Source organism: Streptomyces sp. NPDC059989 (assembly GCF_042736975.1).
In the GTDB taxonomy this organism is placed as follows: Bacteria; Actinomycetota; Actinomycetes; order Streptomycetales; family Streptomycetaceae; genus Streptomyces.
This window is the reverse complement of record NZ_JBHWUO010000025.1, coordinates 56,632-113,148: the sequence shown is the minus strand read 5'-3', so window position 1 is coordinate 113,148 and position 56,517 is coordinate 56,632. Positions and strand designations below refer to the sequence as shown.

At 72.3% G+C, this 56,517-nt stretch carries 47 protein-coding genes and 3 pseudogenes (2 of these 50 cut by a window edge); 25 read left to right on the top strand and 25 right to left on the bottom strand.

The window, feature by feature from the left end; genetic code table 11:
* The 5 genes from ACFWBN_RS23165 to ACFWBN_RS23145 form a co-directional block, all read right to left on the bottom strand.
* A protein-coding gene (locus tag ACFWBN_RS23165; protein ID WP_385178808.1) for an oxygenase MpaB family protein crosses the window boundary here: on the bottom strand, positions 1–904 show its 5' portion. 32 nt of this gene lie to the left of the window's left edge; 904 of the gene's 936 nt are visible here — the first part of the coding sequence; its start codon is at positions 902–904; its stop codon lies off the left edge, out of view.
* Positions 905–1,045: 141 nt separating this feature from the next.
* Entirely contained in the window at positions 1,046–2,047 is a 1,002-nt protein-coding gene (locus ACFWBN_RS23160) for a peptidogalycan biosysnthesis protein (protein ID WP_385178793.1), read from the bottom strand.
* Positions 2,044–3,315 carry an MFS transporter gene (locus ACFWBN_RS23155; RefSeq protein WP_385178792.1) on the bottom strand — a complete coding sequence of 424 codons (1,272 nt, stop codon included), beginning with the start codon at positions 3,313–3,315 and terminating at the stop codon, positions 2,044–2,046. Before ACFWBN_RS23155 ends, ACFWBN_RS23160 begins: the two co-directional genes overlap by 4 nt.
* Positions 3,312–4,553, bottom strand: a complete 1,242-nt coding sequence (locus ACFWBN_RS23150; protein WP_385178791.1) for an acetyl-CoA carboxylase biotin carboxylase subunit family protein — start codon at positions 4,551–4,553, stop codon at positions 3,312–3,314. Before ACFWBN_RS23150 ends, ACFWBN_RS23155 begins: the two co-directional genes overlap by 4 nt.
* Before the next feature lie 14 nt (positions 4,554–4,567).
* On the bottom strand, positions 4,568–5,821 hold the full coding sequence (locus tag ACFWBN_RS23145) for an ATP-grasp domain-containing protein (protein WP_385178790.1): 1,254 nt from the start codon (positions 5,819–5,821) through the stop codon (positions 4,568–4,570).
* A gap of 217 nt (positions 5,822–6,038) precedes the next feature.
* On the opposite strand from ACFWBN_RS23145, the gene ACFWBN_RS23140 reads away from it, so the two are divergent.
* Both ACFWBN_RS23140 and ACFWBN_RS23135 read left to right on the top strand, forming a co-directional pair.
* Positions 6,039–7,478, top strand: a complete 1,440-nt coding sequence (locus ACFWBN_RS23140; RefSeq protein ID WP_385178789.1) for a coproporphyrinogen-III oxidase family protein — start codon at positions 6,039–6,041, stop codon at positions 7,476–7,478.
* The gene (locus tag ACFWBN_RS23135; RefSeq protein WP_385178788.1) at positions 7,475–8,533 is read left to right on the top strand and encodes a DUF1152 domain-containing protein; all 1,059 of its coding nucleotides are present in this window, start codon (positions 7,475–7,477) and stop codon (positions 8,531–8,533) included. Before ACFWBN_RS23140 ends, ACFWBN_RS23135 begins: the two co-directional genes overlap by 4 nt.
* 57 nt (positions 8,534–8,590) lie before the next feature.
* Here ACFWBN_RS23135 and ACFWBN_RS23130 read toward each other — a convergent pair whose 3' ends face one another.
* From ACFWBN_RS23130 to ACFWBN_RS23105, 6 genes are all read right to left on the bottom strand, one after another.
* Positions 8,591–9,781, bottom strand: coding sequence for an acyl-CoA dehydrogenase family protein (locus ACFWBN_RS23130; protein WP_385178787.1), 1,191 nt, complete (start codon positions 9,779–9,781; stop codon positions 8,591–8,593).
* Between the two features lie 162 nt (positions 9,782–9,943).
* Positions 9,944–11,662: an Ig-like domain-containing protein gene (locus tag ACFWBN_RS23125; RefSeq protein ID WP_385178807.1), complete on the bottom strand. Its 1,719-nt coding sequence runs from the start codon at positions 11,660–11,662 to the stop codon at positions 9,944–9,946.
* A gap of 108 nt (positions 11,663–11,770) precedes the next feature.
* Positions 11,771–12,850 (bottom strand): hypothetical protein, encoded by a 1,080-nt coding sequence (locus tag ACFWBN_RS23120; protein ID WP_385178786.1) that lies wholly within the window; start codon positions 12,848–12,850, stop codon positions 11,771–11,773.
* Between the two features lie 278 nt (positions 12,851–13,128).
* Positions 13,129–13,668 (bottom strand): hypothetical protein, encoded by a 540-nt coding sequence (locus ACFWBN_RS23115; protein WP_385178785.1) that lies wholly within the window; start codon positions 13,666–13,668, stop codon positions 13,129–13,131.
* A gap of 17 nt (positions 13,669–13,685) precedes the next feature.
* The gene (locus ACFWBN_RS23110; RefSeq protein WP_385178784.1) at positions 13,686–14,522 is read right to left on the bottom strand and encodes a class II fructose-bisphosphate aldolase; all 837 of its coding nucleotides are present in this window, start codon (positions 14,520–14,522) and stop codon (positions 13,686–13,688) included.
* Complete coding sequence (locus tag ACFWBN_RS23105; protein WP_385178783.1) at positions 14,519–15,421, bottom strand: SIS domain-containing protein; 903 nt, start codon at positions 15,419–15,421, stop codon at positions 14,519–14,521. The genes ACFWBN_RS23110 and ACFWBN_RS23105 overlap by 4 nt, the downstream gene beginning before the upstream one ends.
* 144 nt (positions 15,422–15,565) lie before the next feature.
* On the opposite strand from ACFWBN_RS23105, the gene ACFWBN_RS23100 reads away from it, so the two are divergent.
* Positions 15,566–16,345: a DeoR/GlpR family DNA-binding transcription regulator gene (locus ACFWBN_RS23100; RefSeq protein WP_385178782.1), complete on the top strand. Its 780-nt coding sequence runs from the start codon at positions 15,566–15,568 to the stop codon at positions 16,343–16,345.
* Between the two features lie 87 nt (positions 16,346–16,432).
* Here the strand turns inward: ACFWBN_RS23100 and ACFWBN_RS23095 are convergent, their stop codons facing one another.
* From ACFWBN_RS23095 to tdh, 3 genes are all read right to left on the bottom strand, one after another.
* Entirely contained in the window at positions 16,433–17,347 is a 915-nt protein-coding gene (locus tag ACFWBN_RS23095; RefSeq protein WP_385178781.1) for a LysR substrate-binding domain-containing protein, read from the bottom strand.
* 12 nt (positions 17,348–17,359) lie between these two features.
* Positions 17,360–18,562 (bottom strand): glycine C-acetyltransferase, encoded by a 1,203-nt coding sequence (locus tag ACFWBN_RS23090; RefSeq protein ID WP_385178780.1) that lies wholly within the window; start codon positions 18,560–18,562, stop codon positions 17,360–17,362.
* 166 nt (positions 18,563–18,728) lie between these two features.
* On the bottom strand, positions 18,729–19,757 hold the full coding sequence (tdh, locus tag ACFWBN_RS23085; protein ID WP_385178779.1) for an L-threonine 3-dehydrogenase: 1,029 nt from the start codon (positions 19,755–19,757) through the stop codon (positions 18,729–18,731).
* Between the two features lie 210 nt (positions 19,758–19,967).
* Between tdh and ACFWBN_RS23080 the strand changes: the two genes are divergently transcribed.
* Positions 19,968–20,876 carry an alpha/beta hydrolase fold domain-containing protein gene (locus ACFWBN_RS23080; protein WP_385178778.1) on the top strand — a complete coding sequence of 303 codons (909 nt, stop codon included), beginning with the start codon at positions 19,968–19,970 and terminating at the stop codon, positions 20,874–20,876.
* Positions 20,877–20,891: 15 nt separating this feature from the next.
* Here the strand turns inward: ACFWBN_RS23080 and ACFWBN_RS23075 are convergent, their stop codons facing one another.
* Both ACFWBN_RS23075 and ACFWBN_RS23070 read right to left on the bottom strand, forming a co-directional pair.
* A complete protein-coding gene (locus ACFWBN_RS23075) occupies positions 20,892–21,632 on the bottom strand; it encodes a class I SAM-dependent methyltransferase (protein WP_385178777.1) in 741 nt (246 codons plus the stop codon).
* Between the two features lie 146 nt (positions 21,633–21,778).
* Positions 21,779–22,687 carry a LysR family transcriptional regulator gene (locus ACFWBN_RS23070; RefSeq protein WP_385178776.1) on the bottom strand — a complete coding sequence of 303 codons (909 nt, stop codon included), beginning with the start codon at positions 22,685–22,687 and terminating at the stop codon, positions 21,779–21,781.
* A gap of 142 nt (positions 22,688–22,829) precedes the next feature.
* Between ACFWBN_RS23070 and ACFWBN_RS23065 the strand changes: the two genes are divergently transcribed.
* The 5 genes and pseudogenes from ACFWBN_RS23065 to ACFWBN_RS23045 all read left to right on the top strand — a co-directional run bounded on the left by ACFWBN_RS23065 (position 22,830) and on the right by ACFWBN_RS23045 (position 29,239).
* Positions 22,830–24,257 carry an MFS transporter gene (locus tag ACFWBN_RS23065; protein ID WP_385178775.1) on the top strand — a complete coding sequence of 476 codons (1,428 nt, stop codon included), beginning with the start codon at positions 22,830–22,832 and terminating at the stop codon, positions 24,255–24,257.
* 79 nt (positions 24,258–24,336) lie between these two features.
* Positions 24,337–26,499 carry a SpoIIE family protein phosphatase gene (locus ACFWBN_RS23060; RefSeq protein ID WP_385178774.1) on the top strand — a complete coding sequence of 721 codons (2,163 nt, stop codon included), beginning with the start codon at positions 24,337–24,339 and terminating at the stop codon, positions 26,497–26,499.
* Between the two features lie 320 nt (positions 26,500–26,819).
* A complete protein-coding gene (locus ACFWBN_RS23055; RefSeq protein WP_385178773.1) occupies positions 26,820–28,226 on the top strand; it encodes an APC family permease in 1,407 nt (468 codons plus the stop codon).
* Between the two features lie 37 nt (positions 28,227–28,263).
* A pseudogene (locus ACFWBN_RS23050) lies at positions 28,264–28,383 on the top strand.
* 34 nt (positions 28,384–28,417) lie between these two features.
* Positions 28,418–29,239 carry a helix-turn-helix domain-containing protein gene (locus ACFWBN_RS23045; RefSeq protein ID WP_385178772.1) on the top strand — a complete coding sequence of 274 codons (822 nt, stop codon included), beginning with the start codon at positions 28,418–28,420 and terminating at the stop codon, positions 29,237–29,239.
* 4 nt (positions 29,240–29,243) lie between these two features.
* Here ACFWBN_RS23045 and ACFWBN_RS23040 read toward each other — a convergent pair whose 3' ends face one another.
* Positions 29,244–31,037, bottom strand: coding sequence for a glycoside hydrolase family 15 protein (locus ACFWBN_RS23040; RefSeq protein ID WP_385178771.1), 1,794 nt, complete (start codon positions 31,035–31,037; stop codon positions 29,244–29,246).
* Between the two features lie 64 nt (positions 31,038–31,101).
* On the bottom strand, positions 31,102–31,680 hold the full coding sequence (locus ACFWBN_RS23035) for a DoxX family protein (protein WP_385178770.1): 579 nt from the start codon (positions 31,678–31,680) through the stop codon (positions 31,102–31,104).
* A 121-nt stretch (positions 31,681–31,801) separates the two neighbouring features.
* On the opposite strand from ACFWBN_RS23035, the gene ACFWBN_RS23030 reads away from it, so the two are divergent.
* Together ACFWBN_RS23030 and ACFWBN_RS23025 are read left to right on the top strand one after the other, a co-directional pair.
* On the top strand, positions 31,802–32,266 hold the full coding sequence (locus tag ACFWBN_RS23030; protein WP_385178769.1) for a MarR family winged helix-turn-helix transcriptional regulator: 465 nt from the start codon (positions 31,802–31,804) through the stop codon (positions 32,264–32,266).
* A 43-nt stretch (positions 32,267–32,309) separates the two neighbouring features.
* Complete coding sequence (locus ACFWBN_RS23025) at positions 32,310–32,600, top strand: YkvA family protein (protein WP_385178768.1); 291 nt, start codon at positions 32,310–32,312, stop codon at positions 32,598–32,600.
* A 36-nt stretch (positions 32,601–32,636) separates the two neighbouring features.
* Here the strand turns inward: ACFWBN_RS23025 and ACFWBN_RS23020 are convergent, their stop codons facing one another.
* Positions 32,637–33,272: an alpha-ketoglutarate-dependent dioxygenase AlkB gene (locus tag ACFWBN_RS23020; protein ID WP_385178767.1), complete on the bottom strand. Its 636-nt coding sequence runs from the start codon at positions 33,270–33,272 to the stop codon at positions 32,637–32,639.
* Between the two features lie 131 nt (positions 33,273–33,403).
* Here ACFWBN_RS23020 and rpmF point away from each other — a divergent pair, with 131 nt between their 5' ends.
* Both rpmF and ACFWBN_RS23010 read left to right on the top strand, forming a co-directional pair.
* A complete protein-coding gene (gene rpmF / locus ACFWBN_RS23015; RefSeq protein WP_385178766.1) occupies positions 33,404–33,574 on the top strand; it encodes a 50S ribosomal protein L32 in 171 nt (56 codons plus the stop codon).
* 6 nt (positions 33,575–33,580) lie between these two features.
* Positions 33,581–34,105 (top strand): annotated as a pseudogene (locus ACFWBN_RS23010) (GTP-binding protein); the annotation flags it as partial.
* A 51-nt stretch (positions 34,106–34,156) separates the two neighbouring features.
* Here the strand turns inward: ACFWBN_RS23010 and ACFWBN_RS23005 are convergent.
* A complete protein-coding gene (locus ACFWBN_RS23005; RefSeq protein ID WP_385178806.1) occupies positions 34,157–36,073 on the bottom strand; it encodes a potassium channel family protein in 1,917 nt (638 codons plus the stop codon).
* A 74-nt stretch (positions 36,074–36,147) separates the two neighbouring features.
* Positions 36,148–36,507, bottom strand: a complete 360-nt coding sequence (locus tag ACFWBN_RS23000; RefSeq protein WP_385178765.1) for a VOC family protein — start codon at positions 36,505–36,507, stop codon at positions 36,148–36,150.
* 262 nt (positions 36,508–36,769) lie between these two features.
* Here ACFWBN_RS23000 and ACFWBN_RS22995 point away from each other — a divergent pair, with 262 nt between their 5' ends.
* Entirely contained in the window at positions 36,770–37,105 is a 336-nt protein-coding gene (locus ACFWBN_RS22995) for an SAV_915 family protein (RefSeq protein ID WP_385178764.1), read from the top strand.
* A gap of 13 nt (positions 37,106–37,118) precedes the next feature.
* On the top strand, positions 37,119–38,453 hold the full coding sequence (gene lysA, locus ACFWBN_RS22990) for a diaminopimelate decarboxylase (RefSeq protein WP_385178763.1): 1,335 nt from the start codon (positions 37,119–37,121) through the stop codon (positions 38,451–38,453).
* A 91-nt stretch (positions 38,454–38,544) separates the two neighbouring features.
* On the opposite strand, the gene ACFWBN_RS22985 is transcribed toward lysA, so the two are convergent.
* Positions 38,545–40,482, bottom strand: coding sequence for an APC family permease (locus ACFWBN_RS22985; protein ID WP_385178762.1), 1,938 nt, complete (start codon positions 40,480–40,482; stop codon positions 38,545–38,547).
* 254 nt (positions 40,483–40,736) lie between these two features.
* The gene (locus ACFWBN_RS22980) at positions 40,737–42,638 is read right to left on the bottom strand and encodes an APC family permease (RefSeq protein ID WP_385178761.1); all 1,902 of its coding nucleotides are present in this window, start codon (positions 42,636–42,638) and stop codon (positions 40,737–40,739) included.
* A gap of 526 nt (positions 42,639–43,164) precedes the next feature.
* Between ACFWBN_RS22980 and kdpF the strand changes: the two genes are divergently transcribed.
* From kdpF to ACFWBN_RS22935, 9 genes are all read left to right on the top strand, one after another.
* Positions 43,165–43,254 (top strand): K(+)-transporting ATPase subunit F, encoded by a 90-nt coding sequence (gene kdpF / locus ACFWBN_RS22975; protein ID WP_042817481.1) that lies wholly within the window; start codon positions 43,165–43,167, stop codon positions 43,252–43,254.
* An 8-nt stretch (positions 43,255–43,262) separates the two neighbouring features.
* Positions 43,263–44,927, top strand: a complete 1,665-nt coding sequence (kdpA, locus tag ACFWBN_RS22970) for a potassium-transporting ATPase subunit KdpA (protein WP_385178760.1) — start codon at positions 43,263–43,265, stop codon at positions 44,925–44,927.
* A complete protein-coding gene (gene kdpB, locus ACFWBN_RS22965; RefSeq protein WP_385178759.1) occupies positions 44,924–47,023 on the top strand; it encodes a potassium-transporting ATPase subunit KdpB in 2,100 nt (699 codons plus the stop codon). Before kdpA ends, kdpB begins: the two co-directional genes overlap by 4 nt.
* A 4-nt stretch (positions 47,024–47,027) precedes the next feature.
* A complete protein-coding gene (locus ACFWBN_RS22960) occupies positions 47,028–47,744 on the top strand; it encodes a potassium-transporting ATPase subunit C (protein ID WP_385178758.1) in 717 nt (238 codons plus the stop codon).
* Positions 47,745–47,869: 125 nt separating this feature from the next.
* Positions 47,870–48,559 (top strand): response regulator, encoded by a 690-nt coding sequence (locus ACFWBN_RS22955; RefSeq protein WP_385178757.1) that lies wholly within the window; start codon positions 47,870–47,872, stop codon positions 48,557–48,559.
* 57 nt (positions 48,560–48,616) lie between these two features.
* Positions 48,617–51,160: an ATP-binding protein gene (locus tag ACFWBN_RS22950; protein ID WP_385178756.1), complete on the top strand. Its 2,544-nt coding sequence runs from the start codon at positions 48,617–48,619 to the stop codon at positions 51,158–51,160.
* Positions 51,161–51,438: 278 nt separating this feature from the next.
* Positions 51,439–52,170 carry an alpha/beta fold hydrolase gene (locus ACFWBN_RS22945; RefSeq protein ID WP_385178755.1) on the top strand — a complete coding sequence of 244 codons (732 nt, stop codon included), beginning with the start codon at positions 51,439–51,441 and terminating at the stop codon, positions 52,168–52,170.
* Between the two features lie 372 nt (positions 52,171–52,542).
* On the top strand, positions 52,543–53,385 hold the full coding sequence (locus ACFWBN_RS22940) for a GNAT family N-acetyltransferase (protein ID WP_385178754.1): 843 nt from the start codon (positions 52,543–52,545) through the stop codon (positions 53,383–53,385).
* A gap of 220 nt (positions 53,386–53,605) precedes the next feature.
* Complete coding sequence (locus ACFWBN_RS22935; protein WP_385178753.1) at positions 53,606–54,166, top strand: hypothetical protein; 561 nt, start codon at positions 53,606–53,608, stop codon at positions 54,164–54,166.
* Between the two features lie 4 nt (positions 54,167–54,170).
* Here the strand turns inward: ACFWBN_RS22935 and ACFWBN_RS22930 are convergent, their stop codons facing one another.
* Together ACFWBN_RS22930 and ACFWBN_RS22925 are read right to left on the bottom strand one after the other, a co-directional pair.
* Complete coding sequence (locus tag ACFWBN_RS22930) at positions 54,171–55,424, bottom strand: cytochrome P450 (protein WP_385178752.1); 1,254 nt, start codon at positions 55,422–55,424, stop codon at positions 54,171–54,173.
* Positions 55,425–55,462: 38 nt separating this feature from the next.
* Complete coding sequence (locus ACFWBN_RS22925) at positions 55,463–55,993, bottom strand: toxin-antitoxin system HicB family antitoxin (protein WP_385178751.1); 531 nt, start codon at positions 55,991–55,993, stop codon at positions 55,463–55,465.
* A 198-nt stretch (positions 55,994–56,191) separates the two neighbouring features.
* Here ACFWBN_RS22925 and ACFWBN_RS22920 point away from each other — a divergent pair.
* Positions 56,192–56,517 (top strand): annotated as a pseudogene (locus ACFWBN_RS22920) (MMPL family transporter); its annotated part runs 1,153 nt beyond the window's last position; the annotation flags it as partial.

The window sequence follows — 56,517 nt, the reverse complement described above, 5'->3', positions numbered from 1 at the left end:
CCCCGTCGTCGTGCGATGCCCTCCCCGGCCGGTCCAGTATGGCCGCTGATGTACGCAGTGTGTACGGCGAGGGGCGACTCCCGGGGCCCATGCGGCGCATCGCTTTCAAGATGTGACCTGGCGGCAGCTGCCAGCGCAGACCTGCGGGAATGCTGCGCAGCATGCGTCCGGTGAGGCGCAGGCGGCGGGTGATGCTGCGCGGGGCCGGTGCGGGGCGCCCGTACAGCTGGTGCGCCCATCCGGGGAGGGATCCGTAGGCGAGGCCGGCGAGCGGGCGCCACAGCAGGTTTCGGCCAGGGACGAGGAGCGGGTGGATGGGTGGGGCGCGCAGGAAGTCGTCCACGTCGTGGGCGTCGGGGCCGGCGGCGAGCTCGGGGCGGACCGTCTCGAAGTAGGCGGCGAGGGCTGCCGTGTCCGCCGGTACCCCGGCCGGGTCGAGACCGACGAGGCGGGCGTTGACCCGGTTCTCGTCGACGTAGCGGTCGGCCTGGGCGAGGGTGAGCCGGACTCCGGAGCGGCGCAGGACGTGCAGGAAGCTGTCGATCTGCGCGCAGTGGATCCAGAGCAGGAGCTCGGGGTCGTCCACGGGGAAGCGCTCGCCGGTGTCCGGATCGGTGGCGGACAGGGTGCGGTGGATGGCCCGGACGCGGGCGCCGGCCCGTTCGGCGGCCTCGGTGGTGCCGTAGGTGAGGGTGCCGACGAAGTCGGCGGTGCGCAGCAGCCGTCCCCAGGCGTCCTTGCGGAAGTCGCTGTTCGCCATGACCCCGCGGACGGCGCGCGGGTGCAGGGCCTGGAGGTAGAGCGCGCGGACCCCGGCGATCCACATCATCGGGTCGCCGTGGCAGTTCCAGGTGACGGAGGACGGCCCGTACAGGCCGGGGTCCGGCAGCCCGGGGTCCGGCAGCCCGGGGTCCGGGTCGGCGCCGGACGCGGGTCTCGCGGTGGTTTCCACCTCGCACGCCTACCCGTACCGCCCGTCGGTGATGCGTGGCAACCGGGTCTGCCGTCGTCAAGGCCCGGGGTCCCGGGGCGGCCTTGGATCCGGCTACCGGTCGACCAGCGCGTACAGGCCGGATACCGCGGCGCCGCGGCGCCGCTTGGCCTCGATCGTCGTCATGCCGGCGTGCAGGCGGGTCGCGCCGTGGGCATAGGCGTCTTCGGCGGGCAGGTAGTACATGAGGTTGAAGTACAGGTGGGGCGCCGGGTGCCGCCGGTCGACGGCGACCGCACGGATCCACGTCGTGGCCCCGTAGTGGTAGTACAGGCAGAACCCGATCATCCGCTGCCGGTCGTAGGCGGCCACCACGCGCGCTTCGCTGCCCATCGCCGCCGCCTGCCGCTTCAGCAGCCCGGTCATCGCGTCGGTGCCGTCCCGGTCGTGCCCGTGGTCCTGCTGGTGTCCGGCGAGCAGGACCCCGGCGTCCTCGAAGCAGTCGGAAAGGGCCTGGTGGCGCACGTCGAGGGCGGCGGCGGCGAAGGCGCGGCGCTCGCGGCGTATGCCGACGCGGCGCTGCGAGGGCAGGGAGGCGATGTAGTCGTCGATGCCCGCGCCGGGCAGCGCGATGAGCGCGTCGTCCTCCAGGTGGAGGGGGCGTTCGGGGTAGGAGCGGGCGAGCAGGGTGGCGGCCGGGGTGGTGAGGTAGGGCCACCAGTGCGTCGTGTCGTTGCGGTCGGCCAACCGGCGTGCGGCGTCTCGCAGGAGGGTGAGGCAGGCGTCTCGCTGTTCGGCTTCGAGGCTGGGGGCGGTGAGCGGGGTGTTGTGGTAGCCGCGCCGCGCACCGGCGATCACGCGGGGCCGCAGATGTGGGGGCAGCACGGTGTCGGGCCGGTAGGAGTCGTTCGGTTCGTCCCGCACCAGGTAGAGGGGTGCGGCGGCGAGCAGGTTGCCCGTGTGGCCCCGTACGAGTGCGTAGGCGCAGGTGGCGGTGGGTTCTTCTTCTTCGCCGGCGAGCCACCGGTGGGAGAGGTAGAGGCCGGCAGGCCGGGCGAGGTGCTCCCACTCGGCAGCGGGTACGGCGTGGATGGATTCGACGATGCTCGTGATCAACGCGGTTTCCTTCGGCGGTGGCGGTTGGGTGCCTTCAGGGCGGGAGCGGCGAACACGGCGATCAGGCAGGCGGCGGCTTCGACGCCCCACGGCAGGAGGGGCCCGGCTTCCAGCAGCAGGGTGAACAGGGCGGGAGCCGCGACCATGCCGATCGCCCAGGAGAACTGGTACAGGCCCTGTGTGAAGCCCCCGGCCGCCTCGGGGGTGAGGCTGACGGACAGTTCGCTCAACGCCGGGCCGAGGAGGATCTCCGCCACGCTGAACAGCGCGATCGCGACGACGAGGGCCGCCCAGGCGGTGAAGGCGAGGGAGGGCGACCCAGGCAGCGCGGGCAGCGCCGGCAGCGCGAACGCCGTCATCCCCACGGCCATGACCAGGTATCCGGCCGCCACGGCGCGGCGGGGCGCCTTGGGCGCCACGTGCACGGTGACGACCGTCGAACACCCGGAGACGATCACGGTGTTGATGACGAACAGCACGCTCGCCGCCGACGCGGGAAGCCCCAGGGCGCGGGTGGTGTAGAGGGCGACGAGCACGGCGAGGGCGGCCTGGGCGAGGACGTAGGGGATGTTCACGGCGACGAGCAGCAGGTAGCGGCGCGCATGGTCCGCCCGGGTCACCAGCGCGGTCGGCGGCGCTTCGTCAGGTGCCGGTGGAGTGGTGCTGAGGGCGGCGAAGCAGGCCGCGGCCAGCAGGTACGTCGCGGCATCGACCGCGATCATCCACCACAGCGAGCCCTTCCCGAACACCGTCAGGGCCCCCGCCGCGCCGGCGGACCCGGCGGCGAGGCCGATGTTGCGCAGCGAGCCGGTGAACGCGAACCACGACCGGCGCTCCTCGGGTGCGGTGACGTGCGTGATCAGGGTGCGCTGCGCGGTGAAGTACATGTTGATCCCGGCCTGCACGAGCACGTGCACGCCGACGACGTGCCACGGCTCGCCGGCGAACAGGAACAGGGTGAACCCGGCGGCGGAGAGGATGTTCGCCCACACCACGACCCGTTTGGGCCCCACCCGGTCCATGAGGCGTCCGGCGAGGAACGTGACCGGCAGCGCGATGGCCTGCCCCACCGTCATCGCCACGCCCACCTGTGCCAGGGGCAGACCCCGTACGTCGGTGAAGTAGAGGAGTCCCAGCGGCAGGAGCATGCCGTTGCCGACGGAGTCGATCAGGTTGCCGGTGATGAAGAGGCCGTGTCCCCGCAGCACGGGCAGGCCGAGGCGGTCCGCGGTGCGGGGGCGGCGGCGGGTGTCCGTGGCCGCGCTCACGGGCTCAGCAGGGAACTGATCTTGCCCATGACCTCGGCCGCGGGGAAGCCGGTCGCCTGGTGCAGTTCCGTCAGGGCCCGCACGGTCTTGCCCTCCTCGCCTTCGGCGAGGGTGACCACGACGATGTCCCCGTGGGAGGCGCCGTCGATGACCAGTTCGTGCGCGGTGACCACCGTGACGCGCTCCCGCAGCCCGGCCACCACAGCCGGGGGGATGCGGTCCTCGGCGAGGAATTCGATCGCCCACCCGGCCCGTTGCACCATGCCGCCGGCCGGCGGGATGCCCCGGGCCATGCGGGCGAGGGAGGTGAACGTGTTCGTGCCCGACGCGGCGCAGGACAGGGTGGTGGCGCCGCCGATGCGCGGGTTGATCTCCAGGACCACGAACCGGCCGCCGGTGTAGACCATGTCGACGTTGACCGACCCGTACACCCCCAGGTTCCCGCACAGGGTGACCAGGGTGCGGGCCACGTCGACGAACGCGGCGTCCGCTTCCGCACGGGGCCCGCACCAGCGCAGGTCGGCGAAGGTGAACACCGGCTCCGTCCCGGCGCGTCCGGTCCAGCACAACGGCAGGACCCGGTAGGAGCCGGGCCGCCCCACGATGTCCACGCTGCACAGGTCGCCTTCGACGACCTGTTCCACCACGGCCGAGACCTCCGGCGGGGACGCGAGGTAGGCGTCCAGATCGGCGGGTGAGCGCAGGGTCCGGATGCCCATGCTGGTCGAGTCCCACACGGGCTTGGACATCAGCGGATAGCCGATCCGTTCGGCTTGCACGCGCAGCGCGTCCCGGTATCCGGGCACCGGCAGGCCCCGCTCCGCCAGCAGATCGGAGTCGGCGCGGAACCCGTCCGGCACCTTCAACCCGGCCTGTTTGCAGAGCTGTTTGGTCTCCCACTTGTCCACCAGCAGCATCGTCGACGCGAGCGGTGTCATGACCGTCGGGATGCCGGCGGCGTCCAGGAAGGCCTTGGCCGCGGCGTCACGCACCGCGTTCTCGCACGGCAGCGAGATCGACACCGCCGCGTCCGCCCCCCAGGCGGCGACCGCGTCCGCGAGCTCCCGCGGCGTCACCTCCCGGTCGAGCCGTTCCCGGTATCCGGGGAAGTCGTCGTCACCGGCGCTGCCGCTGGTGTGGAACAGCCCGGCCTCGATCCCGTCGGCCGCGAGCCCGCGGACGGCCTGCTGGATGTACGGGTCGGCGCGCCGGATGCCGACCGACCGCAAGAACGCCATCTTCCGCACCTGTTTCAGCCCACTTCCACTCGGGACCGGGCGGCCACCTGATCCGCGAGGCCGCGTGCTTGCTCCACCGTTTCCGCGCGGGCCACCACGTGCCCGATCCGGCAGGCCGAGTCCGCCGGCTCCGGGACCGTGTCCCCGGGCCGAAGATGCAACTCACTGTGCGTACCGGGGGTTTGCGGGATGAACACCTGCCGCAGCACCCCGCCGTGCTCGGGCAGCAGGAACCGGATCGTCGCCGCGTCCGTGGCAGAGGCGACGGTGTCGGGGACCCGGCCGAGAACGGCCTGGAGGTAGGCGACGGCCTCGTTCACGCCCGTCGCGGCCTCGATGATCTCGCACAGGTTGTCCCCCGGCAGGCGGGCGCCGGTCTCGATCACGTACGGGGTCGCCGTGCCCGGGGGGATCTTCAGCTCCGTGTGCGCGATCCCGTTGCGCACGCCGACGGCGAGCGCCGCCCGCGCCGCGGTGTGCTGCACCCGCCTGGCGAGCGGCGCGGACAAACCGGAGGGGCAGGTGTGCCCGGTCTCGATCCGGTACCGGCCCTCGGTGGTGTCCTTCCTGACGACCGGCAGAGGGTAGGCCACCCCGTCCGCGACCACCGTTTCACAGGAGTACTCCGCCCCGGGGATGTACTCCTGCACCAGAGCCCGCGCGTCGAGCTTCAGGCCGTGCGGGTGGGCGTACGTGTACTGCCGGGCCGCGCCGACCGCGGAGGCGAGCCGATCCGGGCCGTCCACCACGGACACGCCCCACGAGCCGCCCTGTTCGGCGGGCTTCACCACCAGCGGCCAACCCAGCCCGCGCGACCGGGCCGCCCGGTGCGCCTCGGCCCCGTCGTGCACCACCGTCCAGCGGGGGGCCGGGATCCCGGCCGCGGCGAACGCCTCACCCATCAGGATCTTGTTCCTGGCCGCCCGTGCGAGCAGGGGGTCGTTGCCGGGCAGGCCGACCCGCTGAGCGAGCTGTGCGGCGAGCGGGGTGAACAGCTCGAAGCAGGCGGCGATACCCGCGATGGCGTGCTGCCGGCAGAAGGCTTCCATGTCCGCCAGGGCCCTCGGGGTATCCGTGAGGTCCGTCGCGCACACCCCCGCGAGGGCCGATCGCAGCCGGTCCGGGTAGCCGTCGTGGATGTCCTTGCGGGTGGCCGCGTAGAGGGGCAACCCCAGGCGGCCCGCGGCCTCGACGAGGAAGCGTCCCGCGTTCCCCATCGGCTCGATCACCAGCACTCCCGGGCCGCGCGGGCCCGCACCGATTGTCATTCGACCAGCAAAGCCGCGGGGTGCGGGAAGCGGCTATGGGCCTGACAAACGAAAACAACTTGCCTCACAGCATGAGCTTTTAGAGCAAAGTCCAGTCAACTGGTCAGTAGTCGCACGGCATTTGGTGCGCACACCCGATGGAGTCGCACGAGCGTCCCATGGTCGGATCGTCACGCCAGGTAAACCGCACCCGCGACCCGAACGGGGAACGAGCACCGTGACCAGCCTGCGCCAGCAGCTAGCCGACCACATCGACCAGGGCGTCATCCCGCCCTACCAGTACTCGTACCCGCCGCGCTCCACCTACCGCCCCCTCCCGGAGGGCAAGTGGACCATCCCCGACGTGTGGGCGTTGGACCTCGCCAACTACCAGGTCCCCGAACTCAACCTCTACCTGCACGTCCCCTTCTGCGACCGCAAATGCGGCTTCTGCAACCTCTACACGATCATCAGCACGGACGAGGACGTCTTCGACGCCTACACCGACGCGCTGTGTACCCAGATCCGGGATCACGCCGAGATCATCCAGGCCCGCCGCCTGCGCACGATCTACATCGGCGGCGGCACCCCCGCCCTGCTCAAGCCCCGCCACTTCGAGCAGATCTTCACCACGATCGGAGGCATCTACCCCAACTGGCGCTCCACCGTCGAGGAAGTCGCCGTCGAAGCCACCCCGTCCTCCATCGCCGACGCACCCGCCGAGTTCAAGGCCCTGATCGACATGGGCCTCACCCGCGCCAACGTCGGCATCCAGTCCCTCGTCCCCCGCGAGATCCGCGAAGCCGGCCGCGGCGGCGAAGACGAGGGCGTCATCCGCCGCGCCATCCACACCGCGCACGAACTCGGCCTGCCGGACCTGTCCACCGACCTGATCATGGGCTTCGCCGGACAGACCCCCGAAACCTGGCGCCACAGCGTGAACGAGCTGGCCGCCCTCCGGCCCACCACCATCAGCACCTACTTCCTCACGGTGCGGCCGGACGCCTGGTTCTCCAAGACCGGCGCCTACCAGTACATGTGGCAGCCCGAGCTGTACGACCGCTACGACTACGCCCGCCGGGTCTTCCTCGACCACGGCTACGTCCAGGAAGGCTCCGTCCGCTACAAGAAGCCCGGCCGCGGCGGCTACGCCCAGAAGGTCCTCACCTTCCACGGCGTCCCCCTGCTCGGCCTCGGCGTCGGCGCCCGCTCCTACACCAGCGTGCTCGACTACATGACCGGCAGCGTCAAGCCCTCTACGGCCGAGGTCGCCGACTACATCACCAAGGCCAGGGCCCACGAGATCGCCCCCGTCACCGGCATCGAACTGACCGGCGAGGAGATCGTCCGCAAGCGCCTCGTCCTCGACTCCTTCGACCTCGACCTCACGGAACTCGACCGCTTCGGCTACCAGAAGCACGCCGCCGAGTTCGAACCCGTCCTCGACGCGGCCGAGTCCAACGGGCTCGTCCACCGCATCGGCCGCCGCGTCCAGCTCACCCCCAAGGGCTTCAAGTACCGCGACGTCCTCTCCTGGATGTTCTACTCCGAGCACGTCAAGGGCCTCGACCGCGAGTACTACGAAGACCTCCACGCGGCGAACAGCCGTGCCCGGCAGAACATGGGAGCAACGCCCGTACGCATCACGGGCGTCGACCTGCGCGGGGGAGCCGCGTGAGCGACCTGTACGTAGCGGCGGGCGGCGGAGGAGACCCCATCGGCACCCTCATCGCCGCCCGCACGATCACCCCCGACCCGGCCCCGCCGCTGATCGCCACCTACGCATGGGAACGCCCCGAAGTCGACCCCACCCCCGGGCCCCTCGGGGAACGGGACTTCGCCGGGCTCGCCCGCGAGGCCGGGGGCGCCGCGGCGTTCACGCCCGCCAGCCGCGCCCGCCTCCCGGCCGGATCCACCATGCCCGGCCTGGCCGGGGATCTGCCGGCTCGGCTGCTGCTGCTCGACCCCGCCCGGGGGCTCTCCTCCCTGGCGCAACAGGTCGCCGCCACGGCCCGGGCCGCGGGCGGCCGGATCCGCGTCGTCGACATCGGCGGCGACATCCTCACCCATGGCAACGAGCCCACCCTGTGCAGCCCGTTCGGGGATGCCTTCACCCTCGCCGTCTGCCACCTCACCGGCATCCCCACCACCGTCCACATCGCAGGCCCCGGCCTCGACGGGGAGATCGGCGAACAGGTCCTCCTCGAACGCCTCACCGGACACCACTCCCTCACCCCGAGCCCGGCCGCGGCCTCGGCAGCCGCCGGCGCGCTGGCCTGGCACCCCTCCGAAGCCTCAGCACTGTGGGCGGCCGCCATCCACGGCGCCCGCGGCACCGTCCGCACCGCCCACCACACCCTCCGCCTCACCGAGGTCTCGCCACGGCTGTACCACCTGCCGCTCGAGGAAGCCATCGGCCACAACCCGGTCGCACAAGCCCTCCTCGACGAGCGCCCGGCAACCCTGCAGGCGGCGGCCGACCTCTCCCACCGGCTCACCGGCATTCACGGGCTGGACCCCGAACGCACCCCGGCGGCCCGGCAGGACCCGCCCGCCGGCGGGACCGCCTTCCTCAGCCAGGACGGGGTCGTGAAGACCCTCCGCGAAGCGGCCGAAGGAGCCGACCACCTCACCCTCCGGTACGCCGCCCGCACCCTCGGCCTCACCTGGACGGACATCCCGGCCCTCCGGGACCTCCTCGACACCGACACCCCACTGCTCAGGATCACCTGAACCGCACGCCGAAGGGCCCGGCACACCCACCGTGTGTGCCGGGCCCCGCCCGGGGCGCTACCTCCGGACGCGGGGCATGCCGAGGCCGATCCAGGAGATGATCTCGCGCTGGATCTCGTTGTTGCCGCCGCCGAAGGTGAAGATGACGGCGCTGCGGTAGCCGCGTTCGAGTTCTCCGTGCAGGACCGCGCCCGCGGAGCCGTCCTTCAGGGAGCCGGCCGCGCCGACGATCTCCATGAGCCAGGCGTACGCGTCCCTGCGGGCCTCGGAGCCGTAGACCTTGACGGCGGAGGCGTCCTGCGGGGTGAGGGTGCCGGACTGGACGGCGTTGACCATCTGCCAGTTGAGCAGCTTCATCGCGTCGAGCCGGGCGTGGGTGCGGGCGAGGCGGCCGCGGACCCAGGTGAGGTCGATGACGCGGCGCCCGTCGGCGAGCTTGGTCTCGGCGGCCCAGCGCTGGACGTCGTGCAGGGCGCGGATGGCCATCGTGCCGTGGGCGGCGAGGGTGACCCGCTCGTGGTTGAGCTGGTTGGTGATCAGGCGCCAGCCCTTGTTCTCCTGGCCGACGCGGCGGCTCGCCGGGACGCGGATGTTCTCGTAGTAGCTGGCGGTGGTGTCGTGGGAGGCGAGGGTGTTGATGAGGGTGCAGGAGTAGCCGGGGTCGGCGGTCGGCACGAGGAGCATGGTGATGCCCTTGTGCGCGGGGGCGTCCGGGTCGGTGCGGACGGCGAGCCAGACCCAGTCGGCGGTGTCGCCGTTGGTGGTCCAGATCTTCTGGCCGTTGACGACGTAGGTGCCCGTCTCCTCGTCGCCCTCGCGCACGGCCTTGCACTTGAGGGCGGCGAGGTCGGTGCCGGCGTCGGGCTCGCTGTAGCCGATGGCGAAGTCGATCTCGCCGGCGAGGATCTTGGGCAGGAAGTACGCCTTCTGCTCGTCGGTGCCGAACTGCATGAGGGTCGGCCCCACGGTGTTGAGCGCCATCAGGGGCAGCGGTACGACGGCCTGCGCGGCCTCGTCGAAGAAGATGAACTGGTCCATCGGCGACATGCCGCGCCCGCCGTACTCCTTGGGCCAGCCGACGCCGAGCCAGCCGTCGGCGCCGAGGCGGCGGATCGTCTCCCGGTAGTAGCGCTTCTGGGCGGCCGGGTCCTCGTAGCGGGCGTGGACGTCCTCAGGCACCAGCTCGGCGAAGTAGGCGCGCAGCTCGGTGCGCAACTGCTGCTGCTCAGGCGTGTATTCGAGGTGCACGGCCCCTCCGGGAGTCTCGCGGTCCAGCCGGTCGCTGTGTGGCGGCGGTCAGAGTAGAACCTGTTGCAAGAATCCGGAAGGGCCTGGACCGACCCCGGAAGGACCGGGACCGACCCCGGAAGGGGGCGGGCGCTGCCCGCCCCCTTCGGTGGACGGCTTGCGCTATCCGTCCTGGCGGCACTGGCCGGATCGGGGACCCGTCACGGTGTTGCCCGCCTGGTGGAACACCGGCTCGTTGCCGTTGCAGCGCAGCGGGCCGGTCACCGTGTTGGCCGACAGCTCGGCGCCGCCGGTGTTGGCGTCGACGGTCACCGGACCCCGGAAGGTGTTGCCGCCGCAGGCCGCCGACTCGCGGTCCGAGCCGATGAGCACCTGGCCGGTGCCCTTCTCGACGGTGACCGGGCCGGTGAGGCCCGATCGGCAGACGGTGAGGGCGAGGGCGCCCGTCGCCGACAGCGGGCCGGTGACCGTGGCGTCCGACACGGCGAGCGCCCCGCCGGGCCGCACGCTGACCGGGCCCGTCTGGCTGCCGCCGGCACCGATGCAGACCGCCTCGCCGGAGGCCACGGTCAGCGGGCCGACGTGCGCCGTGGTGAGGCAGGGGCGGCTGAATCCCACGGCGATGTCGGTGGGCGCCGCCGTCGCGGCCGGCGTGAAGGCCGGGTCACCGCTGTAGCGCGCGGTGATCGGGTGGGCGGTGGGCTGGAGCGTGCCGGTACGGATGCTCGCCCGGCCGTCCTGGAGCGGCGCGGTGGCCAGCGGGGTCGTCCCGTCGAAGAAGGTGACCTCCCCGCCGGGGGTACCGGCGTCCGGGTTCGCCGGAGCCACGGTCGCGGTGAGGGTGACGGGCCGCCCGAACAGCGGGGTGGCCGTGTCCGCGGCCACGGCCACCGAGGCCCCGTAGCGGAAGGAGACGACCGCCTTGCCGTTGCCGCGGTTGACGCCCTGGGCGAGCATCGCGCCGGTGGCGGTCGGCGCCGCGAAGCTGCTGCCCCCGCCGCCGCCGGCCCCGTAGAAGTTGCCGGGCCTGCCGCCGCCGGAGCCGCCGCCGCCGGCGAACCAGCCGCCGCCACCGCCACCGCCGCCGTTGCCGCCCATGCCGCCGTTGCCACCGGAACCACCGCTCCCGGGGTTGGGCTTGCTGCCCCACGAGTCGATGTCGCTGCCCGGGGCCCCCGGAGCGCCGACGGAGTTGTTGCGGGGTCCGCCCGCGCCGTGGGCGGACTGGGTTCCGCCGCCGCCCGCGAGGCCGGAGCCCTCCGGGCCGCCGCCCTGGCCACCGGGCTCCGCGACGAGCCCGCCGCCGTGGCCCCCGCGCAGCAGCGGTCCGCCGTTGCCCGCGCCACCGCCGCCGCCGGCCACCAGGACCCGGTCGGTCCCGCCGAAGGCGCCCGTACGCAGGTCGGTGGCGCCGCCCCCGGAACCGCCGCCGCCGTGGGCTCCGCCACCGCCGGAGCCGTGGCCGGTGCCGCCGGGGCGGGCGTACTCGCCGTGCCGGGAGGTGCCGGAGCTGCCGACTCCGCCGACGGTGATCTGGAGGTTCTGGCCCGGCGTGAGGGCCAGGTTCGCGCGGGTCTGGCCGCCCAGCCCGCCGGGGGCTCCCGTGTTCGGGGGAGCAGGGGCGACGAAGCCGGCGGCGCTGCCGCCCTCGGCGCCGAAGAGATCGACCGTCACCTCGGTCACCCCCGCCGGGACGGTGAAGGTGTCCGTACCGACATCGGAGTAGGTGCAGGTGGGCGTCGAGGCGGTGAAAACGCCGCCCGTGCCGCAGGGAGCGACGGCGGCCGGGGTCGCCGGATCGGCCGTCGCGGGGAGGGGCGCCATCGCGGCGGCCACCAGGCCGGCCGCACCGGCCGCCTTCAGGATCTTCGATCGGTACATGCTCAAGGGGGTTCCAGACGACGGTACTTGGGAGACGAGACGTGCGGGGCCGCAGCCGGCCACGACCGTGGCCATGGCTGCGGCGACCGTCCTACGGGTACGGGTGGCTCAGACGCCGTCGTTGGCGCAGAGCGCCCAGGCGTCGGAGTAGGTGTTCGGCGAGCTGCCTCCCCCGGTGTGGGTGAAGGCCGACCAGTACGAGGCCGTGGTGGTCCCGTCCGCGACCGGGCTGCCCCCGGAGTCGCTGGGGTAGCTGCCGTTGAGGTGGTCGCCCGGGGAGCCCGGCCCGCTGAAGTTCGTGGTCGTGACGCTGCCTCCGCTGATCGCGGCGCCGCCGCTGACCAGCTTGCCGTCGTTCTGGCCGCAGCCGACGGTCACGGTCGCGCCGCTGGTGGCGGAGGTGGGGCCGCTGACCTCGCTGAAGCGGACCTTGACGGTCGTACCGCTGATGTTGATGTTGTTGCCGCTGCAGATGGCGTAGGCGTACGTGGTGTTGCCGCTGTCGCCGCCGCCACCGTTCCAGCCCACGGCGCTCCAGGAGTCGGGGTTGGTCTCACCGTCGGCCGCGGCCTTCTGGCCGTACGCGTGGGCGGAGTCGTTGAAGGTGGGGAAGCCGGCGATCGGCTTGAGGCTGCCGACGACGGCCGGGGTGATGCGCGCCCCGCCGCCGAGCAGCCGGGTGTTGGCCGGGCAGGTCGCGGTGACGAGGCCCGCCGTCGAGCTGGTGGTGGGTCCGGCGACCTTGTTCATCACCACCTGGGTGTGGTTGATCAGGTTACTGCTGAAGCACATCGCGTACGGGGTGCTGGAGAAGGAGGCGTTGACCGCGCCGCCGCTGCCGCCGATGCCGAGCCAGTACGTCACGTCGGTGCCGACGACACCGGTTGATCCGGTGTACTCGGTGCTGCCGTCGGGGCTCGGCGAGCTGCCGTTGATCTTGTTGCCGTTCGACGAGGCGCCGGTGCCGATGGCCTGGTTGATGCCGCCGCCGGATATCAGACCGCTGCTGCAGTGGGCGTTGGTCGATATCTCGGAGAAGGTGGTGGCGGGTCCGGAGGTGGCGCCGGGGGCCTTCACGGTCACGGCGACGGTGTTGGCGTAGGCGGTGCCCGGCGTGGCCATGGCCAGCAGGGCGCCCACGACCAGCGCCTTCCCCGCGACGGGGCGCCGCAGAAGGAACTTCCTCATCGATGTTCTCCCTTTCGGAGGTGCATCCCGGGCGCGCCATGGTGCGGATGGCGCTTGCGGAATGTAGCAGTCAGATAAGACTGCAAGTAAGGGGAGAATCTCAAGTTTGCCTAGCAAATGCGTACCTGTGGGTAGGTCTACTGTTGACCTTTCAGGCCCGGCCTGATCAGGACCTTGATGTGGTCCCGGGCGGCGCGGGCAGGCGAAGCCGCGCCCAGGCCGCCGAAGCCGGCCTCGCCGGTGACCGGATCCGCGCGCCGGGGCCGGGACGGGAGCCGTCAGGCGTAGAGGAAGAGGGCGTCGAACCAGACCAGGTCGCGTGCCGCGTCGAGGAAGTAGCGGCCTTCCACGTGATCGGCGTCCGTCGGGGCGCCGTTGACCTCCAGGTCGTGCTCCGGGCTGCTCTGCCAGACGGCGCCGTTCGGGAGGAACTTCCGTAGCGGGCCCGGGATGTCCGACGGGGCGCCGACGGAGAAGGGGACCTGCCGGGGACGGCCTATCGCCTCCGCTGCTCTCCCTTGCGGCAGACGCGCCAGACCGACGACGCGGATCCGGGATTCCGGGCCCGGGATCGAGCGTTCGTCGTAGGCGCCCTTGTTGATGCCGTAGCCGAGCCAGTGCGCGTCCGACATCTCGCCGACCGTGGCGAACCGGGCGCGCAGCGGCTCGATGTCGGTGCGGACCCGCTCCGGAGGCAGCGGCGGATCCTCGGACCGCAGGGCGTAACCGCCGGCCATTACCCCGGTCAGCAGCAGCGCGGAGCCGCCGAGCACAGCGAGGAGCCTGCGCCGGTCGATGCCGCCGCGCTGCGCTTCCATCGTCCCCCCTGGGCCCGTCAGTTCAAGGCGCCGATCATAGCGGCGGCCGTCGCCGCCATCGCCGTGCGGGCGGCCGTCAGGTAGGGCCTGGGGTCGGCCGCGGTGAGGTGGGTGCGGATGGCCTCGGTCATGGCCACGTTCAGCGCGGTGCCGATGTTGACCTTGCGGATGCCGCCCGCGACGGCGGCCGCGAGCTCGCTGTCGGGCAGGCCCGAGGAGCCGTGCAGGACGAGGGGTACGTCCACCGTCTTGGCCAGCCGGGCCAGCAGCGCGTGGTCCAGGGCGGCGGTGCGGCTGGTCATGGCGTGGCTGCTGCCGATGGCCACGGCCAGCGCGTCGACCCCGGAGTCGGCCACGAACCGGCGCGCCTCGTCGGGGTCGGTACGGGCGCCGGGCGCGTGCGGGTCCAGCGGGGCGGCCCCGTTCTTGCCGCCGACCTCGCCCAGCTCGGCCTCGATCCAGAGCCCGTTGACGTGCGCCCAGTCGGCGGCGGAGCGGGTCGCCTCCAGGTTCTCGGCATACGGCAGGTGCGCGGCGTCGTACATCACCGAGCCGTATCCCGCGTCGCCGGCCTGGCGGAGCAGCTCGGAGCTCTTGACGTGGTCGAGGTGCAGGCCGACGGGGACCGCGGCGGCCTCGGCGCAGGCAACGGCGGCCCGGGAGATCGGCAGCAGCCGGCCGCCGCGGAACTTCACGGCGTTCTCACTCAGCTGGAGGATGACGGGCAGCCCCGCCGCCTCCGCTCCGGCGACGACCGCTTCGGCGTGCTCGAGCGTAATGATGTTGAAGGCGGCGATGGCGCGGCCCGCGGCGGCCGCGTCCCGCACGAGCGTCCCCGCGGGAACCAGGCTCATCGGACCGCCTCTTCTCCGGTGGTGAGGATCACCGAGCGGGTGAGGTGGCGGGGCGCGTCCGGATCCAGCCCCTGGTGGGCGGCGACGGCGAGGGCGAGGCGGTGGACCCGGACCAGTTCGGCGAGCGGGTCGAGCCGCCCGGCCACCCACTGGGCGCCGGTGGCCCGCACCTGTTCGGCGAGCCCGTCGGGCGCCGCGTCGAGCGACCAGGTGACGGTGCCGGGCCCGGAGACGCTGATGGGCCCGTGCCGGTACTCCATCGCCGGATAGGACTCGGCCCAGGACAGGGAGGCCTCGCGCATCTTCAGCCCGGCCTCGTGGGCGAGGCCGACGCTCCACCCACGCCCGAGGAAGGTGAACTGCCCGCGGCTCTCCAGCTCGGCGGGCAGCGGCTCGGCCAGCGCCGTGCGGGCGTCGGCGACCACGCCCGCGGTGTGCAGCCCGGCGTGGGCGCGCAGCAGGGTCAGGGCGGTGGTGGCGAAGCGGGTCTGGACGACGGACTGCTCGTCGGCGAAGTCGAGGACGACCACCTCGTCGGCGAGGGTCATCACCGGGGTCGCCGGATCACCGATGACCGCGGTGGTGGGCACGCCCGCGTCCCGCAGCGCGCCCAGCAGATCCAGCACCTCGGTGGTGGTCCCGGACCGGGTCAGCGCGACGACCCGGTCGTAGCGGCGGTGGCGCGGGAACTCCGAGGCGGGGAAGGCGTCGGTCTCCCCCTGGCCCGCCTCCTCCCGCAACACGGCGGCCGCCTGGGCCATGTAGTACGAGGTCCCGCACCCGACGATCGCGGTACGCTCCCCCGGCTGCGGCAGCACCGCCCGCCGGGCCGGGGCCAGTTCGGCGGCCCGCTCCCAGCATGCGGGTTGCGTGCCCAACTCGTACGCGACGTGACTCATACAGGCTCCCTCGTGCGACAGGCGGCTCTGAATGCATTTTCTTGCAAGATAGTCCCACCTTTCGCGCAACTTCAAGCAACCACGACATGATCGCCTGAGTTACTGTCTGCGGGTAGACCGAAGGTGAGCGAAAGGGGGCGGCCGATGACCCGCAAGGAGCGATGGCAGACGCTGCTGGATCTGCTGGTGCAGCGGGGCGAGCTGGAGGTGGAGCCGGCCGCCGAGTCCCTCGGCGTGTCCGCCGCGACCATCCGGCGCGACCTCGACCAGCTCGCCGAGCAGCAGCTGCTGGTCCGCACGCGCGGCGGGGCGGTGCTCCACGGGGTCTCGTACGAACTCCCCCTGCGCTACCGCACCTCGCGCCGCGCCGCCGAGAAGGGCCGCATCAGCGAGGCGGTGGCGCGCCTGATCACGCCGGGCGAGGTGATCGGCCTGACGGGCGGCACCACCACCACCGAGGTGGCGCGTGCCCTGGCCGGCCGCCCGGACCTGGCCACGGGCTCCCCGGCCCTGACCGTGGTCACCAACGCCCTCAACATCGCGGGCGAGCTGGTGATCCGGCCGCAGTTCAAGATCGTGCTGACGGGCGGGGTGGCCCGCCCCCAGTCCTACGAGCTCACGGGCCCGCTGGCCGAACAGGTGCTCGGCCAACTGGCGGTGGACACGGCGGTCGTCGGCGTGGACGGCTTCGACCCGGCGGACGGCGCGGCAACCCGCCACGAGGACGAGGCCTCGGTCAACCGCCTGCTGTGCGAACGGGCCCGCCGGGTGGTGATCGCGGCCGACTCCAGCAAGCTGGGCGTCCGCGCCTTCGCCCGCATCTGCGCGACGGACTCGGTGGACGTCCTGGTCACGGACACGGGCCTGGCCGTCGAAGTGGCGCGCGAGTTCGAATCGGCGGGCGTCGAGGTACTGCGGGTGTAGCCACCGCCTCCCCTGCCGGCCGCTGCCCGCCGTAGGCACCCGCCTCCAGCCACGGAACCCCGCTGGACGCCGAACCGGGCGAAGCGCTCAGTACACCGGCAGCCTCTCCGACTCCCGCACCAGCGCCGCCAGCACCGGCGCGATCAGCGGGTGCGTCTCACCCCCGCGTCGCGTGGCCGCGAACACGCGGCGCGTGGCGGCAGGCCCGCTCACCGGCCTGACCTGGACCTCCTTGAGGTCCATGCCGCGCAGCGCCGAACGCGGTACGAGGGCCACCCCGGCCCCCGCGCCCACCAGCGCCGTCACCGCGCGGAAGTCATCAGACGAATGCACGAACCGCGGCTGGAAGCCCGCCAGTTCACAGGCGAGCAGGGTCACGTCATGGCACGGGTTGCCGGGATACTGGCCCACCCAGTCCGCATCGGAGAGGTCCGCAAGCGACACCGCGGGCAGGTCGGCCAGCGGGTGCCCCGAGGGCAGCACCGCGTCGAAGGGCTCCGCGTACAGCGGGAGGACCGACAGCCTGGCGTCGTCGGCCCCCGGGCCGCCCCGGTACTCGACCGCCAGCGCCACGTCCGCCTCGCCGTCGAGCAGCAGCGGCAGGCTCTGGTCGCCCTCCGCGTCCCGCACCCGCAGCCTGATCCCCGGGTGGTCGAGCGCGAGCCGGGCGATCGCCGGAGCCAGTACCTCCGCGATACCGGTCGCGAAGGCGGCCACCGTGACGTCACCGGCCGAGCCCCCCGCGTAGGCCGCGAGTTCCGCCTCCGCCCGCTCCAGCTGCGCCAGCACCTCGTGGGCGTGGCCGAGCAGGATCTCACCGGCCGCCGTGAGCCGTACGCCCCGCCCGCTCCGCGTGAGCAGGGCATGGCCCGTCTCCTGTTCCAGCGCCGCGAGCTGCTGGGAGACGGCGGAGGGGGTCAGGTACAGGGCTGCGGCCGCGGCGGTCACCGTACGGTGGTCCGCCACGGCCCGCAGGATGCGCAGCCGGCGGGGGTCGATCACCCCTCCATGATGTCAGCCCTGAGCAGCGGAAAGCGCCTCGCGGGCGTCGACGAAGGCCGCCACCGCGCGCTCCACGTCGGCCGTGGAGTGGGCCGCCGAGAGCTGCACGCGGATGCGCGCCGCGCCCATCGGGACCACCGGGTAGGAGAAGCCGATCACGTAGACCCCGCGCTCCAGGAGCAGCTCGGCCATCCGGGCCGCCTTCGCCGCGTCGCCGATCATCACGGGGGCGATGGCGTGGTCGCCGGGCAGGATCTCGAAGCCGGCCTCGGTCATCTTCGTACGGAAGAGCGCGGTGTTGGCGGCGAGCTGCTCGCGCAGGTCGCCGGCCGACTCCAGCAGGTCGAGCACCTTCAGCGAGGCCGCCGCGATGACCGGGGCGAGCGAGTTGGAGAACAGGTACGGGCGCGAGCGCTGGCGCAGCAGCTCCACGATCTCGGCGCGCGCGGCGACGTAGCCTCCGGAGGCGCCGCCGAGCGCCTTGCCCAGGGTGCCGGTGATGATGTCGACGCGGTCCATGACCCCGTGCAGCTCGGGGGTGCCTCGGCCGCCGGGGCCGACGAAGCCGACGGCGTGCGAGTCGTCGACCATGACCATGGCGTCGTAGCGCTCCGCGAGGTCGCAGATCTCCGCGAGCGGGGCGACGTAGCCGTCCATGGAGAAGACGCCGTCGGTCACGATCAGGCGGCGGCGGGCGTCCTGCGACTCCTTGAGGCGCATCTCCAGCTCCGCGAGGTCGCGGTTGGCGTACCGGTAGCGGCGGGCCTTCGACAGCCGGATGCCGTCGATGATCGAGGCGTGGTTGAGGGCGTCGGAGATGACCGCGTCCTCGGCGCCGAGCAGGGTCTCGAAGACACCGCCGTTGGCGTCGAAGCAGGAGGAGTAGAGGATCGTGTCCTCCTGGCCGAGGAACGCCGACAGCCGCGCCTCCAGCTCCTTGTGCACCTCCTGCGTACCGCAGATGAAGCGGACGGAGGCCATGCCGTAGCCCCAGCGGTCGAGCGCGTCCTTCGCGGCGGCGACGACCTCGGGGTGGTCGGCGAGCCCCAGGTAGTTGTTGGCGCAGAAGTTGAGCACCTCACCGGCCTGGCCGCCCCCGGTGACGGCGACGGCCGCGTTCTGCGGGGTGCCGATCACGCGCTCGGGCTTGTGCAGGCCGGCGGCGCGGATCTCGTCGAGGGTGGTGCGCAGGTCCTCGCGTACGGACTCGAACATGGTGGGGCTCTCCAATGCGGCGGAGGGAGGCGAACGAAGGGGGCCGGGCCCCGCGGAGGGGGGAGGGTGTGCAGGGCCCGGCCGAGGGAGATGGTCTGTGGTGATCCGTCAGGATCGATCGGAACTCATCGGAACCAATCGGAATCCATGGAGACCGAACGCGCTGTTACGCGGTCCAGTCCAGGATGATCTTGCCGCTGCGGGCGGTGGACGCCTCGTCGAAGGCGGCCTGGAAGTCGCGGTGCGAGTAGCGGCCGGTGATGACCGGGGACAGGTCGAGCCCGCCCTCCAGCAGCACGGTCATCGCGTACCAGGTCTCGAACATCTCGCGGCCGTAGATGCCCTTGATGGTGATCATCGAGGTGACGACCTTGGCCCAGTCCACCGGGAACTCCTGCGCCGGCAGGCCCAGCATGGCGATCCGGCCGCCGTGCGTCATGTTGTCGATCATGTCGCGCATGGCCTCGGCGCGGCCGGACATCTCCAGGCCGATGTCGAAGCCCTCGCGCAGGCCGAGCTGCGCCTGGGCGTCGGCGATGGAGGTCTCGGCGACGTTCACCGCGAGGGTGGCGCCCGCCTTTCGGGCGATCTCGAGGCGCTCGGGGCTGACGTCGGTGATGACCACGTTGCGCGCGCCGGCGTGCCGGGCCACGGCCGCCGCCATGATCCCGATCGGGCCGGCGCCGGTGATCAGTACGTCCTCGCCGACGAGCGGGAAGGACAGCGCCGTGTGCACGGCGTTGCCGAAGGGGTCGAAGATCGCCGCCACGTCCAGGTCCACGGCGGTCCGGTGCACCCACACGTTCTGCGCGGGCAGGACCACGTACTCGGCGAAGGCGCCGTCGCGGCCCACCCCGAGCCCGATCGTGCTGCGGCACAGGTGGCGGCGCCCGGCCAGGCAGTTGCGGCACTTGCCGCACACCAGGTGGCCCTCACCGCTGACCAGCGCGCCGACCTCGATGTCCTGTACGTCCGCGCCGAGCGCCGCGACCTCGCCGACGAACTCGTGGCCGAGGACGAGCGGGGTCTTGACCGCGCCCTGCGCCCAGCCGTCCCAGGCGCGGATGTGCAGGTCGGTTCCGCAGATGCCGGTGCGCAGCACCTTGATCAGCACATCGCCGGGGCCGTACTCGGGCTCCGGGACGTCCATGAGCCACAGCCCGGGCTCGGCCTTGTGCTTGACGAGTGCCTTCATGGGGTGGCTCCAGGCATGCGGAAGGGGCGCCACGGGCGTACGGGCCCGGACGGCGTTCGGTGACGGGCACCAATCTGCCGAGCGGCGCGGTGATCAGTCCATCGAGACTTTCTTAAGCGGGTCGACAGCGCAGCTTCACGCCTATGCTCCTCACGTGACGGGGCAGGGTGCCGGACCGGGGAGGTCCGGGGGAATGGGGAGGTGAGGGGCGTGCCGAGTCTGCGCAGCAGGGCGCTGTCGGCGGCGCTGATCGCGGCGGGACGGCGAAGACGGTTCGGGAGCGTCGAAGCGGTACGGACCCGGGTGGCGCAGTCCGCGCGCCGGCCCGCTTCGCACCTGCCGCCCCGCTCGCTGGGCCGGGTCGCGGAGATCTCGCGGACCTTCGTCGGAGCCTGGCCGGTGTACGACGTGTCCCCGCGCGGGACCGAGCCGGCGTCCCAGGTGCTGTACGTGCACGGCGGCGGCTACATCAACGAGCTGATGCGCCCGCACTGGGCGATGATCCGGACCCTCGTCACGCAGGCGGCCGCGCGGGTCGTCGTACCCGCGTACATCCTCGCGCCGCGCGGGACGGCCGACCGGACGGTCCCGGTCGCCGCCGACCTCCTCAGCGGTCTGATCGCGAGCGGCGGCGCGGGCGGGACGGTGCTCATCGGGGACTCGGCCGGAGCCGGCCTGGCGCTGGCCGCGGCGCAGCGGCTGCGCGACCGCACGGGGGCACAGCCCTCCCGGATCGTGCTGATCTCGCCCTGGCTGGATGTGACCATGAGCCATCCGGACCAGGCGGGCATCGAGGCGGCCGATCCGCTCCTGAGCCGCCCGGGGTTGCGGGAGGCGGGGCGGCTGTACGCCGGGACCCTGGCCGTCGACGATCCCCGCGTGAGCCCCCTGCACGGGTCCTTCGGCGGCCTGGCGCCGCTGACGGTGTTCACCGGGACCAGGGACGTGCTGAGCACGGACAGCAGGGAGCTGCTGCGCCGGGCGCGGGCGGAGGGCGCCGAGGTGGAGTTCCACGAGGAGGCCGGGTTGCCGCACGTCTACCCCCTGCTGCCGCTGCCGGAGGGACGGGCGGCGCGCGAGCGGATCGTCGAGCTGGTCCGGGCGGCGGGCGAACTCTGATCCCCGGACACCGGGCTACGCCGTGCAGGTCATCAGCGAGCTGACCGGCCAGGCGCGGTACGCCGTCCAGTACGCCTCATCGCGGACGGGGTCGGCGGGCGGAGTGCGGTTCGGCTGCCAGCCGACCGTGGCGAAGCCCGCTTCGACGGCCGCTTCGGCGAGGTCGGCGTGGGCCCATTCGCGGAACTCGAAGGGGACCGGCGGCTCGGTCAGGAAGTGCGCCTTCAGCAGCGGCGCGTCGCCCTCCGAGACCCGGTCGAGGATGCGGACCCCGTACGGCGACCAGTCCACGCGGGGGAACGCGCCCGCGTTGGGGACGATGGCGAGGAGTTTCCCGCCGGCGCGCAGGTTGGCGCGGGCGGACCGGAACATCGCGTGCAGGGAGCCGCGGTCGGGCGCGTAGCTGAAGAGGTAGACGGCGGTGGCGAGGTCGAAGGGGCCGAGGTCGGGGAGGCCTGCGGCGTCGGCGACGAGGTATTCGATGCTGCCGGGCCGCTCCTCGGCCGCCTCGTGCTCGCGGGCCAGTCTGATCATCTCCGCCGAGCTGTCCACGCCGACGGTGCGGCGGGCGCCGCCGCGGGCCAGCAGGCGGGTGTTGTAGCCGTATCCGCAGGCCAGGTCGAGGGTGTCGAGCCCCCGTACCCCGCCGAGCGCGTCGAGGGCGCCGAGGAGGGTGTGGGTGTCGGCCGCCGAGAAGGCCGCCGTGTTCTGGGATTCCGCGAAACGCTCGCCGGTGGTGTCGTACTGGTACCGCATGCTCTGCCTTCCGGTGGCCTGCCGGGGTGGGGACGGGGGTGGGGCGCGTGCGTATCGTGCCCCGCGGCGCGTCCGGGGACGGCCCGTACGCCCGTGCGTCCCCCGGACGAGGGAAGCGGTCGGCCTATCGCCGCTGCTCGCGCGCTCTAAGGGGCCAGTTCGCGGGCGCAGGTCCGCAGCCAGGCGTGCGCCGGATCGGCGTCGTGCCGGGGATGCCAGGCCATCCCGAACGGCAGCGTCGGCAGGTCGAGCGGGATCTCGAAGGCCTCCAGCCCCAGCGCCTCGGCGAGCGGCACGGCCTGGGTGGTGAGCAGGCCGACGAGGTCGCTCTCGCGCAGCACGAACAGGGAGGCGGGGAAGGTGCCCACACTGCCCACCACCCGCCGGGACAGGCCCTGTTCGGCGAGGGCGGTGTCCACCGGGCCTTGCAGCCGGCCGCGCCGGGAGGCGACCAGGTGTTCGGCGGCGGCGAAGCGGCGGGCCGTGACGCGCCCGCGGAGCAGGGGGTGTCCGCGGCGTACGACGGCCAGCATCCGCTCGTCGGAGAGTTGCTCGACGCGCACCTCGGGGGAACGGGTGTCGACGACGCCGAGTTCCAGGTCGGCGACGCCCTCGCGCAGGGCCGGGACGTCCACGTGGCTCTCCCCCAGGAAGCGCAGGCGCACGCCCGGCGCCTCCCGGCTCACCCGGGTGAGGAGGGTCGCCGCGTGGAGGGCGGTGAAGGCGTCGTTGGCCAGCACGGTGAAGGTACGCGTGAGGGTGGCCAGGTCCACCTGACCGCCGGCCAGGAACAGCGCCCGGGCCCGTTCGACGACGGCCCGCACCTCCCCCTGGACCGCCAGGGCGTGCGGGGTGGGGACCATGGTCCGCCCGGCCCGGACCAGGACGGGGTCGCCGAGCGCCTTGCGGATCCGGCCGAGGGTGCGGCTCATGGCGGGCTCGGAGAGGTGCAGGCGGGCCGCGGCCCGGGACACGCTCGACTCCTCCAGGAGGACGTCGAGGGCGACGAGCAGGTTGAGGTCCAGCCCCCCGGATCCGGATTGCGTCACACGCATTCATCCCTTGCAGAACATGCACTGGAAAGCAGGTCGGTCCAACCCTACGGTGGCTCGGGGGAGATGCCCCACCCGTATCCCGCAGCCGGCATCCCGCCCGCATCCGCATCCCCTGCCACCCCACCGACTCCGAGGAGGAGCCGTGCTCCGCCATGCCCAGAAACCGCTCCGGGCCGAATCCGCCCCGGGCCTCTCCCGGCCCGCCCTGCTCGTGCTGTGCGCCTGCGTACTGGTCGCCCAGGCGATGGTCGCGGCCGTCAACCTGCTGATCCCGCAGCTCGCCGCGTCCACCCTGCGGCCGAGCCCCGGCCAGTTGCTCTGGGCGGTCGACGCGTACGTGATCGTCTTCGCCGCGCTGCTCATCCCGGCCGGCGCGCTCGGCGACCGCTACGGCCGCAAGGGCGCCCTGCTCGGCGGGCTCGCCCTGTTCGCCGCGGGCGGGGCCGTCAGCGCCCTCGCCACGACCCCCGCCGTACTGATCGCCGGGCGCGGGGTGTGCGGGGCGGGCGCGGCCCTGATCATGCCCGCCACCATGTCCGTCCTGGTCCACCTGAGCCCGCCCGAACGGCGCGGTCAGGCCCTGGCCACCTGGACCCTGTCGGCGGGCCTCGGGGGCCTGGCCGGCAATGTCGGCGGCGGCCTGGCCGGGGAGTTCCTGACGTGGCGGGCCCTGTTCTGGGCCGTCGTCCCGCTCGGCGCGCTGCTCGCGCTCGCGGTCGCCCGTACGGTTCCCCGTACGCCCTCGCGGCCCGACGCGGCCGTCGACCCCTTCGGGGCCGTGCTGCTGGCGGGGGCGCTGCTCGCCGTGGTGTACGGGATCATCGAGGGGCCCTCGTACGGCTGGGGCTCGGTCCGCGTGCTGACGGCCTTCGCGGCCGGCGCCGGGCTGCTGGCGGCCTTCACCGTCCACGGACTGCGCGCCGCCCGCCCGCTGCTGGACCCGCGGGTCTTCGCCTCGCGCAGGCTGCGCGCCGGGGCGCTGGGCATCGGCACCGCCTTCTTCGGGCTCTTCGCGCTGTTCTTCGTCAACGCCCAGTACCTGCAGTACGCGAAGGGCTTCTCCCCGGCCCAGACCGGCCTGGCGATCGTTCCGCTGACCATCGGGATGGCCCTGGTGCCCCGGTTCGGCGCCCGGCTCCAGGACCGCACCGGGCCCCGCCTGCCGGTCGGCGCCGGGCTCGGCCTGATCGGGGCGGGGCTGCTGCTGGTCTCCACCGCCGGCGCGGGCACCCCGTACGCCGTGTACGCGCTGTACCTGCTGGTGCTGTCCGTCGGCACCGGGCTGTGCGCGCCCGCGCTGACGCTGACGGTGGTCGCCGAACTGCCCGCGCACCAGGCCGGGCTCGGCTCCGGGCTCAACACGGCGGCCCGCGAGATCGGCGCCGCGCTGGGAGTGGCGGTGGTCGGCACGGTGCTGGCCTCCCGCTTCCACGGGAACCCGCAGGACCCGGCGCAGGTCGCGGCCTTCACCGACGCGATGGGAGCGGCGCTGCGCACGGTGGCCGTGGTGCTGCTGCTCGCTTCGGCCGCCGTCGTGGCCGGGTACCGCAACAGCGGGCCGAAGAGGTAGCGCACGGCCGGGACCGGCGCCCGCCGGAGGGCGACGCGCCGGGATGCAGTCCCCGGCGCCGAGGGCGCATGCTGGCGGTGTGACGGCGAGACCGGACAACGACGGCCCCGCCCCTGACGCAACGGCCCAGGTGCTCGCCCGGGCCGCCGTCGAAGCGGTGTCGGCCGTCGGCGGGTACGCGGGCGGGGTATACCTGCGCTCCGGCTCCGAGGACCTGCTCCTGCTGGCCGCTGTCCTGGGGCTCCCGGTGCCGCTGTTCCGGCCCTGGGGGCGGATGGTGGTGAACCGCCCGTACCCGGTGGCGGAGGCCTATCGCTCCGGGCAGGCGGTGCACCTGCCGGACGCGGAGTCGGCCATGCGCCGGTTCCCGCAGCTGATGGCCGGGCTGCCGTTCCCCTTCGGCTCGCTGTACGAGCCGGTGACCGCGGACCGCGAGCGGTTCGGGGTGCTGTTCGTGCTGCGCGAGGCGACGCCCGGCGTGGCGGTGGGCGCCCATGACCGGAAGCGGCTGCGCGAGACCGCGGACCGGCTGGCCCTGGAGCTGGCGGCGCTGGCGGCGGCCGGGACACAGGTGGTCTGGAACAGTGCCCCGGTGCCCGTGGATCCGCCGACCGCGCCCGCGACGCCCGCCGGATCCGCCCTGTCCGCCCTGGCCGCCGAAGGTGCCAGGGCGGCCGTCGACCGGCTGGCGCAGGCCGTGCTGTCCGTGGACCGGCAGGGCAGGATCGGCTTCGTCAACTCCGCCGCCGAGACACTGCTCGGCAGCAGCCGGGCCCGGCTGCGCGGGCAGGTGCTGTGGGAAGCGCTGCCCTGGCTCGGGCATCCGGCGTACGAGGACCACTTCCGCGGGGTGTTCCTGTCCACCGTGCCGGTGCACTTCGCGGCCCGGCGCCGTCGGCACCCGCCCGGCGACTGGCTGTCGGTGGACCTGCACCCGGCGCCCGACGGGGTGACCGTGATGCTCAGCACGACCCCGGAACCCGGCTACGCGCCGCCGTCCGCGGTCCGCCCGGGTGCCGGGCTGGGCTCACCGGCGGACCGGGCCTCCGCGCTGTACCGGCCGGTGGCCCTGGCGATCGCGCTGACCGAGGCGGTCACGGCCCGCCAGGTGTCGGCGGTGGTCACCGACGAGCTGCTGCCCGCCTTCGGCGGCCGGCAGCTGGCGATCTACATGCTCGACGAGCGGCATCTGCACCTCGCCTGGGAGACCGGTTTCCCCAAGGGCTTCCTCGACCGGTTCGACGGGGTCGCGCTCGACGCCCGGCTGCCGGGCGTGGAGACCCTCACCTCCGGCCGGCCGCTGTTCTTCGAGTCGATGGAGCACCTGGCCGCCGCCTATCCGGGGATCCCGCTGGACGCCTCGGTCGGCGCCCGCGCCTTCCTGCCGCTGATCGCCTCCGGCCGGCCGGTCGGCTCGTGCATCCTCGGCTTCGACCAGCCGCGCGGCTTCAGCCCGGAGGAGCGTACGGTGTTGACCGCGCTGGCCGGGCTGATCGCGCAGGCCCTGGAACGGGCGCGGCGCTACGACAGCGAGGCGGCGCTCGCCCGCGGACTGCAGGCGGCCCTGCTGCCGCACCGGCTGCCGGTGCGCGAGCACGTGGACACGGTGGGCCGCTACCTCCCCGGCACCGCGGGGATGGACGTCGGCGGCGACTGGTACGACGTCGTCGAGGCCGGCGGGGGCCGGCTGGCCCTGGTGATCGGGGACGTCCAGGGCCACGGGGTGGCCGCCGCCGCGACCATGGGCCAACTGCGCAGCGCCGTACGGGCCTTCGCGCTCAGCGGCAGTACACCGGAGCAGGTGATGGCCGGCACGAACCAACTCCTCATCGACCTCGATCCGGGCCAGTTCGCCAGCTGCTGCTACGTGTTGCTCGACCCCGGGTCGGGAGACATCCGGGCCGTCCGGGCCGGGCATCCCCAGCCCCTGCTGCGCCACCCCGACGGCCGGACCGAGGTACTGGACCTGGCCGGCGGGGTGGTGCTCGGCATCGACCCGGAGGCCGCGTACCCGGTCACGGAACTGCGGCTGGAGACCGGCTCGGTGCTCGCCCTGTACACGGACGGGCTGGTGGAGACGCCGGGCACCGACATCGACCTCGGGGTGGAGCGGCTGCGGACGGCCCTGGCCGGAGCCGGCCCGACCCCGCTGACCGAGATGGCCGACCGGCTGATCGCCGACGCGGGCAGCGCCGCCGACCGGCCGGACGACATCGCCCTCCTGCTGGCCTCGCGCACCTAGCCCGCCGCGGCGCGGGCGGCCGGACGACGGCACGGCCCGGTCCACGTCCGATCCGGCAAAGCGGAGGGAAATTCTTCGGCGGTCGGGCTGCGGTTCCCGCACACGCCGCTCGTGCAGCATTAACACGGTCTTTACACCCCGGATCGGCCCCGGAGGCCTCGCGGACGATGGAATCCGCAGGTGAACAACCCTTGACCTGCGGATCTCGCGGAGATTGCATGTCGGCCCGGGAGCCACGGAACCAGTTGCTCACCACCGCCTCGGAGGCGATACCGCTCCCGCGCTCATTCACCGCATCTGCCGATCGGAACCTCGCACCGATGACTGAAACGATCAGCGCACCACAGGCCCTCTCCCCCGCCACCGGGCCCGTCCCGCAGAAGCTCAAGCGTTCCATCGGCGTCGTCGGAGGGACACTGCTCACCCTCTCGTGCGTGACGCCCGCCTCGACCCTCTTCGTCGTCGTGCCCGATCTCTTCGCCAGTCTCGGCACCTGGACCGCCCTGACCATCGCCATCGGCTCGCTGCTCTGTATCGGCGTCGCCTTCTGCTACTCCGAACTGGGCACGCTCATCCCCAGCGCGGGCGGCGAGTACGCGATGGTCTCCACGATGGCCGGCCGGCTCGCCGGGTGGCTGGTCTTCGTCCTGTCCCTGCTGGTCGTCATGATCGTGCCGCCCGTGATCGCCATGGGCACGGCCGACTACCTCGCCCCGGTGATCGACATACCGGCGCCGGTCGCGGGCGGCGGCGTCATGCTGCTCGCCACCCTCGCCGGACTCCTCGACCTGCGGGCCAACGCCTGGATCACCGGCATCTTCCTGGTGCTGGAGGTCGTCGCCGCCGCCCTCGTCGCCGTACTGGGCTTCGCGCACAGCGAGCGCGGCGCCGACGCGCTGGTGCACGGCACCGTCGCCGCCGAGGGCGGAGGCACCTCCACCGTCACCGCGATGATGGTCGTCTCCGGGCTCGCCATCGCCCTGTTCATCACCCAGGGGTTCTCGACCGCCGTCTACCTCTCGGAGGAGCTGGAGAACCCGCGGCGCAACGTCGCCCGGACCGTGCTCCTCACGCTCGCCATCTCCACCGCCGTCATCCTGGTCCCGGTCATCGCCATCACCATGGGCTCCCCCGACCTGGACGCGCTGGCCGCCGGCGACCTCGGCGGGATGGTGACCGCCTGGTCCAACTCGGCCGTCGGCACCTTCGTGAGCCTGTGCGTCGCCCTCGCCATCGTCAACGCGGGCATCGTCATGGTCATCCAGAACTCGCGGGTGCTGTTCGCCTCCGCCCGCGACAAGGCCTGGCCCGCGCCCGTCAACCGGGCGCTGTCCAAGCTGGGCCGCTTCGGCTCGCCGTGGGTGGCCACCCTGGTCGTCGGTGTCCCGGGTGCGGCGCTGTGCTTCGTCAACCTCGACACCCTGTACGGGGTCACCGGCGTCTCCGTGACCGGCATGTACCTGCTCGTCGCGGTGGCCGCGCTGTTCAGCCGGCGCGGGGCGCACCGCGAGGTGGCCGCCTGGCGGATGCCGCTGTGGCCGGCCGTGCCGGTCGTGCTGATCGTCGTACTCGCCTACATCCTGACCCAGCAGGAGACCCCGTACCTGCTGTGGACCGGCGGGATCACCGCCGCGGCCACCCTGTACTGGGCGCTGTACCTGCGGCCGCGGCGCGAGACGCGCTGGCTGGTCAGTATTCCGGAGGACGGCGAGGAGAACGCCGCGTAAGGTCACGGCAACGGGATCGCGCGGTCCCGCAGGGTGCGGGGCTGTGGCAGAGCGGTCCAATGCACCGTCGGCGCCGGAGGTTTCCCGGTGCCGACGGCTAGCGGTCGACGGCCGGACCTGGCCTTCGGCCCCGCGGGTTCGAATCCCGTCGGTCCCGCACCCGACCCGGGAGCTCGACTGGAAAGGGGTCCATGGCCACCACCACCGCTCCTGCCGAGCCCTCCCCCTTCTCCCTCGAAGTGCGCCGTCGGCGGGCGCTGCGCCGGATGAGCCAGCTCGAACTGGCCACGCTCGCCGGTACCACGCAGCGCCATCTCAGCTTCATCGAGAGCGGCCGGTCGAAGCCGGGCCGGGCGATGGTGGTGCGGCTCGCCGAATCCCTGGGGCTCACCCTGCGGGAGCGCAACTCCCTTCTGCTGGCGGCCGGTTACGCGCCCGCCTACACCGAGTCGCCGCGGGACGGGGCCGCCCTGGAGCCGGCGATGACGGCCCTGCGGACCATCCTGACCGGGCACCTGCCGTACCCGGCGGTGGTCGCCGGGGCGCACGGTGAACTGGTCCTGGCGAACGAGGCGTTCGGGGTGATCACCGAGGGCGCGGCCGCGCACCTGCTCGCGCCGCCGGTGAACGTACTGCGGCTGGCGCTGCACCCCGAGGGCATGGCGCCGCGCGTGCTGAACCTGGCCGCGTGGGGGCGGCACATCGTGGAGAACCTGCGAGGCCGCGCGCAGGCCCACCCCGACCCCGAACTGGACGGGTTGCTGGCGGAGTTGCTCGGCTACCTGCCGGCGGAGACACCGCCCGGGCCGGACCACCTCGGCTTCGCCGTGCCGCTGCGGCTGCGCAGCGCGGGCGGCGAACTGCGGCTGCTGACCACCCTGACCTCCTTCGCCACGGCCGTGGACGTCACGCTGGCCGAGCTGCACCTGGAGGCCTTCCTCCCGGCCGACGCGGCCACCGGCGATCTGCTGCGCCGCCGCGAGGAGGACCGCAAGGCCGGCGTACGGGCCTGACCGCTCAGTCGCCCGGCTCCTCCCGGGCCAGGGTGAGCGCGGTGTTGACCAGGCCGACGTGGCTGAAGGCCTGGGGGAAGTTGCCGAGCTGGCGTCCGGCGACGGGGTCGTACTCCTCGGCGAGCAGCCCCACGTCGTTGCACACGGAGAGCAGCCGCTCGAAGAGGTCGCGGGCCTCCTTGCGCCGGCCCGTCAGCCACAGCGCGTCGGCCAGCCAGAACGAGCAGGCCAGGAAGGCCCCTTCGTCGCCGGGGAGCCCGTCGACGGAGGGGCCTTCGGTGCTGTAGCGGCGGACCAGGCCGCTGCGCCCCAGCTCCTCCCGGACGGCGTCGACGGTACCGACGACGCGCGGGTCGTCGGACGGCAGGAAGCCGACCCTGGGGATGAGGAGGGTCGCCGCGTCGAGTTCGCGGGAGCCGTAGTACTGGGTGAAGGTGCCGCGCTCGGCGTCGTAGCCCTTCTCGCACACGTCGCGGTGCACCTCGTCCCGCATGGTGCGCCAGCGCTCCACGTCCCCGGGCAGCAGCGGGTCGCGCTCCAGCGTCCGCACGGCCCGGTCGGCGGCGACCCAGGCCATCACCTTGGAGTGCACGAAGTGCCGGCGCGGACCGCGCACCTCCCACAGTCCTTCGTCGGGCCGGCGCCAGTTCTGCTCCAGGAAGTCGAGCAGCGCCAGCTGGATCCGCCAGGCGTGGTACTCGGAGGGGATCCCCGCGGCGCGGGCCAGGTGGAGGGAGTCGAGGACCTCTCCGTACACGTCGAGCTGGAGCTGGTCGACGGCGGCGTTGCCGACGCGCACCGGGGCGGAGGAGGCGTAGCCGCGCAGCCAGGGCAGTTCGCTCTCGGGGATCCGCCGCTCGCCCGCGATCCCGTACATGATCTGGAGGTCGGCGGGATCGCCGGCGACCGCGCGCAGCAGCCAGCTGCGCCAGGCGAGGGCCTCGTCGAGGAAGCCGGTGGAGAGGAGCGCGCCGAGGGTGAGGGTGGAGTCGCGCAGCCAGCAGTAGCGGTAGTCCCAGTTGCGGACGCCGCCGATCTCCTCGGGGAGGGAGGTGGTGGCCGCGGCGGCGATGCCGCCGGTCGGGGCGTAGGTGAGGGCCTTGAGGGTGATCAGGGAGCGGGTGACGGCCTCCCGGTAGGGGCCCTCGTACTGGCACTTGGCGGTCCAGTCCCGCCAGTCGGCGAGGCTCTGGTCCAGGGCTTCGAAGGGGTCGCAGGGGTCGGGGCGCGGATCGTGCGAAGGGTGCCAGGTGAGCACGAAGGCGACGCGCTGCCCCTCGGTGACGGGGAATTCGGAGCGGGTGCTGTTGTCCTCGCCCCAGGTGCGGACCGGGGGTTCGCTCCGGAACCAGGCGGAGTCGGGTCCTGCGACGGCGACCCGGTCCCCGTCGCTGCGGCGCACCCACGGCACGACGTGGCCGTAGTCGAACCGCAGGCGCAGGGTACTGACCATCCCGACCCGGCCGGAGACGCCCTCGACGATGCGGATCACGTCGGGGGCGATGTCGCGCTGCGGCATGAAGTCGATGACCTTGACGGTGCCGGTGCCGGTCTCCCAGTAGGACTCCAGGATCAGCGAGCCGTCCACGTAGGCCCTGCGGGTGCACCGTTCGCCGTCGGCGGCGTCGATGGGGGCGATGCGCCAGTGGCCGTTCTCCTCGTCGCCGAGGAGTCTGGCGAAGCAGGCCGCCGAGTCGAAGCGCGGCAGGCACAGCCAGTCGATGGACCCGTCACGGCCGACCAGCCCACTGGTCATGAGGTCGCCGATGAGTGCGTAGTCTTCGATGGGTTGTGTCATTCGTACGCTCTTCCCCCGAATGTCCGGGGCCAATCAGCTCAGGCCCCGGACACCCACGCGCGCGTCAGCTCCGTACGAGGAGCAGCACGCCGGCGAGGACGACGCCGAGGGCGACGGCGAGGGCGCCGTGGGCCAGGCGGTGGCCGCGGAGCACGGGCAGGAAGCGGTCGACGGCGTAGCGGCCGGGGCCGGTGAGGGCGAGGGCCGCGGCGCCCGCGGTCAGCAGCAGCTCGTACTCGATGCCCTTGGGGGCGAAGAAGGATCCCGCGCCGTGGACGGCGATCGCGTTGATGAGGGTGCCGACGATGGCGGCGCCGGCGAGCGGGGTGAGCAGTCCGACGGCAAGGCCGAGGCCGCCGAGGGTCTCGGTCAGGCCGGCGAGCACGGCCATGGCGTCGCCGGCGGGGTAGCCGCTGGCGGTGAAGAACTGGCCGGTGCCGCTGATGCCGCCGCCCCCGAACCAGCCGAAGAGCTTCTGGGTGCCGTGCGCGGCCATGGTCAGGCCGAGGACGAGGCGCAGGAGCAGCAGGCCGGCGTCGTGGCCCGGGGTGGACAGCGCGACGGCCTGCGCCGCCACCGCCGCCCGCGTGTTCGCGTTCGTGTGGGCGTTCGTGTTCGCCGAGGTGACGGAGGGGCTGGTCATCGTGGGGGTTCCTTCCGGTCGGGCGGCCCGAGGGAGCGGGGACGGAGTGGTTCAAATTCGAACCGCCAGCCCCGACCCTAACCAGTGATTCAAATTCGAACAACCCGTGTACCCTGGACCCATGGCTGAACCGAGATGGCTGAACGACCGCGAGATGCGGGCCTGGAGCGGCTTCCTGGCCGCGTCGGCCCTGGTGAACCGCCGTCTCGACCAGCAGCTCAAGGACGATTCGGGGCTCTCCCACCCGCAGTACGAGATCCTCGTGCGCCTCGCCGCGGCCCCCGGGCGCGAGCTGCGCATGACCGAACTCGCGAATGGCCTGATCAACTCCAAGAGCGGACTGACCTACCAGATCACCCAGATGGAGAAGGCCGGGCTGGTCCGCCGCCGCAGCTGCCCCTCCGACGTGCGCGGCGTCTACGCCGTCCTCACGGAGGCCGGCAGCGCCCGGCTGGACGAGGCGGCGCCGGGGCACGTGGCCACGGTCCGCGAGATCCTCGTCGACGTGCTCACCCCCGAGCAGCTCGACGCGCTCGCCGACGGACTGGGCGAGGTCGGCCGGCGACTGCGCGCGCAGGGCGCCTGAGCGGCCGCGGTACGCGGGCGCCCGATCCGGGTATAGGGCCGAAATGGACGGGAAGGTCTGGCTCGCTCTGGCCGCGGTCATCGCGGCCGGACTCGCGGTCTACGCGGCCGTGCTGCTCGTACGGGTCTTCAAGGCGCGACGGCTGCTGCTGGACGCCGGGATCCCACTGCGCGACAAGGCCCTCTTCTGGGTCGCCGTGCTGTACACGGTCTCCCCGGTGGACCTGATTCCGGATCCGGTCTACCTGGACGACATCGGCATCCTGCTGCTGGCCCTGCGCTCCCTCCAGGCAGCGGCGACCCGCCTGCCCGGCAAGGACCCCGCCCCCTCGTGACTCCGGACCGGCGGCGATCAGGCGGCCAGGGGGCGGTCAGAGGACTCCCCGGGGCCGGAACTGGACGCTGATGCGGGGGCCGACGGCCCGCGCCGACTTCGGCACCGCGTGCTCCATGGTCCGCTGGCAGGAACCGCCCATGACGACGAGGTCCCCGTGGCCCAGCGGGAGCCGCAGCAGGGTGGCGCCGCCGTCGCGGGGGCGGAGGGCGAGGTCGCGGGGGTCGCCCACGGAGACGATCGCGACCATGGTGTCCTCGGTGGAGGAACGGCCGGTCCGGTCCCCGTGCCAGGCGACGCTGTCGCGGCCGTCGCGGTAGAGGCAGAGCCCGGCGGTGGTGAAGGGCTCCCCGAGCTCGGCGGCGTAGTGACGGGTGAGAGCCTCCCGCGCCTCGGCGAGGGCGGGATGCGGCAGCTCCTCCCCCTCTCCGTAGAAGGCGAGCAGCCGGGGCACCTCGACCTCGCGCTCGTACATCTGCCGCCGCTCGGCACGCCAGGGCACGTCGGCGGCGAGCCGCTCGAAGAGCGCGTCGGCACCGCTCAGCCAGCCGGGCAGGTGGTCCACCCAGGCTCCCGCGCCGAGCGCGGTGCGCCGGATCCCGGCGAGCGGCCCGAGCCGGATCTCGTCGCCCTGGTCGAAGAGGGATCCCTGGAGGCCTTGGACTGCGTGCATGGCACCACCCTAACCCCATGAACCGAACACGTGCACGAATTAACGAGCCCGGATCATCAGACTTGGTAATGGGATCCATTTTCATATACTGTCGCCGGCGACGCCCTCCCACCCCACCCATGGAGATACCGATGGCCGTTCCCAAGCGGAAGATGTCCCGCAGCAACACCCGCCACCGCCGCGCCCAGTGGAAGGCCACCACCCCGCAGCTGGTGCCCATCACGGTCGACGGCTCCGTCTACCAGGTCCCCCAGCGCCTGGTGAAGGCGTACCAGCGCGGCCTGCTGCGCCCGGAGGGCTGAGCACCCGTGACGGCGTACGACCGCCCCCGCCTGCCGGTGACCGTCCTGTCCGGGTTCCTCGGCGCGGGGAAGACCACCCTGCTCAACCACGTGCTCGGCAACCGCGAGGGCTTGCGGGTCGCGGTCATCGTCAACGACATGAGCGAGGTCAACATCGACGCCGCCCTCGTCCGGGGCGGCGAGGCCGCGCTCTCGCGGACCGAGGAGCGGCTCGTCGAGATGACCAACGGGTGCATCTGCTGCACCCTGCGCGACGACCTGCTGGAGGAGGTGGACCGGCTGGCGCGCGAGGGCCGGTTCGACTACCTGCTCATCGAGTCGAGCGGGATCTCCGAGCCCATGCCGGTGGCCGCCACCTTCGCCTTCCCGCGCGACGACGGCGCCACCCTCGGGGACCTCGCGCGCCTCGACACGATGGTCACCGTGGTCGACGCGGCGAACTTCCTGCCCGAACTCGCCGGCGGCGACGAGCTGGTGGCGCGCGGGCTCGACCAGTACGAGGACGACGAACGGACGGTCAGCGACCTGCTGCCGCACGCCGTCTCCGAGGCGGCCTGACCGCTCCGCGGAGCCCCGGCGCGTTCAGGGCGCCGGGGTGTGGGACGTGTGGGGCGTGCGGGACGCCCTGCGGCCGAGGATCTCGGCGAGGCCCCGGCGGGTGGTGGCCAGCACGACGCGGTCCTCGGCCTTCAGGACGTAGCCGGGGTGCAGCTGCCACACCAGCCCGGGCCGCCGGGCCGGATCCTCGGCACGGGCGTTGGACAGGTCGGGGCGGCGGTCCTCGGGAGAGTCCGTGTCGAGGGCGACCACCCGCCAGGCCCCCGGTCGGAAGGACTCGGCGATGGTCCGCCCCACCAGCTGCGGATGACCGGCCACCTCGATGGCGGCGAAGAGCAGGACGCGGCGCTCCACCGGTATGGCTCCGAGGATCTGGCGACCCATCATCGCCCCCGCGAAAGCAGGGGCGGCGAGGTGCGTCACGCTCCGGCTGCGGGTGAGGGCAGCGGGGTGCGCGGCGCGCAGGGTGCGGTAGACGGCGGTCGCGAAGTCGTCCTCGAACAGGCGCATCACCACCCGCAGTTCGGGCTTGACCGTACGGGCGTACAGGGCGGCTTCCAGGTTGGTGGTGTCGGAGCTGGTGAGGGCGAGGAGCGAGTGCGCCCGGTGGACGCGGGCGGCCTCCAGCACGCCCTCCTCGGTGACGTCGCCGAGGATCACGGGGACGCGCAGCCTTCGGGCCAGTGCCAGGCCGCGGGCCTGCGGGTCCGACTCCACGCAGACCACCGGAATGCCCATCTCCCGCAGCCGCGCCAGGACCCGCGCCCCGATCTTGCCGAGTCCGAGCAGGACGACGTGCCCCGACTGGCCGCGGGACGGGCGGCGCAGGACGCTGGCCGTCCGGAAGGCGCCGAAGGCCTCGAGCGCGGCGGCCACGAGGACCGGCAGCAGGAGCAGGCCGACGAATCCGGCCAGGATCTGGAGCGTCTTGCGCTCGGGGGGCTGCCCCAGGGCCGGTTCGTTGATCGCGAAGATGTCGAGCAGCGTGATGTAGGCGGCGTGCAGCGGGTGGTCGCCGGTGGTCACCCAGGAGGCCACGGCGAGTGCGGTGACGGCCAGCGCGATGCCGGCCAGGGACCAGCGCAGCCGCCGCGAGAACAGGTAACCGACGGGCAGGGAACCCGTGTTGAAGCGCGCCGCCGACTGCCCTGGCCCGACATGGGTGACCGCTTCGAGGGCCACGATGCCCCGCCCGGTCGCGGCGGCCACCGCACGGTCGTCCGGGAGCAGTTGGAGCCCGCGTTCGCCGCCGAGCACGGAACTCTCGCTGCCCGCCGGGTCGCTGGCCGTGGCCGACAGCAGGGCGAGCGTGCACAGGCCCGGATCGGCCACCTCGCCCCGGCCCGGAGGCGTACGCTCCACCGCGCGCAGCAGCAGCCCGTCCGCCTGGACCACCTTGCTCGTTCCGGCGATCGCGCTGGCGGCCAGGGCGGGGGCCGCCGTATCGGCGTCCGAGAGCACCGTGGTCGAGGAGTCGAGCTCCCGCCGGTCGAGTTCCGGCTCGGCGATGATCGCCGCCTGGTCCAGCAGCTCCTCCAGGTGCTGGCCGAGCTTGCGGTTGTAGAGCCGGATCACCAGCCGGAGCCTCGGGTTGAGCCGCCGCGCCACCAGGGCGGCCCGGATGTTGGTGTCGTCGTCCTCGTAGACGAGCGCCAGCGCGGCGGCCCCGGCCACCCCGGCCGCGGCGAGCACCTCCTCGTCCGGCTCGGCCGCCTCCAGCACCCGCAGTTCGGTCGCGGGCGGCCGCCCGGCGGCCGCGGCGCGGGCCCGGGCCGTCGGGACCCGGCCGAACAGCCCGAGCCCGCGGCCGGCGCCCCGTTGCCCGAGTGCCGGCTGCGGGTCCCGGGCGGCGGGCACCACGAGCGTCACGCGCTCCTCGTACACGTCGCGCAGTTCGGCCGCGAGCCGGCGGGACAGGCCGTCGTCGCCGCACACGACCATCCGGCCGGTGGCGTCGGGGAGTTGGTTCTGCGAGAGGTTCGACTGCACCTGCACAGAATGCCCTGCCGGACCGGTCAGCCCTGGCGCTGGTTGATGTTGACCAGCCATGTCATGCCGAAGCGGTCCGTGCACATGCCGAACACGTCGCCCCACATCTGCTTCTCCAGCGGGACCGCGACCGTGCCGCCGGCCGAGAGCTTCTCCCAGTAGCCGCGCAGCTCGTCGGCGTCCTCCCCGCTCACACTGACCGAGATGTTGTTGCCGGGCTCGTACGGCTGTCCGGGCGGGTTGTCGGCGGCGTCTCCGGCTTCCTTGGCCCCGAACTCGCCGTAGGTGCTCGTCCTCAGGGTGCCGCCGAAGATCCCCTGGTAGAACTCCATGGCCTGGCGGGCATCTCCGTCGAAGCTGATGTACGGGTTGAGTCGAGAAGGCACGAGGTCTTCCTTTCGTGATGCGGCGTCGCTCTGGTGACCCCCCGGGCTACAGACTGCTGGCTGCGGCCGCCCGCCGCGCGCCCGGCACGCCGGACGGGCCGGCCGTCAGTGATCCGTATGGACTTGGCCGGTGGTCGTCAAGGTCCCGTCATGGGAGGGCCGCGGGTGTGGGAACGCGGGGATAGCTTCGATGTCGCGCCCCGGGCTGCCTCCCCGCATCCGGGGCTTCAACTGCCACTCGTGGTTCCGCTGGGAGGGCCCCATGTGTTTGTTCCAGTACGACGACGATCCCGAGCCTGAGGAACGGATCCCGGCCGGACCTCTCTACGTGCCCGTCCGGCCGGGAACAGCGGAGGTGGTGCTCCGGATGTTCCGCACCCCTCTGGGCGACCGCACCGCCGTCGGATTCACCCGCCCGGAGCTGCTGGCCGCGACGCTCGGCGCGGAGCAGCCCTGGATCCGGCTGTCCGAGTCCGCGCTCCGCGCCTTGGCTTCGCCGCTCGGCGCGGGCCCGCTGACGATCGACCCGACCTTCACCGCTCCCGCCGTCACCCCGGTGCCGGCACGGACGGTCGAGGCCGCGGCCCGCGCTCTCTGAGAGGGAAGTCCCGATGACCATTGCCGTTCTCTCCGAGGTTGCCGCCGGCGCGGAGGACCTGTCCATATGGCCCGCGTCCACCGAACGGCTCGCGCACGGCGGGCTGGCCGTCGGCGGAGTGTCGCTGGCGGAGGTGGCCGAGCGGTTCGACACCCCGGCCTACGTCCTGGACGAGGGTGAGGTGCGCGGGCGCTGCCGGACCTACCGGGACGCCTTCCCCGAAGCGGACGTGCTGTACGCCGCGAAGGCGTTCCTCTCCCGCGCGATGGTGCGCTGGGTGAAGGAGGAGGGACTGGGCCTGGACGTGTGCTCCGCCGGTGAGCTGGAGCTCGCGGTCACCGCCGGTTTCCCGCCCGAGCGGATCGTGCTGCACGGCAACGCCAAGTCGCCCCGCGATCTGGAGGCGGCGCTGCGGCTCGGGGTGGGGCGGATCGTGATCGACGGTCCGTCCGAGATCGCCCGGATCGCGGCCGCCGTCGGCCCCGACGGGCACCAGAAGGTCATGGTGCGGGTGGTGCCGGGCGTCTCGGCCGGCGGCCACGACAAGATCCGCACCGGTACCGACGACCAGAAGTTCGGCCTCTCCCTCACCGACGGCGGCGCACAGCACGCCGTCACGCGGATCCTGGGTCAGCCGCAGCTCGAACTGACCGGCCTGCACTGCCACATCGGCTCCCAGATCACCGAGGTGAAGCCCTACCTGGTGGCCCTGCGCCGCATGATCGGGCTGATGGCCCGCATCCGCGACGCGCACGGCATCGTCCTGCCCGAGCTGGACATGGGCGGCGGCCACGGCGTCGCCTACCGGCCGGGCGAGCCCGCCCTCGACCTCCCCGCGCTGGCCCGGCGGCTACGCGCGGAGCTCGTCGCAGGCTGCGCCGCCGCCCGGCTGACCGTGCCCCGGCTCCTCATCGAGCCCGGCCGGGCCGTTGTCGGGCCCGCCGGGGTCGCCCTGTACCGGGTACTCGCCGTCAAGCACACCGGCGAGAAGGTGTTCGTCGCCGTCGACGGCGGTATGAGCGACAACCCGCGCCCCGCCCTGTACGGGGTGCGCTACGCGCCCCGCCTGATCGGCCGCCACTCCACGGCCGGACCCCGCACGACGACCGTCGTCGGACGGCATTGCGAGGCCGGCGACATCCTCGCGGCCGACGTGGAACTGCCCGGCGACATCCACCCCGGCGACCTGCTCGCCGTACCGGTCGCCGGCGCCTACCAGCTGTCCATGGCCTCCGGCTACAACCTCGTAGGCCGCCCCGCGGTCATCGCGGTCCACGAAGGCGCGGCCCGGGTGCTGGTCCGGCGCGAGACGCTGGAGGACTTCCGCAGCCGGGACATCGGCGGGTAGGGCCGGGCGCCCGAGCAGGGGGGATCCCGCCGGACCTTCCGCCGTGGCGAGGGTCCGGCGGGATTCCCGTAGGCGTCCTGGAGCGCGGGGGTCAGCCCGCGTGGACGTGGGGGCGGCGGGAGCGGTCCGGTTCCGCCTCGCGGATGACCTCGCGGGTGACGGGGGCGACCTCGCCCTGCCCGAAGAGGAAGAACCGCAGGAAGTTGGCCATCGGGTTGCCCTCGGTCCACTCGAAGTAGATGTGCGGGCGCTGGCCGGTCTCGTCCCGGACGTGGAGGAGGAGGGCGGCCAGCGCGTTGGGGATGCTGGAGCTCTCCAGGGTCAGGACGCGGTAGCGGCCGTGCAGGACTTCGCCGCGTACCCGCATGCCGGATTCGAACTCGGACGCGTCCAGGACGGTGACCTCGACGAACATGACGTCGTCCTCGGACGGGATGTCGTTGTCCGCGCGGATCTGCTCCTTCTTCTGCCGGTACTCCTCGACGTCCCGGTTGTCGGGCTCGTTGGCGATGAAGCGGATCGTGCGGCTGGCGGTGTCACGGATGAAACGTTGCGCCATGTCGTCGAACTCCACGTGCGTGACGCGCAGCTCGAAGACCCGGGCGAGCCGGGAGAGGAGCGAGAGCGCCATGATGCCCGCGATGAAGCAGGCGCCGATCTTCACGCCGTCCGGCCGCTCCACGACGTTGACGGCCGTGGTGTAGATGAAGACGGCCGAGATGATGCCGAAGCCGATCGTCCAGCCGCGCTCCCCCGCCCGGCGGGCGGCGATGGTCACGGCGACGGCCGCCGAGGTGATCAGGACGAGGACACCGGTGGCGTACGCGCCGCCCTGCGCGTCGACGTCGGCGTTGAAGATCCACGTCACCAGGAAGGCGATCAGGGTGAAGACGATCACCATCGGCCGCAGGGCCCGGGCCCAGTGCGGGGCCATGCCGTAGCGGGGCAGGTAGCGCGGCATCAGGTTCAGCAGACCCGCCATGGCCGAGGAGCCGGCGAACCACAGGATGAGGATCGTGGAGACGTCGTAGACCGTGCCGAAGGCGGACCCCAGGTGCTCGTGTGCCAGGTAGGCGAGGGCGCGCCCGTTGGCCTCGCCGCCCGGCTGGAACTGGTCGGCGGGGATCAGCAGGGTGGTGATGAAGCTGGAGCAGATCAGGAAGACGCTCATGATGATGGCGGCGGTCGTCAGCAGCTTCTTGGCCCCGCGGATCCGGCCTGCGGGCTTGTCCTCGGTGTCCCCGGGGTCGCCCTCGACGTGCGGCATGACCGCCACACCGGTCTCGAAGCCGGAGAGGCCCAGCGCGAGCTTCGGGAAGACGATGAGCGCGATGGCGATCATCATGAACGGGTTGCCGTGCTCCGTGGTCAGCGCCTGCGACCAGTCCGTGATGACGTGCGGTTCGCTGATCACTTCCCACAGGCCCACCGCCACGACCACGACGTTCAGCCCGAGGTAGGTGGCCACCAGGACCACGGCCACGCCGATGGCCTCGCTGAACCCCTTGAGGAAGACGGCCCCGAGCAGCGCGATCATGATCAAGGTGATCAGTACTTCGTGGCCGTGCAGGGTACTGGTGAGGTGCGGGTTCTCGACCAGGTGCGCGGTCGCGTCGGCGGCCGACAGGGTGATGGTGATGAGGAAGTCGGTGGCCGCGAACCCGAGCAGGGTCAGGACGAACAGCTTCCCCTTCCAGAACGTCAGCAGCCGCTCCAGCATGGCGATCGAGCCCTCGCCGTGCGGGCTCTCCTCGGCCACCCGCCGGTAGACGGGCAGCGCGCCGAAGAGGGTCAGCAGTACGAGCACGATGGTCGCCAGCGGTGACAGCAAACCGGCGGCGAGCGCCGCGATACCGGGCTGGTAGCCGAGGGTGGAGAAGTAGTCCAGGCCGGTCAGGCACATGACCCGCCACCACGGCCGGCCATGGGGCTGGGCCGCCGACTCCTTGGCCGCGGGCGAACTCGTCTGGGCGGTCAAGCCTTCCAGCAGCCACGCGCGCAGGCGCGAGGAGCGGGCAGGGGTGGCCATCGTGGGGAGCTCCTGTCGTACGGCAAAGATTCAGCCATCGACATCGACGGCTGAGCCAGCGTACGCAGGCTGATCAGTCGTGCACGCGAGCGGGCGAATCCTGACGCGTCCTTAACGCCCACAGAGCCACCTGCGGCGTAATCGGCCGGGGCCGTGGACGCCGAGGTCGCGGCGCAGCAGGTCGTGCGCGGAGGCGGGGCGGTGGCGGACGCCGCGCAGGACGAGCCGGCCACCCCCCTGCCGGCAAGGGCGCGTCACCGTGCGTCGGCCGTGATGCGGAAGCGCAGTCGGCAGATGACGGCGTCGGTGTCCCGGCGGATGGCGTGGGCGAGGACGGAGCCGCGCTGGTTCTGCAGCACCCGCTGCCACAGGTGGGCGGGTTCGGTCTCCGGAATCAGAACGGTCACCTGGGCGTCCGGGTGTGCCCGCGCCAGCTCGCGCACGTAGCCGGACACCGGGCGGCCGAGCGAGCGGGTGTCCGAGGAGAGCTCGATCAGCTCGACGCCGGGCTTCCACAGCTCCCAGTCCCGTCGCAGCGCCTCGGCGGCCGGCCGGTCCTCGGGAGCCGGGTGGGTGACGGTCACGGCGAGGACCTCGTCACCGAGCGAGTGGGCGGCGGTCAGTGCCCGGCTGGTCAGTCGGGACAGGCCCGATACGGGTACGACGACCAGGGAGCGGGAGCACTGGGGCGGCTGCGGGATACGGCCGAGCTCCAGGCGTTCGCCGATCTCGGCGTAGGCGCGGTGGATCTTCTCGAAGGCGAGGACGATCAGCGGCAGGGCGAGGACGATCAGCCAGGCGCCTTCGGTGAACTTGGTGGCAGTGACGACGATCGCCGAGACGCCCGTCAGCACCGCGCCGAAGCCGTTGAGCGCCGCCTTCGCCCGCCGGCCCCGGGGGCGCTCGCCGTACCAGTGGCGGACCATTCCGACCTGGCAGATGGTGAAGCCGACGAAGACGCCGATCGCGAAGAGCGGGACGAGGGTGTTGGTGTCGCCGCCGGAGAAGACCAGGAGAACGCCCGAGACGAGCGCCAGCCACACGACTCCGTGGCGGTGCACCTGGCGGTCGGCCTTGAGGGCGAAGAAGTGCGGCAGGTGGTTGTCGCGGGCCAGCAGGCTCATCAGCACGGGCAGGCCGCCGAAGGACGTGTTCGCGGCCAGCGCGAGCAGCACCATCGTCGCGAACTGGACCACGTAGAAGGCGAGGTCGTGCCCGAACGAGGCGTCCGCGAGCTGGGCCAGCACGGTCACTCCCTCGACGGGCTGGAGGTGGAAGCGGCCGATCAGCACCGACAGCCCGATCAGCATCGCGCCGAGCAGGGCGCCGAGTGCCACTTCGGTGCGCTGGGCGCGGCGGGCGGCGGGGGCGCGGAAGGACGGTACGGCGTTGGCGACGGCCTCGACGCCGGTCAGGGCGGAACACCCGGCCGCGAAGGCCTTCAGCAGCAGGAGCGCGCCGACGGTCCCCGAACTGTGGTGCAGCGCGGCTTCACCCAGCGCGGAGGCGTGTCCGGCGGCCGAGGCGGTACTCACCGGCCCGTCACGGAACAGGCCCACGACGACCATGGCCAGGATCGACCCCACGAACACGGCGGTCGGGACGAGGAAGGCCTTCGCCGAGTCCACGACTCCGCGCAGGTTCACGGCGGTGACGAGCGCCAGGACACCGAGGCAGATCCAGACCCGCTCCCCGTACAGCTCCGGGAAGGCCGAGGTCAGGGCGGCCACGCCGGCGGTGACGGAGACGGCGACGTTCAGCACGTAGTCGAGGATCAGCGAGGCCGCGGCGACCAGGCTCGTGCGCCGGCCCAGATGCCGCTTGGCGACCGCGTACGAGCCGCCGCCGTCCGGGAACGCCGCGATCACCTGCCGGTACGAGGCCACCAGCACCGCCAGGAGCGCGGCGATGGCGAGCGTCACCGGGAGGGTGAACCCCATGCCGTACGCGCCGGCCGCCGCCAGCACCAGCACGATCGCCTCCGGCCCGTACGCCACGGACGCCATCGCGTCGAGCGACAGCGCGGCGAGCCCCTGGAGGGCGGTCAGCCGGTGCCGGTCCCCCGCCGAGGGCGTTGTGGCGTCGCCGGTATCAGGCGGCTCCTCCGTGCCCGGGGTCCGTCCTGCCGTGCTCGGCTTTCCCATGTGTATGGCCATCTTCGCTGGTTCCTCCGTCGGACAAAGTGAGGACAGCGTCGAAACGGCCCGGCCGGAATGCCAGTGTTCTTGTCGGTATCCATACGGCTCACGCCCCGGTCTTCACGCGCTCCTGACGGCAGTCCCGGGAATCCGTATGAGGCGCGTCAAGACCTCATCAGGGCGCGTGGCTCCACCTCCGCCGACGGGCACGCTCGATGCGGGCGACACCCGCCCGGGCCGGTGCCGCTCTGGACTCGGCCGGCCTGTCCCACCAGGGCTGACGCCGCCCACCGGGGCTGAGGCGGCCGTCGAGGGCGGTTGGCGTCAGGGGGGCGTTAAGAGTTCTCGGGCGCCCGTATGGAGCCCGTCAAGGTGGCTTAACGCCGGGCTGAAGACGCGGTTGTCTCGTCATTGGCCGGCCGGCCGATTCATTTCTTCCACCCAACTCAACTCAGGAGCTCGCGATGGCCGATCTGGCCTTCGTCGTCACCACGGTCGCGGTTTTCGCGCTGGTGGCTCTCATCGCCCGGGGGGTGACCAAGCTGTGACTGTCGAGAACATCGTCGGCCTCGTCGTGGCCGTCTCCCTGCTCGGATACCTCGTCCTCGCCCTTGTGTACCCGGAGAGGTTCTGAGCACTGATATGAGCCCCGTAACCGCTGGTGTGCTCCAGCTGCTCGCGCTGATCGCCGCGCTGGCCCTGGCATACCGTCCGCTCGGCGACCACATGGCCCGGGTCTACTCCTCCGAGAAGCACTACAAGCCGGAGAAGTGGATCTACAAGGCCATCGGCGCCAACCCGTCGGCCGAGATGCGCTGGCCCGCCTACCTGCGCGCCGTCCTCGCCTTCTCCGCCGTGAGCGTCCTCTTCCTCTACCTCCTGCAGCGTCTGCAGGGCAGCCTGCCCGGCTCGCTCGGCTTCGTGTCGATCGACCCGGACCAGGCCTTCAACACCGCCGCCTCCTTCGTGGCGAACACCAACTGGCAGTCGTACGCCGGTGAACAGGCCATGGGCCACGTCGTGCAGACCGGCGGCCTCGCGGTGCAGAACTTCGTCTCGGCGGCGGTCGGCATGGCCGTCGCGGTCGCCCTCGTCCGCGGCTTCTCCCGCTCCCGCACCGGCGAACTCGGCAACTTCTGGGCCGACCTGGTGCGCGGCACCGTCCGCATCCTGCTGCCGATCTCGGTGATCGGCGCGATCGTCCTGGTCGCGTGCGGGGTCATCCAGAACTTCGCCGGGATCCACGAGGTCGGTCAGTTCCTCGGCGGGACGCAGCAGTGGAACGGCGGGGCGGTGGCCTCGCAGGAGGTCATCAAGGAGCTCGGTACGAACGGCGGCGGCTACTTCAACGCCAACTCCGCGCACCCCTTCGAGAACCCCACCCCGTTCTCGAACCTGTTCGAAATCTTCCTGATCCTGATCATCCCCTTCGCGATGACCCGCACCTTCGGCCGCATGGTCGGAAACCTGCGCCAGGGCTACGCGATCCTCGCCACCATGGGCATCATCTGGATCGCCTTCACCGGCCTGATGATGTGGACCGAATTCGCCCACCACGGCCCGGCCTTCGAGGTCTCGGGCGGCGCCATGGAGGGCAAGGAGACCCGGTACGGCATCGCCGCATCCTCGATCTTCTCCGTCGCGACCACCCTCACCTCCACCGGCGCGGTCAACTCCTTCCACTCCTCGTACACCGGGCTCGGCGGCGGCATCCAGCTGCTCGGCATGCAGCTCGGCGAGATCGCACCGGGCGGTGTGGGTTCCGGCCTCTACGGCATGCTGATCATGGCGATCATCGCGGTGTTCATCGCCGGCCTGATGGTAGGCCGCACCCCCGAGTACCTCGGCAAGAAGATCGGCACCCGCGAGATCAAGCTCGCCGCCTGCTACATCCTCATCACCCCCGCCCTGGTGCTGTGCTTCACCGCCGCCGCGATGGCCCTGCCCACCCCGGGCAACTCCATGACCAACACCGGTGCGCACGGCTTCTCCGAGATCCTCTACGCCTACACCTCGGGCGCCAACAACAACGGCTCGGCCTTCGCGGGCCTGAACGCCGACACGCAGTGGTTCAACAGCACCATCGGCATCGCGATGCTGCTGGGCCGCTTCCTGCCGATGGTCTTCGTCCTCGCCCTGGCCGGCTCGCTCGCCGAGCAGAAGCCCGTCCCCGCCACGGCGGGCACGCTGCGCACCGACAAGCCGCTCTACGCGGGCCTCCTCGTCGGCACGATCATCATCATCACCGGACTGACCTACTTCCCGGCCCTGGCGCTGGGTCCGCTCGCCGAAGGGCTCGCATCATGAGCACCGCCACTCCGACCCGTGCTCCGCACGACGACCTGCCGACCGGCCACAAGCCGCCTGCCGGCCGTGTAGGCGGCGGGCTGTTCGACCCCAAGGCACTGCTGAAGTCCTTCCCGGACGCCGTCCGCAAGCTCGACCCGCGCGTGATGATCAAGTCCCCGGTCATGTTCGTGGTCCTGATCGGCTCGGTCGTGACGACCGTGCTGGCGATCAAGGACCCGACGGACTGGTTCGGCTGGGCGATCACGGCCTGGCTGTGGCTGACCACGATCTTCGCGAACCTTGCCGAGGCGGTGGCCGAGGGCCGCGGCAAGGCCCAGGCCGACACCCTGCGCAAGGCCAAGACCGACACCGTCGCCCGGCGGCTCGTCGGCCGGACCGAAGAGCAGGTACCGGGCACCGATCTCAAGATCGGCGACCTGGTGGTCTGCGAGGCCGGCGACATCATCCCCGGCGACGGAGACGTCGTCGAGGGCGTCGCGTCCGTGGACGAATCCGCCATCACGGGTGAGTCCGCCCCGGTCATCCGGGAATCCGGCGGCGACCGCAGCGCGGTGACCGGCGGTACGAAGGTGCTGTCCGACCGCATCGTCGTCAAGATCACGACGAAGCCCGGCGAGACCTTCATCGACCGCATGATCGCCCTCGTCGAGGGTGCGGCCCGGCAGAAGACGCCCAACGAGATCGCGCTGAACATCCTGCTCGCCTCGTTGACCATCGTCTTCCTGCTGGCCGTGGTCACCCTGCAGCCGTTCGCGATCTACGCGGGCGCCAAGCAGTCCATGATCGTGCTCACCGCGCTCCTGGTCTGCCTGATCCCGACCACCATCGGCGCGCTGCTCTCCGCGATCGGCATCGCGGGCATGGACCGCCTGGTCCAGCGCAACGTCCTGGCGATGTCGGGCCGGGCGGTGGAAGCGGCCGGTGACGTGTCGACGCTGCTGCTCGACAAGACCGGCACCATCACCCTCGGCAACCGCCAGGCCTCGGAGTTCGTCCCCGTCAAGGGCACGACGGAAGCGGAACTGGCCGACGCGGCCCAGCTTTCGTCGCTTGCGGACGAGACCCCCGAGGGTCGCTCGATCGTCGTCCTCGCGAAGGAGAAGTACGGACTGCGCGAGCGCCACCAGGGCGAGCTGTCGCACGCCGAATGGATCGCCTTCACCGCCCAGACCCGCATGTCGGGTGTCGACGTGGACGGCAGGAAGACCCGCAAGGGCGCTGCCGGTTCGGTCATCACCTGGGTCAAGGAGCAGGGCGGCCAGGTCTCCGAAGACGCCGACCTCCTCGCCAACCGGATCTCCGAAGCCGGTGGCACGCCGCTCCTGGTCGCCGTCCACGACGAGAAGGGCGCCCGCGTCCTCGGCGTCATCCACCTCAAGGACGTCGTCAAGGAAGGCATGCGCGAGCGGTTCGACGAGCTGCGCCGCATGGGCATCAAGACCATCATGATCACGGGCGACAACCCGCTCACCGCCAAGGCCATCGCCGAAGAGGCGGGTGTCGACGACTTCCTCGCCGAGGCCACCCCCGAGGACAAGATGGCCCTCATCAAGCGGGAGCAGGCCGGCGGCAAGCTCGTCGCGATGACGGGCGACGGTACGAACGACGCGCCGGCGCTCGCGCAGGCAGACGTCGGGGTCGCGATGAACACCGGTACCTCGGCCGCCAAGGAGGCCGGGAACATGGTGGACCTGGACTCCAACCCCACCAAGCTCATCGAGATCGTCGAGATCGGCAAGCAGCTCCTCATCACCCGGGGCGCGCTCACCACGTTCTCCATCGCCAACGACGTCGCGAAGTACTTCGCGATCATCCCCGCGATGTTCGCGGTGGTCTACCCGGGCCTCGACAAGCTCAACATCATGGGCCTGTCCTCCCCGAACTCCGCGATCCTCTCCGCCGTCATCTTCAACGCGCTGGTCATCATCGCGCTCGTGCCGCTCGCCCTCAAGGGCGTCCAGTACCGGCCGACCAGCGCCGACAGGATGCTCCGCCGCAACCTCGGCATCTACGGACTCGGCGGCCTGATCGCCCCGTTCATCGGCATCAAGATCATCGACATGCTCATCTCCCTCATCCCCGGAATCGGCTGACCCCATGAACAACTCCGTAGGCAACACAGCACGGTTGATCGGGGCGGGCCTGCGGGCCCTGCTGGTCCTCACGGTCATCTGCGGGGTCATCTACCCGCTGGCCGTCACCGGGATCGCCCAGGCCCTCTTCAACGACAAGGCCAACGGCTCCGAGATCAAGGACAAGAGCGGCCAGGTCGTCGGCTCCTCCCTCATCGGCCAGACCTACAACCTGCCGAAGAAGGACCCGGACGACGCCGAAGAGGCCGCGAAGCCGGACCTGAAGTGGTTCCAGCCGCGCCCCTCCAACGGCCTCGGCTCCAACAGCGTCAACACCCGGTACTCCCTGATCCTCTCCGGCGCCACCAACCGCTCCGCCGACAACGGCGCGGTCAACGGCATCTGCACGAAGGACGCGGAGGAAGGCACCCTCTGCGCCCAGGTCATCGCCGCCAAGGACGCCGTCGTCGCCGACAACTCCACCGCCGGCTACGAGGTCAGGCCCGAGGACGTACCGGCCGACGCCGTCACCTCCTCCGGATCCGGCCTCGACCCCGACATCTCCCCCGCGTACGCCAAGCTCCAGATCCACCGCGTCGCCGAGCAGAACAAGCTCGACGTCGCGCGGGTCGAGAAGCTCGTCGCCGACCACACCGCCGGCCGCACCCTCGGCTTCATGGGCGAACCGCGCGTCAACGTCCTCGAGCTCAACACCGCGCTCAAGGCCCTGACCAAGGGCTGACGGTCGCCCTCTCGCACGGAGCAGGAAGACCGGCGGGGCGCGAAGCTGCCCCAGCTGCCGCTGGATGGCCCCAGCGCCCCGCCGGCTTCGTACCGTGCCCTTGACGAAGGAAAGGCTGCACACCGATGACCCGGGTGCTGGTGGTGGAGGACGACCCTCAGCTCGTCCGCGCACTGAAGATCAATCTCCAGGCGCGCAAGTTCGAGGTCGAGGAGGCGCCCGACGGCGGCTCGGCCCTGCGGCTCGCAGCCGCCCGCAGACCTGACGTCATAGTGCTGGACCTGGGTCTGCCGGACATGGACGGCATCGAGGTCATCAGGAGTGTCCGCGGCTGGAGCCGGATCCCGATCCTGGTCCTCTCCGCCCGCCACACCTCCGAGGACAAGATCCGGGCCCTGGACGCCGGCGCGGACGACTACGTGACGAAACCGTTCAGCATGGACGAGCTGCTCGCCCGTCTACGGGCGGCCACCCGCAGACAGGAGTCCCCGGCGGCATCCCAGGCCGACGAGGTCGCGGTCGTCACGACCGACGAGTTCACCATCGACCTCGTCGCGAAGAAGGTGCGCCGCGGCGACCGCACGGTACGGCTCACCCCGACCGAGTGGCACCTGCTGGAAATCCTCATCACCCACCCGGGCCGCCTGATCACCCAGGGGCGACTGCTCCTGGAGGTCTGGGGCCCGACCTACGGGGAGAACACCAACTACCTGCGTGTATACATGGCCCAGCTACGGCGCAAACTGGAAGCCGACCCCTCCCACCCCCGGTACCTGATCACCGAACCCGGCATGGGATACCGCTTCGAACCCTGACCGTCCTCCCGGTCGTCAGCACAGAGCCCAACGCCAGCAGAGAAGAAGAGTCGGAACATGGGACGCGGCAAGCTCCGCATCTACCTCGGCGCAGCGCCGGGCGTCGGCAAGACGTACGCGATGCTCTCCGAGGCGCACCGCAGGATCGAGCGGGGCACCGACTGCGTCGTCGGCTTCGTCGAGCACCACGGCCGCCCGCGCACCGAGGTCATGCTGCACGGGCTCGAACTCGTCGAGCGGCGCAGGCTGGAGTACCGCGGCTCCACGTTCACGGAGATGGACGTGGACGCGATCCTCGCGCGGCGCCCGGCCGTCGCGTTGGTGGACGAGCTCGCCCACACCAACGTGCCGGGCTCGCGCAACGCCAAGCGCTGGCAGGACGTGGAGGAACTGCTCCAGGCCGGCATCGACGTCGTCTCGACCGTCAACATCCAGCACCTGGAATCGCTCGGCGACGTGGTCGAGACGATCACCGGTGTCCGGCAGCGCGAGACCGTACCGGACGAAGTCGCCCGCCGGGCCGACCAGATCGAGCTGGTCGACATGTCCCCGCAGGCGCTGCGCCGCCGGATGGCCCACGGCAACGTCTACCAGCCCGACAAGGTCGACGCGGCGCTCTCGAACTACTTCCGCCCCGGCAACCTGACCGCCCTGCGCGAACTCGCGCTGCTCTGGGTCGCCGACCGGGTCGACGAGTACCTCCGGGAGTACCGGGGCGAGCACAACATCCGCTCCACCTGGCAGGCCCGTGAACGCATCGTCGTCGGCCTCACCGGCGGCCCCGAAGGGCGTACGCTCATCCGCCGCGCCGCCCGGCTCGCCGAGAAGGGCGCGGGCGGCGAGGTCCTCGCCGTCTACATCGCCGCGAGCGACGGCCTGACGTCCGCGTCCCCCAAGGAACTGGCCGTCCAGCGCACCCTGGTCGAGGACCTCGGCGGCACCTTCCACCACGTCATAGGCGACAACGTCCCCGACGCACTGCTGGAGTTCGCCCGCGGCGTCAACGCCACGCAGATCGTCCTCGGCGTCAGCCGCCGCCGCTCCTGGCAGTCCGTCTTCAGGCCCGGCGTCAGCGCCACCGTCGCCCGCGAATCAGGACCCGACCTCGACGTCCACATCGTCACCCACGACGAGGCCGCCAAGGGCCGCGGCCTCCCGGTCGCGCGCGGCGCGCGTCTGGGGCGCTCCCGCATCATCTGGGGCTGGCTGACCGGCATCGTCGGCCCCGCGCTGCTCACCGTCCTGCTGAGCCAGGTCGTGCCCGACCTCGGGCTCGCGAACGACATGCTGCTCTTCCTCACCTTCACGGTGGCGGCGGCCATGCTCGGCGGACTGCTCCCCGCCCTTGCCTCGGCGGCCGTCGGGTCCCTGCTGCTGAACTACTTCTACACCCCGCCGCTGTACCGGTTCACCATCTCCGACCCCAAGAACATCGTCGCCATCGCGATCTTCGTCGGTGTGGCGGTGTCCGTGGCCTCGGTGGTCGACCTGGCCGCCCGCCGCACCCACCAGGCCGCCCGGCTGCGTGCCGAGTCCGAGATCCTCTCCTTCCTGGCGGGCAGCGTCCTGCGCGGCGAGGACTCCCTCGACGCCCTCCTGGAGCGGCTCCGCGAGACCTTCGCCATGCAGTCGGCCGTCCTCCTGGAGCGCACCAGCGAAGTCGACTCGTGGACCACGGCGGCGTCCGTCGGCACCGGCCCGGTCGGTCGCCCCGAGGACGCCGACGTCGACCTGCCCATAGGCGACACCATGGCGCTGGCTCTGACCGGCCGGGTGCTCCCGGCGGAGGACCGCCGGGTGCTCGGCGCCTTCGCCGCGCAGGCAGCCGTCGTACTCGACCGCCAGCGCCTGGTCGACGAGGCGGGGAAGGCCAAGGAACTCGCCGAGGGCAACCGCATCCGCACCGCCCTGCTCGCCGCCGTCAGCCACGACCTGCGCACGCCGCTCGCCGGCATCAAAGCATCCGTCAGCTCCCTGCGCTCCGCCGACGTCGAATGGTCCGAGGACGACAAGGCCGAACTCCTCGAAGGCATCGAGAACGGCGCCGACCGCCTCGCCGCCCTGATCGGCAACCTCCTCGACATGTCCCGCCTCAACACCGGCACCGTCGTGCCCCTGATCCGCGAAACGGACCTCGACGAGGTCGTCCCGATGGCGCTGGGCGGCGTACCGGAGGACAGCGTGGACCTGGACATCCCCGAGACCCTGCCGATGGTGGCCGTGGACCGGGGTCTGCTGGAGCGGGCCGTCGCCAACATCGTCGAGAACGCCGTCAAGTACAGCCCCGCCGGCCGGCCCGTCCACGTCTCCGCCAGCACCCTGGGGCGCCGGGTCGAGCTCCGCGTCGTCGACCGCGGCCCGGGCGTCCCGGACGAGGCCAAGGCCCGTATCTTCGAGCCGTTCCAGCGGCACGGGGACGCCCCGCGCGGGGCGGGCGTGGGCCTCGGACTCGCGGTCGCCCGCGGCTTCACCGAGGCCATCGGCGGCACCCTCGCGGCCGAGGACACCCCCGGCGGCGGCCTCACCATGGTGCTCACCCTCCCCATGGCGGGCGGCACCCCGCCGGCCCCCGCGGAGCTCCCGACCTCGGCGGTCACCTGAACAGGTGCCCGGAGCGCGAGCTGACGACCGATAACCACGCGAGCCGCCCGGCCCCGGTATCCCCACACCGGTTGCCGGGCGGCTCATGTGTTGTGCGACGGCCGCGGCCCTCCGACAGGTCCGCCGCACTTCCACGCCCCGCAGATCGACCAGCCGCAGGATGACGGGATACTCGCCGCACGGACTCCATCTACCGCAGCACGGCGGGCCGGGAGCACATCCGCCGCTGGTGCACCGACCGGCTCGACGCATGGCCGGTGCCGCACGAGCGGACGACGATGACCGCCAACGGAGCACGGACCCACCTGGTGAGCGCCGGCTCCGGCCCGACCACGGTCGTCTTCGTACCGGGTACGAACTTCAACGCCGCCGCATCTCTGCCCCTGGCCACCGCCCTTGTCGCAGCCGGCCATCGGCTCGTCCTGCCGGACGTCCCCGGACAACCCGGTCTCAGCTCCGGGGCACGCGGAAGATCCGGCCGCCACCTGTCCTGGTACGGCACATGGCTGGGCGAGGTCCTCGACGGGGCTACGGCGAGCGGGCCCGTGGTGGTGGTCGGGCACTCCTTCGGAGCCGCCATCGCCCTGTCCAGCCCGTCACCGCGCATCGACCGGCTGGTGCTCGTCTCACCCGGCGGCCTGGGCAGGCTGCGCCTCACACCCGGGCTGCTGGCAGTCTCCGCCGCCTGGTTCGCCCGGCCGACCCCGGCGCGCAGCGCCCGGCTCCTGCGGGCCATGCTCGCGCCCGGCCACCAGCCCCGCGAGGAATTGGTGGAGTGGATGACGCTGGTCGCACGCCACTCCCGGTCGAGTGGAGCTCCCGGCGCCGCCGACCTCCCCGCGCGGGCCGTTCCCCGGTGGGTCACCACCGGAGCGCACGACGTGTTCCTGCCGCCGCGACGACTCGCCCCGGCGGTCCGTACCCTCCTCGACGCCGATCTGCACGTCGTCCCGGACGCCGGCCACCTCGTGGTCGAGGAACACCCCGGGCGGCTGGCGGCCCTCGTATGAGCCGGAACGTCGAGACGACGGTCGGCGACGACGCGTAGGCGGCGGCCTTGTTCGCGAGCAGGTCGACGGTGAACTCCTCGGTCTCCACGACCGCTTCGTCCGCATCAGAGCTGTGTCAAGGACTGGCCGATCTCCTTGAGCCCTGTGTCACACAACAGTTGGATGAACGGTGTGAACAGCGGTCTGCGCCACGACGACCGGCCACCACATATGGTGCGCCCGGCCCCGCGCGCTGCTCACCCGCCGGTGCGCTGACGCACCGTTCCCCCGGGCAGGCACGGGGCCCACCCTTCGCACTCCGCCGGTCCGCCCGCCAGTCGGAGACGTACCGGCGTGCCCGCAGCGAACCCGTGCAGCACCTGGAGACCCTTCATGATCGAGATCACCCCGCAGCTGCTTCCCGTCCTGAGCCGTTGGTTTCCCACCGGCTCCCCCGGTCCGGGGGCTCTCGCCGAGCACGTGCTGACCACCGGCGCCGGCCACTGGTGGGCCGACCGCCCCGACCGGCCCCGCGTCCTCGCCGTCAGCTGTGCGGACCACGTGCTGCTGCGCGGCGACCCGAGCGTGCTCGCCCCGGACGCCCTGGCCCGGTTCGCGGACCAGTACGTCGAGACGTCCGCACGGTTCTGGCCGGCCCTCGGCTCCGCCTTCGAGCGCGTCGTCCCCTGGGACCGGATGCTGTACGTCCACCAGGCGCAGGCACCGGTGTCCCGCCCCCGCACGCCGCGAGGCGTGACGGTGCGGCGGCTGACGCCCGCGGACGTTCCGGCACTGGCCGATCTGCCCTCCGGGCACGCCTGGATACACGCCAGTTGGGGCGGACCCGCCGGGCTCGCCGCCTCCGGTCACGGCTGGGCGGCATTCGGCAAGGGCGGCCGGGTCCTCTCCGTGGCCTGCACCTACTTCCTCGGCAGCGCCTACGAGGACATCGCGGTCGTCACCGCGCCCGACCGCCGCCGCGAGTGCCTCGCACTGGCCTGCGTCGCCGGCCTGACGGCCGACGTCCAGGCACGGGGACACATCGCGAGCTGGTGCTGCTCGCGCGACAACCGGGCCGGCCGGCTGCTGGCCTGGACGGCCGGCTTCCGGCTGACCCGCGAATACGTCCACCACGCCACTGGACGCGCCCTGGCCCGCGAGACCCGGGCGGCGACCCCGGTCCCCGCGGGGCACCGCCCTCGGCGCATGAGGGTCCGCAGTATCAACTCCTCCTGACCACCCGCGGGATGCAGATGTGGGAGCGTTCCGTCCTGCTGTGGCAGATCCGCCTCGCCGCCGGGCGGCACGGGGCCGGCTGATACGTGCCCGCCCGGCGCGCCGTCTTCACCCGGTCGACGGAGCGGCCGTCACCGCACCGTCAGAATCCCGTAGCCACCGCATCAGCGGTGCGTCAGGGTCCGGCACCAAGGCCTCCGCCGGCCCTAACGTCGCTGTCATGGGACGACATTTCACTCGGGCCGCCACCGGCGCACACGGCGCCGAAGCGGCACTTCCGGGACCCTTCGCGCACGACATCCACTGGGCCGGTGAGAGGCGCTCGGCGATCGGTGTCGGGTTCCTCCTGTTCACGGCCCTGTTCGCCATGGACGCGGGCTTCGGCGGCCTTGACGTGACCCGCGGCGTCCTCTGGACCGGCCTGGCCGGCCTGGTCTTCGTGATCTTGCTCCCGCCCCGGGTATCCGTAGGTCCCGGTCTGCTGAGCGCGCGCGGACTGCTGCTGACGGACACGGTCCGTACCGACTGCCTCGTCTCGGTCCGCTGGTCCGACGGGGTGGCCCAGCGGATGGTCCTCCGTGACGCGGAGGGGGGCCAGGTCGAGATCGACCCGACCGTCCTGATCCGCAATCCCGCGATGTGGCGCCGACTCGACACGGACACGCGTACGTCGATCCGGCGCGGCACCCTGCTGTGCGGTGCGACCGCCCTGCGACAGCTGGCCGAGCGCATCGACCGCGAGACGGCCCACACCGTCTTCAAGGTCTCCGGCTTGCGGTGACCCCTCAGAAGCGGACCGGCACCGCGACCGGGTAGGTGCCCTCGCCGGCGAATCCGACGCGTTCGACGGCGTCCCGCGCCACGGCGAGCCTGAGGGTGTCGCGCCGCAGCAGCAGTTGGTCGAGGATCACCTCGGTCTGCAGGTTGGCGAGCGCGGCTCCGATGCAGCGGTGCGCGCCGTGCCCGTACGCGATGTGACCGGCGCCGCGCGCCGCCTCACGGGTGAGGTCCAGCTTCCCGGCGTCGGCCTCGGCCTCGGTCTCGGCCTCGCCGAAGGTGCCCGGGTCGCGGTTGGCGGCGAACAGTGCACTGGTGACGCCCTCGCCGCGGCGGACCAGGACACCGCCGAGCTCGATGTCCTCGGTGGCGTACAGGGTGGCGCCGATCCGCACCGTGGACACGTACCTCAGCAGCTCCTGCACGGCGCGCGGCAGCAGTTCGGGTTCCGTGCGCAGCCGTGCCACCTCCTGCGGGTGGTCGAGGAGGGTGAGCACCGCGTCGGCGATGAAGAGGGCCGGGGGCGTTATCCCGGTGTTGATGAGCAGGAACACCAGCGCGATCATCTCCTGCCGGGTGAGCCGCTGCCCCTCCTCCGCCTCGGCGCTGGATCGCAGGAGGTCGGAGGCCAGGTCCTCGGCGGGCGCGGCGGCGCGGCGGTCCAACAGGCCGTCGATGTACGCGGCGAGGTGGTCGATGCCGGCGGTGAAGCGGTCCGGCTCGCCCGACTCGTAGTCCCGGATCCAGCCGCCGACCTTCGGCCAGTCCGCCTCCTCGACTCCGATGATCTCGCAGATCACGTTCGTCATCAGCGGGTAAGCGAAGGCGTGCAACAGGTCGAACTCCCCTTTCTTCGCGGCGAGTTCCTCGGTCAGCTCGTGGGCGATGCGCTCGATCCGCGGCCGCAGCGCGGCGATCCGGCGGGGCGCGAAGGCCCGCATCACGTGCGTACGCAGCCGGGTGTGTTCCGGACCGTCGACCATCACCAGGATCTCCAGGTACTGCCGGTACTCCTGTGGCAGCCCCGCGTCATCGAGCAACTCCGCGCCCACGCCGCCGCCCTCGGCGCCCGGAACCTTCGCGAGATCCCGTACGAAGCGGCTGTCCCCGAGAGCCGCCTTGACCACGTCGTACCGCGTGGCCAGCCATACGGGTGTCTTCATCTGCGGCAACGTCACCCGCATCAACGGCGCGTAGCCGTGCGAGGCGTCGTCGACCGCGGCATGGGTTAACGCGAGCGGGACGGAGGTGGGTTCGGACATGTCTGTACTCCAATTCGTATGGGTTGGGTGTGGCCGGGTCAGCGCGCCCAGCCGGTGAAACTCTCCCCGCTCCGGCCCCGATCGGCCCCGGAGGGGCGCTCGTGCCGGCCGGGCTCAAGGGCCGCCGCCATCACCCGGACCAGCCAGGCGTTGACCGACAGCCCCTCCTGACCCGCCGCTTCCTCGGCACGCGCCTTGAGGTGGGCGGGAAGGCGGAGGTTGATCCGCGCGGTGCCGCCTTCCTCGCCGTCCGCCGCATGGGGCGGGGCAGGCGGGGCAGACGGCGCGGGCGCCGTCGGCGGGAACTCGCCGTACGAGTCCGAAGCCGGCGGCGGCGTCACCACGAACGTGGGTTCCAGGCCCCGCAGTCGTACGTCGACCGACCCGGGAGCGAGCTCGCAGGTGACCTCGTCCATGGCGGCGGACAGGGCTTTCAGCAGCGTGAGCCGGGCAGCGGATTCCAGCGGTGCGGTCAGCCGCTCGGCCAGAGCCCGGGCTTCGTCCCCACCCGCGGCCGCGGCGACGGCGAGCTCGTGCCGGAGGTTGTCGACATACGGCGTGAGGTCCATGACGCCACTATGGCACACCGATGGCGCGTGGTGGGCGAGTAGGTGGGGCGTCATCCCTTACGGCTGGCAGTAGGCGCCCAGCGCCGGGGAATCCAATGAGCCGATGACATCAACACCTGGCGCCTGATGCCAGCACGTGGCGCCAGATGGTTGCGATGGCGCCATTAAGGTGCCATTGTGGTGCCACACGGTCCTGGCTCGGAGATCGCCGAGGGCGGTGAGCCCCGCGAGGCCGCGGGCCGCGCCGTCGGCACCGCCGGATCGGCGGTCGTCTTCGCGGGCCTCACCGTCGTCATCGCGCTCGCCGGACTCGCCGTGGCGAACATCCCGATGCTCACCAAGATGGGCACGGCCGCCGCGGGCACCGTCGCCGTCGCCGTCCTCATCGCGATCACCCTCGTCCCCGCGCTGCTCGGCTTCGCCCCGGTCAAGGTGCTGCGCCGCATCGACCGCAAGGCGGTCAACGGCAAGCCGCTCTCCGCCCGCCAACAGCGCAAGGCCGCCAGGCGGGCCGCGCGGAAGAA

Excerpts from the sequence above, each read along its gene's own strand:
- ACFWBN_RS23150 (WP_385178791.1), bottom strand. The coding sequence starts at position 4,553 with ATGGCGTTCTTGCGGTCGGTCGGCATCCGGCGCGCCGACCCGTACATC.
- ACFWBN_RS23145 (WP_385178790.1), bottom strand. The coding sequence starts at position 5,821 with ATGACAATCGGTGCGGGCCCGCGCGGCCCGGGAGTGCTGGTGATCGAG.
- ACFWBN_RS23125 (WP_385178807.1), bottom strand. The coding sequence starts at position 11,662 with ATGTACCGATCGAAGATCCTGAAGGCGGCCGGTGCGGCCGGCCTGGTG.
- ACFWBN_RS23120 (WP_385178786.1), bottom strand. The coding sequence starts at position 12,850 with ATGAGGAAGTTCCTTCTGCGGCGCCCCGTCGCGGGGAAGGCGCTGGTC.
- ACFWBN_RS23115 (WP_385178785.1), bottom strand. The coding sequence starts at position 13,668 with ATGGAAGCGCAGCGCGGCGGCATCGACCGGCGCAGGCTCCTCGCTGTG.
- ACFWBN_RS23110 (WP_385178784.1), bottom strand. The coding sequence starts at position 14,522 with ATGAGCCTGGTTCCCGCGGGGACGCTCGTGCGGGACGCGGCCGCCGCG.
- ACFWBN_RS23105 (WP_385178783.1), bottom strand. The coding sequence starts at position 15,421 with ATGAGTCACGTCGCGTACGAGTTGGGCACGCAACCCGCATGCTGGGAG.
- ACFWBN_RS23100 (WP_385178782.1), top strand. The coding sequence starts at position 15,566 with ATGACCCGCAAGGAGCGATGGCAGACGCTGCTGGATCTGCTGGTGCAG.
- ACFWBN_RS23090 (WP_385178780.1), bottom strand. The coding sequence starts at position 18,562 with ATGTTCGAGTCCGTACGCGAGGACCTGCGCACCACCCTCGACGAGATC.
- tdh (WP_385178779.1), bottom strand. The coding sequence starts at position 19,757 with ATGAAGGCACTCGTCAAGCACAAGGCCGAGCCCGGGCTGTGGCTCATG.
- ACFWBN_RS23075 (WP_385178777.1), bottom strand. The coding sequence starts at position 21,632 with ATGCGGTACCAGTACGACACCACCGGCGAGCGTTTCGCGGAATCCCAG.
- ACFWBN_RS23070 (WP_385178776.1), bottom strand. The coding sequence starts at position 22,687 with ATGCGTGTGACGCAATCCGGATCCGGGGGGCTGGACCTCAACCTGCTC.
- ACFWBN_RS23055 (WP_385178773.1), top strand. The coding sequence starts at position 26,820 with ATGACTGAAACGATCAGCGCACCACAGGCCCTCTCCCCCGCCACCGGG.
- ACFWBN_RS23045 (WP_385178772.1), top strand. The coding sequence starts at position 28,418 with ATGGCCACCACCACCGCTCCTGCCGAGCCCTCCCCCTTCTCCCTCGAA.
- ACFWBN_RS23040 (WP_385178771.1), bottom strand. The coding sequence starts at position 31,037 with ATGACACAACCCATCGAAGACTACGCACTCATCGGCGACCTCATGACC.
- ACFWBN_RS23035 (WP_385178770.1), bottom strand. The coding sequence starts at position 31,680 with ATGACCAGCCCCTCCGTCACCTCGGCGAACACGAACGCCCACACGAAC.
- ACFWBN_RS23030 (WP_385178769.1), top strand. The coding sequence starts at position 31,802 with ATGGCTGAACCGAGATGGCTGAACGACCGCGAGATGCGGGCCTGGAGC.
- ACFWBN_RS23025 (WP_385178768.1), top strand. The coding sequence starts at position 32,310 with ATGGACGGGAAGGTCTGGCTCGCTCTGGCCGCGGTCATCGCGGCCGGA.
- ACFWBN_RS23020 (WP_385178767.1), bottom strand. The coding sequence starts at position 33,272 with ATGCACGCAGTCCAAGGCCTCCAGGGATCCCTCTTCGACCAGGGCGAC.
- rpmF (WP_385178766.1), top strand. The coding sequence starts at position 33,404 with ATGGCCGTTCCCAAGCGGAAGATGTCCCGCAGCAACACCCGCCACCGC.
- ACFWBN_RS23005 (WP_385178806.1), bottom strand. The coding sequence starts at position 36,073 with ATGGTCGTGTGCGGCGACGACGGCCTGTCCCGCCGGCTCGCGGCCGAA.
- ACFWBN_RS22995 (WP_385178764.1), top strand. The coding sequence starts at position 36,770 with ATGTGTTTGTTCCAGTACGACGACGATCCCGAGCCTGAGGAACGGATC.
- lysA (WP_385178763.1), top strand. The coding sequence starts at position 37,119 with ATGACCATTGCCGTTCTCTCCGAGGTTGCCGCCGGCGCGGAGGACCTG.
- ACFWBN_RS22985 (WP_385178762.1), bottom strand. The coding sequence starts at position 40,482 with ATGGCCACCCCTGCCCGCTCCTCGCGCCTGCGCGCGTGGCTGCTGGAA.
- ACFWBN_RS22980 (WP_385178761.1), bottom strand. The coding sequence starts at position 42,638 with ATGGCCATACACATGGGAAAGCCGAGCACGGCAGGACGGACCCCGGGC.
- kdpA (WP_385178760.1), top strand. The coding sequence starts at position 43,263 with ATGAGCCCCGTAACCGCTGGTGTGCTCCAGCTGCTCGCGCTGATCGCC.
- kdpB (WP_385178759.1), top strand. The coding sequence starts at position 44,924 with ATGAGCACCGCCACTCCGACCCGTGCTCCGCACGACGACCTGCCGACC.
- ACFWBN_RS22960 (WP_385178758.1), top strand. The coding sequence starts at position 47,028 with ATGAACAACTCCGTAGGCAACACAGCACGGTTGATCGGGGCGGGCCTG.
- ACFWBN_RS22955 (WP_385178757.1), top strand. The coding sequence starts at position 47,870 with ATGACCCGGGTGCTGGTGGTGGAGGACGACCCTCAGCTCGTCCGCGCA.
- ACFWBN_RS22950 (WP_385178756.1), top strand. The coding sequence starts at position 48,617 with ATGGGACGCGGCAAGCTCCGCATCTACCTCGGCGCAGCGCCGGGCGTC.
- ACFWBN_RS22945 (WP_385178755.1), top strand. The coding sequence starts at position 51,439 with ATGACCGCCAACGGAGCACGGACCCACCTGGTGAGCGCCGGCTCCGGC.
- ACFWBN_RS22940 (WP_385178754.1), top strand. The coding sequence starts at position 52,543 with ATGATCGAGATCACCCCGCAGCTGCTTCCCGTCCTGAGCCGTTGGTTT.
- ACFWBN_RS22935 (WP_385178753.1), top strand. The coding sequence starts at position 53,606 with ATGGGACGACATTTCACTCGGGCCGCCACCGGCGCACACGGCGCCGAA.
- ACFWBN_RS22930 (WP_385178752.1), bottom strand. The coding sequence starts at position 55,424 with ATGTCCGAACCCACCTCCGTCCCGCTCGCGTTAACCCATGCCGCGGTC.
- ACFWBN_RS22925 (WP_385178751.1), bottom strand. The coding sequence starts at position 55,993 with ATGGACCTCACGCCGTATGTCGACAACCTCCGGCACGAGCTCGCCGTC.